The 44,178-nt window shown below is 51.2% G+C and carries 34 protein-coding genes and 16 tRNA genes; 15 read left to right on the top strand and 35 right to left on the bottom strand.

Going from position 1 to position 44,178, the window contains the following annotated elements:
* Positions 1–951: 2-oxo acid dehydrogenase subunit E2 (locus tag C9J01_RS26785; protein WP_201797876.1), on the top strand; the 951-nt coding region annotated here is incomplete at its 5' end.
* A gap of 184 nt (positions 952–1,135) precedes the next feature.
* Complete coding sequence (gene lpdA, locus C9J01_RS26790; RefSeq protein ID WP_107301141.1) at positions 1,136–2,566, top strand: dihydrolipoyl dehydrogenase; 1,431 nt, start codon at positions 1,136–1,138, stop codon at positions 2,564–2,566.
* Between the two features lie 212 nt (positions 2,567–2,778).
* On the opposite strand, the gene C9J01_RS26795 is transcribed toward lpdA, so the two are convergent.
* The 3 genes from C9J01_RS26795 to C9J01_RS26805 all read right to left on the bottom strand — a co-directional run bounded on the left by C9J01_RS26795 (position 2,779) and on the right by C9J01_RS26805 (position 7,524).
* Entirely contained in the window at positions 2,779–3,246 is a 468-nt protein-coding gene (locus tag C9J01_RS26795) for a hypothetical protein (protein WP_107301142.1), read from the bottom strand.
* 15 nt (positions 3,247–3,261) lie between these two features.
* A complete protein-coding gene (locus C9J01_RS26800) occupies positions 3,262–5,328 on the bottom strand; it encodes an LruC domain-containing protein (protein WP_107301143.1) in 2,067 nt (688 codons plus the stop codon).
* A gap of 279 nt (positions 5,329–5,607) precedes the next feature.
* Positions 5,608–7,524, bottom strand: coding sequence for a methyl-accepting chemotaxis protein (locus C9J01_RS26805; protein WP_107301174.1), 1,917 nt, complete (start codon positions 7,522–7,524; stop codon positions 5,608–5,610).
* Positions 7,525–7,655: 131 nt separating this feature from the next.
* Between C9J01_RS26805 and C9J01_RS26810 the strand changes: the two genes are divergently transcribed.
* On the top strand, positions 7,656–9,896 hold the full coding sequence (locus C9J01_RS26810; RefSeq protein WP_237157070.1) for a patatin-like phospholipase family protein: 2,241 nt from the start codon (positions 7,656–7,658) through the stop codon (positions 9,894–9,896).
* Between the two features lie 274 nt (positions 9,897–10,170).
* Positions 10,171–12,768: a bifunctional aconitate hydratase 2/2-methylisocitrate dehydratase gene (acnB, locus tag C9J01_RS26815; protein WP_107301145.1), complete on the top strand. Its 2,598-nt coding sequence runs from the start codon at positions 10,171–10,173 to the stop codon at positions 12,766–12,768.
* Between the two features lie 208 nt (positions 12,769–12,976).
* Here acnB and C9J01_RS26820 read toward each other — a convergent pair whose 3' ends face one another.
* The 4 genes from C9J01_RS26820 to C9J01_RS26835 all read right to left on the bottom strand — a co-directional run bounded on the left by C9J01_RS26820 (position 12,977) and on the right by C9J01_RS26835 (position 17,444).
* A complete protein-coding gene (locus C9J01_RS26820) occupies positions 12,977–13,438 on the bottom strand; it encodes a DoxX family protein (protein WP_107301146.1) in 462 nt (153 codons plus the stop codon).
* A 295-nt stretch (positions 13,439–13,733) separates the two neighbouring features.
* On the bottom strand, positions 13,734–14,870 hold the full coding sequence (locus tag C9J01_RS26825) for a glycerate kinase (protein WP_107301147.1): 1,137 nt from the start codon (positions 14,868–14,870) through the stop codon (positions 13,734–13,736).
* A 12-nt stretch (positions 14,871–14,882) separates the two neighbouring features.
* Positions 14,883–16,148, bottom strand: coding sequence for a GntP family permease (locus C9J01_RS26830; RefSeq protein ID WP_107301148.1), 1,266 nt, complete (start codon positions 16,146–16,148; stop codon positions 14,883–14,885).
* 159 nt (positions 16,149–16,307) lie between these two features.
* Positions 16,308–17,444, bottom strand: coding sequence for a sugar diacid recognition domain-containing protein (locus C9J01_RS26835; protein WP_107301149.1), 1,137 nt, complete (start codon positions 17,442–17,444; stop codon positions 16,308–16,310).
* Between the two features lie 117 nt (positions 17,445–17,561).
* Between C9J01_RS26835 and C9J01_RS26840 the strand changes: the two genes are divergently transcribed.
* The 6 genes from C9J01_RS26840 to C9J01_RS26865 all read left to right on the top strand — a co-directional run bounded on the left by C9J01_RS26840 (position 17,562) and on the right by C9J01_RS26865 (position 23,735).
* Positions 17,562–17,930, top strand: coding sequence for a YacL family protein (locus tag C9J01_RS26840; RefSeq protein WP_107301150.1), 369 nt, complete (start codon positions 17,562–17,564; stop codon positions 17,928–17,930).
* A gap of 193 nt (positions 17,931–18,123) precedes the next feature.
* Positions 18,124–18,462, top strand: coding sequence for a P-II family nitrogen regulator (locus C9J01_RS26845; RefSeq protein WP_107301151.1), 339 nt, complete (start codon positions 18,124–18,126; stop codon positions 18,460–18,462).
* Between the two features lie 25 nt (positions 18,463–18,487).
* Entirely contained in the window at positions 18,488–19,717 is a 1,230-nt protein-coding gene (locus C9J01_RS26850; RefSeq protein ID WP_107301152.1) for an ammonium transporter, read from the top strand.
* A 161-nt stretch (positions 19,718–19,878) separates the two neighbouring features.
* Positions 19,879–20,892, top strand: coding sequence for a Fe(3+) ABC transporter substrate-binding protein (locus tag C9J01_RS26855; RefSeq protein ID WP_107301153.1), 1,014 nt, complete (start codon positions 19,879–19,881; stop codon positions 20,890–20,892).
* A gap of 180 nt (positions 20,893–21,072) precedes the next feature.
* Entirely contained in the window at positions 21,073–22,701 is a 1,629-nt protein-coding gene (locus C9J01_RS26860) for an ABC transporter permease (RefSeq protein ID WP_107301154.1), read from the top strand.
* Positions 22,701–23,735 carry an ABC transporter ATP-binding protein gene (locus C9J01_RS26865; RefSeq protein WP_107301155.1) on the top strand — a complete coding sequence of 345 codons (1,035 nt, stop codon included), beginning with the start codon at positions 22,701–22,703 and terminating at the stop codon, positions 23,733–23,735. The genes C9J01_RS26860 and C9J01_RS26865 overlap by 1 nt, the downstream gene beginning before the upstream one ends.
* A gap of 83 nt (positions 23,736–23,818) precedes the next feature.
* Here C9J01_RS26865 and C9J01_RS26870 read toward each other — a convergent pair whose 3' ends face one another.
* A complete protein-coding gene (locus C9J01_RS26870) occupies positions 23,819–24,409 on the bottom strand; it encodes a TetR/AcrR family transcriptional regulator (protein ID WP_107301156.1) in 591 nt (196 codons plus the stop codon).
* 221 nt (positions 24,410–24,630) lie between these two features.
* On the opposite strand from C9J01_RS26870, the gene hpt reads away from it, so the two are divergent.
* Entirely contained in the window at positions 24,631–25,164 is a 534-nt protein-coding gene (gene hpt / locus C9J01_RS26875) for a hypoxanthine phosphoribosyltransferase (RefSeq protein ID WP_107301157.1), read from the top strand.
* Between the two features lie 68 nt (positions 25,165–25,232).
* On the opposite strand, the gene can is transcribed toward hpt, so the two are convergent.
* Positions 25,233–25,886, bottom strand: coding sequence for a carbonate dehydratase (gene can / locus C9J01_RS26880; RefSeq protein ID WP_107301158.1), 654 nt, complete (start codon positions 25,884–25,886; stop codon positions 25,233–25,235).
* Between the two features lie 199 nt (positions 25,887–26,085).
* Between can and C9J01_RS26885 the strand changes: the two genes are divergently transcribed.
* Both C9J01_RS26885 and C9J01_RS26890 read left to right on the top strand, forming a co-directional pair.
* Positions 26,086–27,018: an ABC transporter ATP-binding protein gene (locus tag C9J01_RS26885; RefSeq protein WP_107301159.1), complete on the top strand. Its 933-nt coding sequence runs from the start codon at positions 26,086–26,088 to the stop codon at positions 27,016–27,018.
* Positions 27,015–27,785, top strand: a complete 771-nt coding sequence (locus C9J01_RS26890; protein WP_107301160.1) for an ABC transporter permease — start codon at positions 27,015–27,017, stop codon at positions 27,783–27,785. Before C9J01_RS26885 ends, C9J01_RS26890 begins: the two co-directional genes overlap by 4 nt.
* Positions 27,786–27,849: 64 nt before the next feature.
* Here the strand turns inward: C9J01_RS26890 and panC are convergent, their stop codons facing one another.
* The 8 genes from panC to thpR form a co-directional block, all read right to left on the bottom strand.
* Positions 27,850–28,728 (bottom strand): pantoate--beta-alanine ligase, encoded by an 879-nt coding sequence (gene panC, locus C9J01_RS26895; protein WP_107301161.1) that lies wholly within the window; start codon positions 28,726–28,728, stop codon positions 27,850–27,852.
* 9 nt (positions 28,729–28,737) lie between these two features.
* Positions 28,738–29,532 (bottom strand): 3-methyl-2-oxobutanoate hydroxymethyltransferase, encoded by a 795-nt coding sequence (gene panB, locus C9J01_RS26900; RefSeq protein WP_107301162.1) that lies wholly within the window; start codon positions 29,530–29,532, stop codon positions 28,738–28,740.
* 28 nt (positions 29,533–29,560) lie between these two features.
* Positions 29,561–30,046: a 2-amino-4-hydroxy-6-hydroxymethyldihydropteridine diphosphokinase gene (folK, locus tag C9J01_RS26905; protein WP_107301163.1), complete on the bottom strand. Its 486-nt coding sequence runs from the start codon at positions 30,044–30,046 to the stop codon at positions 29,561–29,563.
* Positions 30,043–31,464: a polynucleotide adenylyltransferase PcnB gene (gene pcnB / locus C9J01_RS26910; RefSeq protein ID WP_107301164.1), complete on the bottom strand. Its 1,422-nt coding sequence runs from the start codon at positions 31,462–31,464 to the stop codon at positions 30,043–30,045. Before pcnB ends, folK begins: the two co-directional genes overlap by 4 nt.
* 166 nt (positions 31,465–31,630) lie before the next feature.
* Positions 31,631–32,524, bottom strand: coding sequence for a tRNA glutamyl-Q(34) synthetase GluQRS (gluQRS, locus tag C9J01_RS26915; protein WP_107301165.1), 894 nt, complete (start codon positions 32,522–32,524; stop codon positions 31,631–31,633).
* Between the two features lie 71 nt (positions 32,525–32,595).
* Complete coding sequence (gene dksA, locus C9J01_RS26920) at positions 32,596–33,045, bottom strand: RNA polymerase-binding protein DksA (RefSeq protein ID WP_107301166.1); 450 nt, start codon at positions 33,043–33,045, stop codon at positions 32,596–32,598.
* 136 nt (positions 33,046–33,181) lie between these two features.
* Entirely contained in the window at positions 33,182–33,895 is a 714-nt protein-coding gene (sfsA, locus tag C9J01_RS26925; RefSeq protein ID WP_107301167.1) for a DNA/RNA nuclease SfsA, read from the bottom strand.
* Between the two features lie 23 nt (positions 33,896–33,918).
* Entirely contained in the window at positions 33,919–34,470 is a 552-nt protein-coding gene (gene thpR, locus C9J01_RS26930; RefSeq protein WP_107301168.1) for an RNA 2',3'-cyclic phosphodiesterase, read from the bottom strand.
* 58 nt (positions 34,471–34,528) lie between these two features.
* On the opposite strand from thpR, the gene hrpB reads away from it, so the two are divergent.
* Positions 34,529–36,994, top strand: a complete 2,466-nt coding sequence (gene hrpB, locus C9J01_RS26935; protein WP_107301169.1) for an ATP-dependent helicase HrpB — start codon at positions 34,529–34,531, stop codon at positions 36,992–36,994.
* Positions 36,995–37,009: 15 nt separating this feature from the next.
* Entirely contained in the window at positions 37,010–39,493 is a 2,484-nt protein-coding gene (gene mrcB, locus C9J01_RS26940) for a penicillin-binding protein 1B (RefSeq protein ID WP_419687923.1), read from the top strand.
* A gap of 82 nt (positions 39,494–39,575) precedes the next feature.
* Here the strand turns inward: mrcB and C9J01_RS26945 are convergent, their stop codons facing one another.
* From C9J01_RS26945 to C9J01_RS27035, 18 genes are all read right to left on the bottom strand, one after another.
* A complete protein-coding gene (locus C9J01_RS26945) occupies positions 39,576–40,832 on the bottom strand; it encodes a cyclic di-GMP phosphodiesterase (RefSeq protein ID WP_107301171.1) in 1,257 nt (418 codons plus the stop codon).
* A 140-nt stretch (positions 40,833–40,972) separates the two neighbouring features.
* Positions 40,973–41,048 (bottom strand) — tRNA-Thr (locus C9J01_RS26950).
* Between the two features lie 44 nt (positions 41,049–41,092).
* A tRNA-Asn gene (locus C9J01_RS26955) sits at positions 41,093–41,168 on the bottom strand.
* A gap of 50 nt (positions 41,169–41,218) precedes the next feature.
* A tRNA-Phe gene (locus C9J01_RS26960) sits at positions 41,219–41,294 on the bottom strand.
* Between the two features lie 52 nt (positions 41,295–41,346).
* Positions 41,347–41,422, bottom strand: a tRNA-Thr gene (locus tag C9J01_RS26965).
* Between the two features lie 133 nt (positions 41,423–41,555).
* Positions 41,556–41,631: transfer RNA gene (locus tag C9J01_RS26970), tRNA-Asn, on the bottom strand.
* A gap of 48 nt (positions 41,632–41,679) precedes the next feature.
* Positions 41,680–41,755, bottom strand: a tRNA-Phe gene (locus C9J01_RS26975).
* 52 nt (positions 41,756–41,807) lie between these two features.
* Positions 41,808–41,883, bottom strand: a tRNA-Thr gene (locus C9J01_RS26980).
* A gap of 132 nt (positions 41,884–42,015) precedes the next feature.
* Positions 42,016–42,091, bottom strand: a tRNA-Asn gene (locus C9J01_RS26985).
* 45 nt (positions 42,092–42,136) lie between these two features.
* Positions 42,137–42,212 (bottom strand) — tRNA-Phe (locus C9J01_RS26990).
* A 133-nt stretch (positions 42,213–42,345) separates the two neighbouring features.
* Positions 42,346–42,975 carry a glutathione S-transferase family protein gene (locus tag C9J01_RS26995; protein ID WP_107301172.1) on the bottom strand — a complete coding sequence of 210 codons (630 nt, stop codon included), beginning with the start codon at positions 42,973–42,975 and terminating at the stop codon, positions 42,346–42,348.
* A 439-nt stretch (positions 42,976–43,414) separates the two neighbouring features.
* Positions 43,415–43,490: transfer RNA gene (locus C9J01_RS27005), tRNA-Asn, on the bottom strand.
* Between the two features lie 49 nt (positions 43,491–43,539).
* A tRNA-Phe gene (locus C9J01_RS27010) sits at positions 43,540–43,615 on the bottom strand.
* Between the two features lie 52 nt (positions 43,616–43,667).
* Positions 43,668–43,743, bottom strand: a tRNA-Thr gene (locus tag C9J01_RS27015).
* A gap of 10 nt (positions 43,744–43,753) precedes the next feature.
* A tRNA-Asn gene (locus C9J01_RS27020) sits at positions 43,754–43,829 on the bottom strand.
* A 47-nt stretch (positions 43,830–43,876) separates the two neighbouring features.
* A tRNA-Phe gene (locus tag C9J01_RS27025) sits at positions 43,877–43,952 on the bottom strand.
* Between the two features lie 53 nt (positions 43,953–44,005).
* Positions 44,006–44,081, bottom strand: a tRNA-Thr gene (locus C9J01_RS27030).
* Positions 44,082–44,091: 10 nt separating this feature from the next.
* Positions 44,092–44,167, bottom strand: a tRNA-Asn gene (locus tag C9J01_RS27035).
* Positions 44,168–44,178: the final 11 nt, after the last annotated feature.

The raw sequence follows: 44,178 nt of genomic DNA on the forward strand, positions 1-44,178 counted from the left end.
GGCGACTTCCAGGAAAACAACGAGTACGCTCACGCGTCTCCAGTTGTTCGCCGTCTAGCTCGCGAGTTCGGTGTTAACCTGTCTAAGGTTAAAGGTACTGGCCGTAAGAACCGTATCCTGAAAGAAGACGTTCAGAACTTCGTTAAAGAAGCACTTAAGCGTCTTGAGTCTGGTGCTGCGGCATCTGGCAAGGGCGACGGCTCTGCACTTGGCCTACTACCATGGCCGAAAGTTGACTTCAGCAAGTTCGGTGAGACTGAAACTAAGCCTCTATCTCGCATCAAGAAGATCTCTGGCGCTAACCTGCACCGTAACTGGGTAATGATCCCTCACGTTACACAGTGGGACAACGCAGATATCACTGAGCTAGAAGCATTCCGTAAAGAGCAGAATGCTATCGAAGCGAAGAAAGATACTGGCATGAAGATCACTCCGCTTGTATTCATCATGAAAGCGGTAGCGAAAGCGCTAGAAGCCTTCCCAGCGTTCAACTCTTCGCTGTCTGAAGACAACGAAAGCTTGATCCTGAAGAAGTACGTAAACGTGGGTATCGCTGTTGATACACCAAACGGCCTAGTTGTTCCTGTGTTCAAAGACGTGAACAAGAAAGGTATTTACGAGCTATCTGAAGAGCTAATGGCAGTGTCTAAGAAGGCACGTGCTGGCAAGCTAACTGCTGCTGACATGCAGGGTGGCTGTTTCACTATCTCAAGCCTAGGCGGTATCGGCGGTACTGCGTTCACACCAATCGTGAATGCACCAGAAGTTGGTATCCTGGGTGTATCTAAGTCTGAAATGAAGCCTGTGTGGAACGGCAAAGAGTTCGAACCACGCCTACAGCTTCCTCTGTCTCTATCATACGACCACCGTGTGATCGATGGCGCGGAAGGTGCTCGCTTCATCACATACCTGAACGCGTGTCTGTCTGACATTCGCCGTCTGGTACTTTAAGGTTTCCTAACCCAACCTCCATGCCTGCAAAAGCGGGCATGGAAGTGTTGTGTAGCTCACAGGCTATAGCAATTTACTTTTCAGTTTGTTAACACCTCTGTAAAATCGTTAGCCAGCTGAAACAAAAAAAGTAGAACACGAATACTTAGCCTGTTAGGGATAAAAGACTTACAACGAGGTCATGATGAGTAAAGAAATTAAAGCCCAGGTAGTGGTGTTGGGTTCAGGCCCTGCAGGATACTCTGCGGCATTCCGTTGCGCCGACCTAGGCCTAGACACGGTTCTAATCGAAAAATACAGCACGCTAGGTGGTGTATGTCTAAACGTGGGCTGTATCCCATCTAAAGCCCTGCTTCACGTTGCTAAAGTAATCGAAGAAGCTAAAGCGATGGCCGATCACGGTATCGTATTTGGTGAACCACAGACTGATATCTCTAAGATCCGTCTATGGAAAGAAAAAGTAATTAACCAGCTAACTGGCGGTCTTGGCGGCATGGCTAAGATGCGTAAAGTTAACGTAGTTAACGGTTACGGTAAGTTTACTGGTCCTAACACTATCGTTGTGGAAGGCGAAGAAGGTCAAACGACTATCAACTTCGACAACGCTATCGTTGCGGCAGGTTCTCGTCCTATCGAGCTACCTTTCATCCCGCACGAAGACCCACGTATCTGGGACTCAACTGACGCGCTTGAGCTGAAAGAAGTTCCTGAGAAGCTACTTGTAATGGGTGGCGGTATCATCGGCCTTGAAATGGGTACGGTATACCACGCGCTGGGTTCAGAGATCGACGTGGTTGAGATGTTCGACCAGGTTATCCCTGCTGCTGACAAAGACATCGTTAAAGTCTTCACCAAGCGCATCAAGAAGAAATTCAACCTGATGCTAGAAACCAAAGTCACCGCTGTTGAAGCGCGTGAAGACGGTATCTACGTATCAATGGAAGGCAAGAAAGCACCTGCTGAGCCAGTACGTTACGACGCTGTTCTTGTGGCAATCGGCCGTGTACCAAACGGTAAGCTGATCGACGCAGAGAAAGCGGGTATCGAAGTTGACGAGCGCGGCTTCATCAACGTTGACAAGCAGATGCGTACTAACGTTGCTCACATCCACGCTATCGGTGACATCGTTGGCCAGCCAATGCTTGCTCACAAAGGTGTGCATGAAGGCCACGTTGCCGCTGAAGTTATCTCTGGTAAGAAGCACTACTTCGACCCTAAAGTTATTCCTTCAATCGCTTACACCGAGCCAGAAGTGGCATGGGTTGGTAAGACCGAGAAAGAAGCAAAAGCTGAAGGCATCAACTACGAAGTGGCGACATTCCCATGGGCAGCTTCTGGCCGTGCAATCGCTTCTGACTGTGCAGACGGTATGACGAAGATGATCTTCGACAAAGACACTCACCGTGTGATCGGTGGTGCTATCGTAGGTACTAACGGTGGTGAGCTGCTGGGTGAAATCGGTCTAGCGATCGAGATGGGCTGTGATGCAGAGGATATCGCTCTGACTATCCACGCTCACCCAACGCTACACGAATCTGTTGGCCTGGCTGCAGAGGTATTCGAAGGTTCAATCACTGACCTTCCTAACCCGAAAGCGGTTAAGCGTAAGAAGTAATTCTTGCAGCTTTGAAAGATATGAAAAAAGCGCCCTAGGGCGCTTTTTTGCGTTTGGGAAGGGAAGATCCTAGAACCTAGATCCTGGAAGGAGCACTAATCGGGCCAAGGGAAGGCAAAGTCTGAATTAAGAATTTCATACGTCAGTTTTGACTGAGGTTTCCCCCGAGCCCAGCCTCCCCAGAATCTAGGAACTAGGATCCAGCCCCCTATTTATGGATACGCATACCCCTCGCCATCCACCGCAAACACATCGGTAACAGGGCTGATACCAGTATCTGCGAACATTACTACCATCAGCAGCGATTGTTGCTGCTTGCCGATGGTTATTGTTTGGCTGAGCTTGCCGTTGTCGGTGACCTTCATCAGCAGCTGGGAGTCCGGGTTAGGGACCGGGTTGCTGTCACTCCCGCTCCAGTCTTGGTAGAAGGCGATGTAGGCGCGCTGGTCGGTCACGGCGCTGACATCAACGTTGACTTCAAGTTGTTGGCTAGTGGTGAAGTCGTAACCCGGGGCAACCTTGATGCTCGCCATAGTGACCGGTTCTTCCTCGCTGCTTCCACTCGCATCGGCAGGAGAGCTACCCGAAGAGGCACTGTCTCCACCTCCGCCACCACCGCCGCATGCAGTAAGTCCCATCGCCAATATCCAGCCGCAAAGTAGTTGTTTGTACTGTTTCATAACGGAAATCTCCCTTTATTCCAAGCCGTAGATATGTTGGCTGACACGCTTACCTCGGGTGAACCAGTCAACATGGTTACCTGAAGTGGCGTAATCAAAGAAGCGTGGGTAGGCCAGTAACATATCGACCTGCTCCAGTGGGTGGGACCAGCTTTCGGTGATGATAAAGCCCCAAGGCAATCCATTTTCAGTGCGGTATAGGCTGCCAAGGCCGCTATCGCTTCGGTCATCGTAATTGCCCATCAGCTCCAGGCTGGCGTTGCCGAGTTGGGTTGGCTCGTAGTCGTCGAGGTGGATCTCCAATCCACGGCCAAGAGAAGTATCAGCGCCATGGTGCAGGCCATCCACCGCGAAAATAAAGGGGTCAAATGGCGCTGCCGGCAAGGTCCAGGATTTCACGCCAGCGTCCAGTGGGATGGTGACCGAGAAGCTGAATTTCTCTACTTCCTGGCAGTTTTCACGGGTGCGATGGAATCGGCAGCCCGTTTGGACATCGGCATTGAGATCGTTGGAGATAATCAGTACCGCATTGCCTTGACCAGCTTCCAGTGGTGAGTCGGCAACCAAGCTACCGTTGCGACTGAATAGGATGTTGCCTTCATCAACCGAGTTGCGGGCAAGCAGCGGCAGGTGGATGCCAAAACCATTGTGGTAGTCGGCGCCGAGTGCCTGCAGGGTACCGTTGATTTTGATCTGGCGGGTATCGCTGTTTTGGTCGGTTTTAATTTCGACCTGATAACGCATTACCACATCATTGAGGTCATAGTCGCCTTCGCGTGGCCAGCTGTCTTCGAAGGCAGCAGTGAAAGGCCCGTAGCGGAAGGTATTGAGCTGGTCATTTTCCAATGTGACTTGGTAGTCTTCCACCTCGCCGTCAGGTGCACCGCCAAAGGCTGGTAGGCTCTGCGCGCTGCTGAAGCGGAATCGGGCCCAGGTATCACCGGCGGTAATGAAGTCGGGCACATTGACTACGATGGAGTTCATACCGGCTGACAGGGCTTGGCCGGTGCTGATCTGCTCGCTGGTGTCATTGAAGTCACCGTCTTTGTTCCAGTCAATCCAGGCGTTGAGGAAACCACCTGACTGGTTGGCAGTGACAGTTATCATCGCCTGTTCGCCGTTTTGTAGCGGGGTGATGATAACGCCATCTTCGTCATCAATACCGGTTTCATCATCGCTGGTACCAACAACTGACTCACTATCTGGCGCAATCCCACCAAGATATAGGCTATTGTTGCTCTGATCGTGACGGGCACCGTTGTTGTCAACTGAGGTCTGGTAGGAGTCGGGGGCGTCGCCAAGGTCTATCGCTTCGATGGCGACGGGGGCAGAGGCACAGCGGACACCGTCATTAAGGCCGGATTTTGGCCCAGCGGCAAACTGGGTGGCGGTAGGGTTAATATTGTCAGGGTCTGAGACATCAATGGTAAAGATGATCCCGTCTTGGTTGCGGCTGAAATAGAATTTGCCGCTGGCCTCGAAATAGGCTGCACCGAATGTCCCTGTCACACCGGCATTACCCAGGATAGTCTTGCTGCCATCGTTTGGGTTGATGCGGTAGAAATAGCCTCGTTTGTTGTCGACCGCATAGATGTTGCCATCTTCTGGGTGGAAGGCGAAATCTGTTAATTTCATACTCGAATCACTGCCCTCTATCTTGCTTGCCTTGAGGTAGTCAGGACTGCTCTCATCGAGTGGGATAGTGTAGAGACCCGAGCGGTAGAGGTAGTAGGTGTTGTTGGCGACATCTCCGACGTAAAAAGGTGAGTCTGGCAGGCCCGTCACCGGTAGGTCGGTAGCAGTGAAATCATTTCCGACCCTGACCACTTTCTTGTTGGTGGTATTAAAGGCATAGATAAAGTTGTCGGTTTCGTTGTAGCCCGCTGCGTTGAGGTTACCCACTTGGCCAATATCCGTTTGTAGGGTCTGGTATGCACCGGTCAGCAAATTGACGCCATATACGTTGGTTTGCTTGTCCTGCATTAGGAAAGCAGTGTAAGGACAAGTATCAAAAGCTGCACTGTGGCCGTATTGGCTCCACAGCAAAAAAGGCACGACTGAAAGTATAATTTTTCTATCCATTGTAAAAATCCCCCTATGACTGGTGGATATGAATCAAATTTAGTGCCAGTTATTTAAGCCTTTGTTTTTGTTGGTCTTTGTTCTTGTGGTTGGCTTGGGGATAGTAAGTTGCTGCAAATTTTAATTAATTTATCGGCGAAGTTATTTTTAGTTTGCGACGCATTCTGTCGGTGAAGAGGGGAAAGAGTGGCTAGGTTGGTGGCAAAAAAAGGAGAGCGGTGTGCTCTCCTTAGGACAAAAAAATGCAAATTATCGCTGTAACTTACACAACCCAGTGCGTTACAACTTGAAGGTGCCGACCATATCATCCAGGCGCTTGGATAGGTCACGCAACTCTTGGCTTGATTGCGCCAGCTGGGAAGCCGTATCTGCAGTGCGCTGGGTCGTCTCGTTGATATCTTCAATGTTGCAATTAATATCGCTAACCACGGTTGACTGCTCTTCCGTTGCCGTTGCTACCTGAGTGTTCATGTCTGAAATCAGGGTGATACGATCAGAAATCGACAATAGGGCACCTGAAGCTTCATCTGCCGCTGAGACTCCGTCGGAGGTCAGTTGACGGCTCTGTACCATGGCATTGACCGCATTACTTGCCTCTTCTTGCAGGCGGTTGATCATTGCTTGGATTTCATCGGTCGAATCTGCCGTGCGGCTAGCGAGGCTGCGGACCTCATCGGCCACAACGGCAAAACCTCGGCCTTGTTCACCGGCGCGGGCTGCTTCAATGGCGGCGTTGAGTGCCAGCAGGTTGGTCTGTTCGGAAATACCCCGGATCACATCAAGGATGCTGCCGATCGCTTGGGTATTGCTGGCGAGCGATTCAATCACCTCGCTGACCTGAGTAACATCATTGGACAGCTGGTTGATGGTGTCACGGGCTTGGCTGACTACCTGCTGGCCGCTCTGGGTTTCGTTCTCGGCATTGTGCGCGGCATCGGCTGCCTGTGCGGCATTGTTGGCGATCTCATTAACCGTAGCACCCATCTCGTTAATCGCCGTCACGACCTGAATAGTACGGTCACGTTGGCTGTGGCTGGTATCTAGGGTAATTTCCGCCTGATGGGCGACAGATTCCGCAGCTTCACGCAGGCTGTTCCCGGTTTCGGCCACTTCTTTCACTGAATAATGGATCTTACCGATAAAGCTATTGAAGCCTGATGACAGCTGGGCAATTTCATCGTTGCCTGCTACTTCAATACGATGGCGCAGATCCCCTTCACCTTCACCAAGATCCTTGAACATTGCCGCTAGGCGTGCAATTGGCTGGGTGATGTTGGTACCTAACCAGATAGCCAGCAAGACAAAGACAGCCGCGATACCTGCCGTCCACAACATGATTTGCTGACGAGCTTGGTTGAGCTCGGCAAAGGCTTCCTCAAGGGGCAGCTGGGCCACAACATACCAATCCATGGATGGGATGTAGCTGGTGGCCACCAATACATCTTTGCCATTGATAGTGTGCTGGACAATATTGAAATCGTCTTTAGCCATCAAACTTGCTGCTGCCTGGGCGCCATAGAGGTTCGATAGCTTCATTTTACCCATTACGCCTTTGTCTCGGTGGATTTGGACTAGGCCTTGGCTATCGGTAAGGAATACAAAGCCGCTTTGCTCCAATTGGAATTGGTTGATAAAGCGCACCATCTCACCTAGCGACTTAGAGAGTCCGGCCATGCCTTTGCCATGTAATTGCTGGTAGTTAACGAATAGCTTCATATCGCCGTTATTCTCGCGGAATACACTTAATGAACGTGCTTGGCCTGATTGGGTGAAGTTATAGAACCAGGCATCTTGCTGCGGGGTCAAACGACGTAGAAAACCGTTCTGGTTCCAATAATCACCACTGGTACGATCAGCAACTGAGGCATCGAACAATTGGTATTGGTTTTTGATATCATTCAGCCGCTGGATGATTTTGTTTTCATCGGCTTGCGTTCTACCATCATGATAAAGGTCGGTAATAAAACGGCTGGAGGCCAACTGCTCGGCAGCTGCCAGCATCAGTGACACTTCTTTATCAATGGTATTGCGGATTTGTAGCAGGGTAGCGGGAAGCTCCGACTGCATTAACCGGTTTTCGACCACTTGCCTAGATTGTTTCTGGCTAATAATGCCAACTAGCAAGGTAGAAGCGAGAACCGCAAGGACCATAGCTAGGATCAGCTTTTGTTTGATTGTGAATTGGTTGAACTTCATAGTCTTTATAGTTTTGTCTGAAGATGTGAACGAAAATGCGTTCACGGAATAAGTAGCCCATGACTCAAGAACAGCCATTTGCGGCAACTCACAGCGTGTTATGTTATCTGCACTCCTGTTGCAGAACTTTAGTGCTAAGTATCACATTTTTGTGCTTGTTCAGCGTAACTTTTTCTTCTTTTGCGTTTGCCAAAGAACGCCCTAAGGTTGGGGTGGTGCTGGGCGGTGGCGGAGCCAAAGGTGCCGCCCATATCGGTGTGCTTAAAGCGCTGGAAGATCTCCAGATCCCGGTGGATTATATTGCCGGTACCAGTATGGGGGCCTATGTTGGCGGCTTGTACGCTACCGGGATGAGTGCTGATGAGATTGAAGCCCTGCTAACCAGTGTCGACTGGGAACAGGGCTACCAGGACAGGGTGAAACGCGGCGACCGCCGGGTGCGGGAAAAGCAGCAGGAAGACCGATACCAGGTAAGCAGCGAGTTGGGCTTTGGCTTTTGGGAGGTGAGGGCACCGAGAGGGATCGTACAGGGCCAGACGATGGGCGAGATCCTACGCTCGACATCAGGCAACCTGCCGGTGTTCGAGAATTTTGACCAACTGGTGATCCCATACCGCGCGGTGGCAACAGATATCGAAAACTTAGAGCCGGTGGTGCTTGATAAGGGCGATTTGGCTGAGGTGATGCAGGCCAGTATGTCTATCCCTGGCCTACTTCCACCCAAAGAGCTCAATGGCAAGTTGCTGGTGGATGGTGGCATCACCGACAACCTGCCGATAGAGGTCGTGCGCAACATGGGGGCCGATATCATTATTGCGGTTGATATCAGCAACGAATTCAAAAAGCGCGATGAGCTCAGCAGCTATTTTGCGGTGATGGACCAGCTGACAGACTTTATGGTGCGTGATAATGCCGATCGTCAGATTGCGTTGCTGTCGGATGAAGATTTCCTGATCAGGCCGAATATCAGGGGTATTAAAACCGCCGATTTTGCCCGGATGCCTTTGGCCTTCGAAAGCGGCTATGTCGAGGTGATGGCAATGGCCGATGAGCTTGCCCACCTTGGCCGCAGCACCTGGTTCCAGAACTATATTGACCAGAAACAGCTTCGCCGACGCCAACTTGTCCCGCTCGACGAACTGGTCGTGGACGAGATACGGCTGAAGAACAACAGTAGCTATTCCGACGATGTGCTGCTGCGACGCCTGCAACTTGAGGCAGGCAAGGTGATCAGCTCTGAAGAGCTTGATGAGAGTGTGCGTAGCCTCTATGCCTTGGATCGCTTTGAGCGGGTCGATTACCGGATAGAGCAAATCGATGATGAGAATGTCATTTTGCTCGATGTCAGGGAAAAAAGCTGGGGACCGAACTTTATTGACTTCCGTTTTGCCCTTGAGGATGATTTTGAAAACAGTACCGATTATTCCTTCGGTATAGCGTTCAATGTTACCGGGCTGAGCCGGGCCGGGGCTGAGTGGCGTACGGAGTTGGAATATGGCTCGGACAAGCGTATTGCCACCGGGCTTTACCTGCCGTTTGTCAAAGACAATGATTGGTTTACCCTAATAAGCGCCGAGTACAAGAATACCGATTACAATATCCCGCTCAATGAAGACGAGCCTGTTTTGGAAGACATTGATTCCTTCTTTCCTGCCACCTATACCGATACTGTTTTTGATGCATCGTTTGGCTGGCAACCAACTCTTTGGCAGGAATTCCGGATTGGCATGCGCTACCTAAGTGGTGAAACTGAAGTGCTGGGGTTCCCCGAGTTTGGGGTGCAAAAACGTAGGAGTCAAATTGGCTATATCCGCTACAGCCTTGATACCCTGGATGATTTTATGTTGCCCAAGCAGGGTAATTTGTTGGAGCTTGAACTGGCTGGGTCGGAAGACGTTGCCCGCAGATTTGGGGTTGAGCTCGATGATTTTTCTGTTCATATCGATGCAAACTGGAAGGGTGCTGTGACTTATGGTGACCATACCTTCATGGGCAAGCTGGAATATGGCCGGATTCGCTCGGACCTTGACCTGAGGCTTGACCCTAAAGAGTTGGGGGGCTTTCTCAACCTGTCTGGGATCCCGAAAAATAGCCTATCGGGTAACAACAAACTCTTTGGTGCAGCAATTTACCGCTACAACCTGATGGAGCAGGATTTTGGCCTATTCAAGTCTTCGGTCTTCTTCGGTGGCTCGTTAGAGTACGGCGGGATATACAACGATCCCGAACTGGATTTCAAGGATGTACCGCTTTACACCGCGGGTAGTTTGTACTCAGGTATCACCACTCCGATGGGACCACTGATCTTGGCCTATGGGCGTACCGAACAGTCAAACCATGCATTTTATGTCTTCTTTGGCGGGGCGCTGTAATTTAACAGGCTGATATCAAGGTAAAAAGCCAACGGTGAGCTCAACAGTTGCTTACATTTATTCAAAATTTGTGAATGTTGTAAAAAACGACCGGATTTTAATATTACGTTAAATCTGGTATGCTCGATGAACGGTTTTGGTCTCCGTTGGCTGAAATAGTAACATTTCTTATGTGACAGAAGGAATAACAAGCCCTTCCAGCATGCTAACGGCAGATCAATCACTTCCAAGGATGTTTGGCCATCGCGGCCAAACCTAAAATGAGGAATATGTCGTGCTTGAAGCCTACCGTAAACACGTCGAAGAACGTGCTGCAGAAGGAATTGTTCCAAAGCCGCTCGATGCTGAGCAGGTTGCCGCCCTGGTTGAATTACTGAAGACTCCACCAGCCGGTGAAGAAGCCTTTCTGCTAGATCTCCTGGAAAATCGTATTCCCCCTGGTGTAGATGAAGCCGCCTATGTGAAGGCGGGTTTCCTTGCTGCACTAACAACAGGCGAAGCGCAGTCCCCGATCGTCAGCAAGGAAAAAGCTGCCGAACTACTGGGTACCATGCAAGGTGGCTATAACATCGAGCCGCTGGTGTCATTGTTGGACGATGACGCCCTTGCACCAATTGCGGTTAAAGCGCTGTCTCATACTCTACTGATGTTCGATGCCTTCTATGACGTCGAAGAAAAAGCCAAAGCGGGCAATGCCTTTGCCAAGCAGGTGATCCAATCTTGGGCTGATGCCGAATGGTTCCTGTCTAAACCAGAACTGGCAGAAAAAATCACCCTTACCGTATTCAAGGTCACTGGCGAAACCAACACTGATGATCTGTCTCCGGCACCAGATGCCTGGTCGCGCCCTGATATCCCGCTACACGCCCTTGCGATGCTTAAAAACGAGCGTGAAGGTATCGAACCAGAGCAGCCAGGTTCAATCGGTCCTATCAAGCAAATTGAAGCACTGAAAGAAAAAGGCCACCAACTAGTTTATGTCGGTGATGTAGTCGGTACGGGCTCTTCCCGTAAGTCGGCGACCAACTCGGTATTGTGGTTCATGGGCGATGATATCCCTAACGTGCCTAACAAGCGTGCTGGTGGTTACGTACTTGGCGGTAAGATCGCGCCAATCTTCTTCAATACCATGGAAGATGCCGGAGCATTGCCAATCGAGGTCGATGTGACTGCGCTGAACATGGGTGATGTAATTGATGTCTACCCATACAAAGGTGAAGTCCGCCGCCACGGTAGCGACGATGTGGTTTCTACCTTCGAGCTGAAAACCGATGTATTGATTGACGAAGTGCGTGCCGGTGGCCGTATTCCTCTGATCATCGGCCGTGGTCTGACTGACCGTGCCCGCCAGGCTCTGGGCCTTGCATCTTCTGATGTGTTCCGCCGTCCGGTTGCCGTTGAAGATTCAGGCAAAGGTTACACCTTAGCCCAGAAGATGGTCGGCAAAGCGTGTGGTGTTGAAGGCGTTCGCCCTGGCACATATTGTGAGCCGAAAATGACAACGGTTGGTTCGCAAGATACCACTGGTCCTATGACCCGTGACGAGCTGAAAGATTTGGCTTGTCTAGGCTTCTCGGCTGAACTGACTATGCAGTCGTTCTGTCACACCTCGGCTTATCCTAAGCCGGTTGATGTGAACACCCACCATACCCTACCTGATTTCATCATGAACCGTGGCGGCGTGTCGCTACGTCCGGGTGATGGTGTTATCCACTCATGGCTGAACCGTATGCTATTGCCAGATACCGTAGGTACTGGCGGTGACTCGCATACCCGTTTCCCATTGGGTATTTCGTTCCCGGCAGGTTCTGGTTTGGTCGCGTTTGCGGCAGCAACCGGTGTTATGCCGCTTGATATGCCTGAATCTATCTTGGTTCGCTTCAAGGGCGAGATGAAAGAAGGCATTACCCTGCGTGACCTTGTTCATGCCATCCCTTACTACGGCATTAAACAGGGTCTATTGACCGTTGAGAAAGCCGGTAAGATCAATGAGTTCTCAGGCCGCGTACTGGAAATCGAAGGTGTTGAGCACCTAACGGTTGAGCAGGCGTTTGAGTTGTCCGATGCATCTGCCGAGCGTAGTGCGGCCGGCTGTACCGTTAAACTTTCTCAAGAGTCGATTGCCGAGTACCTGAACTCGAACATCGTGATGCTTAAGTGGATGATCTCTGAAGGTTATGGCGACCGCCGTACCATCGAGCGCCGTATCACGGCGATGGAAGAGTGGTTGGCAAACCCTGAGCTGATGGAAGCCGATGGCGATGCCGAGTACGCGCATGTTATCGAAATCGATTTGGCTGAAATCGACGAGCCAATCTTGTGTGCGCCAAACGACCCGGATGATGCTCGCCTGCTGTCAGAAGTTCAAGGCACGTCTATCGACGAAGTGTTCATCGGTTCTTGTATGACCAACATCGGCCACTTCCGTGCGGCAGGTAAACTGCTAGAGAAGTTTGGCGGTACGCTTGATACCCGTCTGTGGGTTGCACCACCGACCAAGATGGATAAGGACCAACTGACCGAAGAAGGTTACTACGGTATCTTCGGCCGTGCAGGGGTTCGTATCGAAACGCCGGGATGTTCACTGTGTATGGGTAACCAGGCCCGTGTTGCCGACAACGCAACGGTGATGTCGACATCGACCCGTAACTTCCCGAACCGTCTGGGTACCGGTGCCAATGTGTACCTGTCTTCAGCAGAGTTAGCGGCAGTAGGCGCAATCCTTGGTCGTATCCCGACCAAGGAAGAGTACCTGGAGTACGCCAAGCAGATTGATGCGACGGCAGCGGATACCTACCGTTACCTCAACTTCCACCGCATGGACCAGTACACCAAGAAAGCGGATGATGTGATTATCCAGCAGCCAGCTTAAGGCTCAGTTGCTACTAATAAAAACGCCTCCATTTGGAGGCGTTTTTGTTTAGAAGGCGCTGTTGGTTGCCTGATATCAAACAATATTTTAAAAATGCGTAAATACGTCCATGTAGCTCCGACCTGGAACGCCAGCCCGGTGCTTCCATGCAGGTAGGTTTTAAACTTTTGCTTAGATATCAGTTTTAACTTATGGCCTCACCTATTAATTATGCGCTTTTTTCTTTCGCCAAAGCCTTGGCTTTGCGGCGCTTGCTGAGCCAGAAATGCTCAAGGCCGATACGGCCGCCGCCCTGTACCATCAGGGTCAAATAGACCAGCGAGTAGATAAAGGCCAGTTCTGCGCCCGCCCAACCTTTCAGCATTCCCACTGCGTAAGTTGCCGTACCCATAGTAAACAGCAACACCAACGCGCTGATACGGGTAAAGGCACCCAGCATCAGGGCGATAGAACCCAGTACTTCAGCCAGCATTGCCAACACCAAGCTCGGGGTAGAGCCGATACCGAACGGGTCGATAAAGGTGGGGGCCAGTTCGCTGAAGTTCATGATTTTGCCGATACCGTGGGTCAGCATTGCGCCACCGATGGCCAAACGGAGCAACAGCAGAAGCAGATCTTCGATGCGGTGAGATCCGTTGCGGCCGGATAGGAGAGCAAGTAGTTTGTCCATGACAGGATCCTTTAAAGAATAAAGAGGAGCTTGCTCTATTAGACTACGGCTGACATGACTTTAATCTGAATGGCGAAGATCAATGTGTGGTTCTGTGAGGAAGCTAACACCTTTGGGGTAGAGGCTGGGCGCGTGGCGAGGGGTAATAGGCTAGAGGCTAGAGTGATATGACCCCCGTAAAGTAGACACGGGGGTTAATTTCTCAGTTCGTACATAAAGTAAGTGAAGCGGGGACAAAAAGTAAAGCCGACACAGATGTACCGGCTTTTGATATTAGTTTGCTAATCGGAATGGCTTAGCGCTTGCCGACTGTCAGCATGGCGGCAACGTTGCGTGCGGTCATCTCGACGTTGAACGCGGCTTCTTCCATTGCTGTCTTCAGCTCCATAGCACGTGGCGTTACGCTAAATACTGCGTCGATGCCGTGGTCGTAAACTGCATCACAGTCTGCTGCCAGGCAGCCGGCAATACCAACTACCGGGATATGGAAGCGCTTGGCTGTGCGGGCAACACCGATTGGGGTTTTGCCGTGTACGGTCTGGCTGTCGATGCGGCCTTCACCGGTGATCACCAAGTCAGCATCTGAACAAACATCTAGCAGGTTAACCGCATCCATTACAATGTCGATACCCGGGCGAAGGCTGGCATCTAGTAGGCCAAGCAGGGCAGCGCCAAGGCCACCGGCAGCTCCGGCGCCAGCCATGTCTTTCACATCACGGCCTAGTTGGACCTTGATGATGCTGGCGTAGTGGGCCAGGTTAGCGTCAAGCTGCTCGACCATTTCTGGTGTCGCGCCTTTTTGTGGGCCGAAGATATGCGACGCGCCTTTCGGGCCACATAGTGGGTTGTCGACGTCACAGGCTACTTCCAGTTTCACGGTTGCAAGGCGTGGGTCCAGATTGGTCTTATCGATGGTTGCGATACGGGCTAGCTCGGCACCGCCGAAACCAATCTCTTCACCGTTTTCGTCAAGCAGGCGGATACCCAATGCCTGGGCCATACCGATACCACCGTCGTTGGTGGCACTGCCACCAATACCAACGATGATATGCTCGACACCTTTGTCTAGAGCGGCTTTGATAAGTTCACCGGTACCGAAAGTCGTGGTTTTCAGCGGGTTGCGTAGCTCTGGCTCAACAAGGTGTAGGCCAGAGGCTGCAGCCATTTCGATAATTGCGGTGCGGCCATCGCCCATTACACCGTAGAAACCTTCTACCTGCTCTCCTAGAGGGCCGGTAACAGCTTGCTCGATAATAGAACCATTAGTGGCATCAACCAGTGACTGCACGGTGCCTTCACCGCCATCAGCCATAGGTAGTTTATGGTACTCCGCTTCCGGCAGGACTTGGCGGAAACCCGCCTCGATAGCCGTTGCCACTTCCATGGCTGTCAAACTCTCTTTGTACGAATCTGGGGCAATAACAATTTTCATGACTATAAATCCTTAAACGAAGAAACCGAATACACCGAAAATGAGGGTTGAGACGACGGCAATCATCAGGCCGACTGCTGATTCGTAAGGGATCAGCTTGAGACGCTCTTTGATATCCATATGAACAGCGCCACCCGTGGCATGGAAGAAGCTGCCGTGAGGCATGTGGTCCAGTACAGTTGCACCAGCGTGGATCATCGCCGCACCGGCTAGTGCTGGTACGCCAAGCTCAAGGATGGTGTGGCTAAATACGCTAGAAGCAACGGCAGTACCGGCAGTGGTTGAAGCGGTAGCCAGTGCCATCATCGAACCAGAGATTGGGGCTAGCAGGTAAGATGGCAGGCCAGATGCAGTTAACAGGTCAATTAGGCCGTCTTTCAGGCCAGAGTTGGCAATGATGCCAGCCAGTGTACCGGTACCTAGTAGCATGACCGCAACAGGTGCCATACGGGTTAGGCCAGACACCGCAAAGTGGTTGGTATCGCGGAAGCGGCCCATGACAACGGCACCAACCAAGCCACCTAGCGGTAGGGCGATTAGCGGGTCAACATTGATACCGGCAATAGGGCGAAGTGCCAACAGGGCAATAGCGATAAGCGGGGCAACAATCGCAGCGCCGAATTTTGGTAGGCGGCTGTGGTCGATTTTGACGACTTCGTGCTCGGCAACTTTGCTACCACGGTTAACTAGCTTTTTCGCAATGAAGTAGGCGAAAGCCATACCGCAAAGGCCCGGGATCACACCGGCAGCCATGACAGACGTCAGCGGGACATTGAAGGCATCGGCTGCAGCAATGGCATTTGGGTTCGGCGACATGATGTTACCGGCCTTACCGCCACCGACCATGGCAAGCAGGATAGCCATTTTCGATAGGTCTGCACGGCGGGCAATAGCCAGTGCGATAGGAGCAACGGTGATTACCGCAACGTCAACGAAGACGCCGACAGCAGTCAGGATCATGGTTGCGACAGCCAGTGCCAGCAGGGCACGGGTTTCACCGACTTTTTTGACGATGGTTTCAGCGATAGAGGTCGCGGCACCAGATTCAATCAACACACCGGCAAGTACACCGGCTGCCAAGATACGCAATACCGCAGTGACAATGCCTTGTGCACCGCCAATCATTAGGTTTACGGTATCGGTCAGCGATACGCCACCGACGATACCACCGACAAGGGCACCGATGATCATGCCGTAGGCTGGCGGGACTTTTTTCAGGATCAGGCTAATGGCCACTACCAGCGCGGCTAACGCGCCCAGTGTTGATACTTCTACCATGTTCTATTCCACGTCAAAATTAAAAAAGAAAAAATCAAAATTCCTAACTGCGGTGGAATGTACTCGGGCAAGCAGCGTTTGGCTTTAGGCGAGGTGACGAAAAATCATCACCTCAAAATCATATTTTTGTGCAAGTGCACAATTTAAGGCTTTTTTGAACTAGCAGGAGAGGGCGAGGTATAACCGGGTTTTATCGGATAAGTTATTGATGTTTAAATTTGTTTCTTGTTCGATGCGATCAAGCCTATAACGCAGGGTATTGCGGTGAATATGGAGCGTTTCGCACGTTTGAGCTAAATCACAATTCTGAGCAAAAAATACCTTCAGGGTCTTTAGCAGGGTGCCTTTAGGGTCATTTGCTTTGAGGGCTTCCAGTGGTTGCATCAGTTGTTCATAGCGCCACGGGTCATCTTTGAGGCTGCTTAGCAGAACAGGCAGCAGGTGATCTTGGTAGAACAAAACACTCTCTTCATTGCTCCCTGCCTTGAGGGTCGCCTGGGCAGTTTGGAAAGAGCGCGACAGTCCTTGAAGCCCGGGAAAATAGTCGCCGAGGGCAATTTGGATTGAGAAATGGCTCTCTTTGGCAACCCGCCGCATGAGTTTGTTGATCCGCTTCTGCTCGATAGAACGCGACCAACCTGAATCTTCCAGTGTGATCGGTTTGAGTACCACTATCTCATTGAGCGAGACCGAATGGATCCCGACGAGGTTATCGCGCTCGGGGTATTCGAGCAGGTGGACCATTTTCTGTAGGTGTTCAAGGGATAGCGATTCACCAGCGGCAGGGATTACTTTGACCAGGGCGGCGATGCGCGGCTGGGCCAGATCAAGATCCAGCTTCTGGGCGATGGAGTTTAATTGGGCATCATTGAGTTCGGTATCTTTGATCAGCTGCAGTACCAACTCTTCGCGGTGGCGCTTGTTCCACTGCACCTGCGACATCAGCGCTTCTTGCTCGACGATCAACTCGGCGGTCATCTTGACCAGCTCACCATAGTTACGCACCTGATCCGGTGTGCCGGAGATCCCCACCACACCTATAATTTGGTCGCGGAAGACAATTGGCAGGTTGATCCCGGGCTTTACCCCTTTAAGTTGCAGCGCGGTGCCGGGGTCGATTTCAACCACCCGGTTATCGGTGATCGCCAAGATAGCCCCTTCATGGCGCTGGTTGAGGCGGCTAGGATCGCCGGAGCCAATGATCCGGCCATATTCGTCCATCACGTTGACCGAGTGCTTGATGATTTTCATCGCCCGCTCGACGATTTGGCGGGCAATGGTCGCATTGAGTTGCATTTCTGTGTCAGATCCTGAAAATGTGCGCTCTTGCGCGAAGGATGGCAGAACGCCGTCCGCTCAAACAAGTGTACCATCATTGCACATTAGATCACTGACATCACACAGAGGATAGCTATGGATTACGACTTTAAGAAAAATACCCTGGACGGTAGCTATCATGCGGTTTTCTCAATGGGGCATGAAGCCCTGGGCCGTTGGCTGGTGGAAGAGATCGGCAAGGACTTCGATAAGATAGATACCGTGATGTCCCAGCTTGGTGCATTGAAAAACAGTACCCAGGAGTGGCGAATTATCGGTGACGAGCTGACCTTGAGCCTGCAGGACAATGAAGCCGTGGTACAGGCTAACTATCTGTTTTCTGAGGATGACACCGAGCTGGAAGATAACCTGGATTTTTATGATGAAGAAGCGGTGGCAGTGTGCGGGTTTGAGGACTTTGCACAGGTTTTGACGGCATGGCGTGCGTTCGTTACCCGTTTTTGATCTCTGACGCCGGCGAACGGCTAAAAATGCTTCATTTTAGTGAAAGGGCTGCACCATTAGGGTGCGGCCTTTTTTGTATCAAAATCACATTATATTTTAAGTTGTTGAAATTAAAGAATTAAAAAAGTTGGCACGTTGCTTGTTTGTTATTGAACTGTGATTGAGAAGGAATTCTGTTTTCGAGGAGCAGGCAATGAAATTAATCAACGCAATAATCAAACCATTCAAGTTGGACGATGTACGTGAAGCGCTAGCAGATGTTGGTGTAGAGGGGATGACAGTCTCAGAGGTCAAGGGTTTCGGTCGCCAGAAAGGCCACACCGAACTGTACCGTGGGGCTGAGTACCAGGTGGATTTCCTACCAAAAGTGAAGCTAGAAATTGCGACTCAGGCAGAAAACCTAGAAGCCATTATCGAAGCCATTTCAAAGGCAGCACAGACCGGCAAGATCGGTGACGGCAAGATTTTTGTTTACGACCTAGACCATGCAGTACGTATTCGTACCGGTGAAACGGATTTAGAAGCGTTATAAGAATTAAGCGTAGGGGACGAAGATTATGGAACTAGCAACGACTGTAAGTGAGCTGCGTTACGCACTCGATACTTTTTACTTTTTGATTTCTGGTGCACTGGTTATGTGGATGGCAGCGGGCTTTGCCATGCTGGAAGCCGGCTTGGTGCGCTCGAAGAACACCACTGAAATTCTAACCAAGAACTTCTGCTTGTATGCCATCGCTTGTACCATGTACCTGATTGTTGGCTACAACATTATGTATGTCGACAATGGCGAAGGCGGCTGGCTACCATCGATTGGTGCCTTGATTGGTACTCAGGCAGAAGGTGCAGACCACTCATTGGAATCTGATTTCTTCTTCCAGGTAGTATTTGTTGCGACGGCTATGTCTGTTGTATCGGGTGCAGTTGCCGAGCGTATGAAGCTGTGGTCATTCCTCATTTTCTCTGTCATTTTGACTGGCTTCATCTACCCACTGGAAGGTTACTGGACTTGGGGCGGCGGCTTCCTGTCTGAAGCTGGCTTCAGTGACTTCGCTGGCTCAGGTATTGTTCACATGGCAGGTGCTGCTGCAGCGCTAGCGGGTGTGATGCTACTGGGTGCTCGTAAGGGCAAATACGGCAAGAACGGTGCGGTCCACCCAATCCCGGGTTCTAACATGCCGCTGGCAACACTGGGTACCTTCATCCTGTGGCTGGGCTGGTTCGGCTTCAACGGTGGCTCACAGCTGATGGTTTCTGACTTCGAAAACGCAACAGCAGTTGGCCAGATCTTCCTGAACACCAACGCGGCTGCGGCAGCGGGTGCCATTGCTGCACTGGCAGTGTGTAAGACGACTTGGGGCAAGGCTGACTTGACCATGATCCTCAACGGCGCGCTTGCTGGTCTGGTTGCCATTACGGCGGATCCACTGTCTCCATCGCCAATCGCTTCTGTGATTATCGGTGTGATTGCTGGTGCACTTGTGGTCTTCAGCATCATCGGTTTTGACAAGATTAAGATTGATGATCCAGTCGGTGCTATCTCGGTGCACGGTGTGTGTGGTTTCTTCGGCCTGATGGTTGTGCCATTCAGCAACGGTGATGCGACCTTCGGTGCTCAGCTTCTGGGTGCGGCAGTCATCTTCGGTTGGGTATTCGCGGCAAGCTTGGCGGTATGGGCTGTGTTGAAGTACACGGTAGGTATCCGAGTAACAGAAGAAGAAGAGCTGGCGGGTATGGACCTACACGACTGTGGTATCGACGCTTACCCAGAGTTTGTGAGTGTGAAATAAGTAACATATATTTAGTTCACACCTTTAAAAAAACGCTGCCGAAAGGTGGCGTTTTTTGTTTTTTCTTGCTTTTGCGCATTGTTTTGCTTTTCGTCTACAGTATAATTGAGCGATATTGATAACCGTTATCATTACATTTTGCGTTTAAGGGAAGGATTATAATGAAAAAGCTGTTGGCATCGGCAATTCTAGTGGGCTTGGCGGCTCCTCAGGCGGCAATCGCGGCTGAAGAAGTGAATGTTTACTCTTACCGTCAGCCATTCTTGGTTGAGCCAATGTTCAAGGAATTTACTGCTGAAACGGGCATTAAAGTAAACGTTAAGTTTGCTAAAGAAGGTTTGGCAGAAAAGCTACAGCAGGAAGGTCAGTACAGCCCTGCAGATGTCGTATTGACAACGGATATCAGCCGCTTGGTTGAGCTTTCAGATAAAGAACTAGTACAGGCTGTTGATAGCAAAGTGATTGATGCCAACGTACCTGCACAGTTCCGCGATAACGAAGACGAGTGGTTCGCGCTAACGCTACGTACCCGTAACGTTTACTCTTCTCGTGACCGTGTAGGCCGTCTACCAACTGATTTCGATTACGCTGATCTGGCTAAGCCTGAGTGGAAAGGCAAAATCTGTACGCGCTCTGGCAAGCACCCATACAACATTTCTCTAGTTTCTTCGATGATTGCTCACTACGGCGAAGCTGAAACTAAAGAGTGGCTAGAAGGCTACAAAGCAAACCTAGCTCGTAAGCCGCAGGGTAATGACCGTGCGCAGGTTAAAGCCGTTAAAGAAGGTCTTTGTGACCTAGCTATCGGTAACAGCTACTACCTAGGCAAAATGGTTAACGATGACAAGCAGAAGTCTTGGGCTGAAGCGGTATACATCAACTTCCCAGGTCAGGAAAACAACGGCACTCACGTAAACGTAAGTGGCATGGCAATGGCGAAATACGCGCCTAACCAGGAAAATGCCCTGAAGCTGATGGAATTCCTGACTGGCGACAAAGCCCAGCAGATGTATGCAGAAGTTAACTACGAGTACCCAGTCAAAGAAGGCGTTAAGCGTTCTGAGCTAGTGGCTTCTTGGGGTGACTTCAAAGCAGATGAAGTTTCTCTGGATAAAGTTGCCGAGTACCACAGCACAGCTATCAAACTTCTAGATGAAGTGAAGTTTGATCTGTAATTGGTTACAAAAAATGGGGCGTAATGCCCCATTTATTGCTCAAGGCTAAGTACTTTTTCCAATAAGTTGTGGTAGTTTCTCCCCTCCTGTAGCAAGGTTTTCCCCCTAAGTCGGGAATGAGCGGCAGGAGAAGTGCACCGGTGCCACTTCTTGATTGCAAAAGGTACTAAGTAGTTAGCAATGAAAGAAAAATATCTCTTCTGGCGGACCAGTGGTTGGGGCTTTTCCCTGCTGCTGGTTTTGCCTATTCTGGCCATTTTTTACACCGCCCTCGGTGAGACCGATGACGTCTTCTCCCATCTGATGGGAACAGTGATGTCGACCTATGCCGCCAATACGTTTTGGCTGGTGGCGGGTACCCTGATTTTGGCTCTGCTGTTTGGCTTGCCTGCCGCTTGGATCATGGCGATGTGCCGTATTCCCGGTGAGCGGGTACTGCAGTGGGCGCTGGTGCTTCCTTTGGCCATGCCGGGCTATATTATCGGTTATATCTATACCGATTGGTTCGATTATGCCGGCCCGGTTCAAATTCTGCTGCGTGATATTTTTGGCTGGCAGACTATCCATGACTACTGGTTCCCGAATATTCGCTCGCTGGGCGGTGCCTGCCTTGTCCTTGCATTGGTGCTTTATCCATATATTTACCTGCTGGCCCGTGCGGCGTTTATGGAGCAAAGTACGAGCCTGTTGCAATCAGCCCGTCTACTTAAGTGCAGTCCGCTAGATAGCTTCCGCCGTATTTCCCTGCCGCTGGCCCGTCCGTCGATTGCCGTGGGGATGTCCCTAGTGGCGATGGAAACCTTGGGGGATTTCGGTACTGTTAGCTATTTTGCTGTTAACACGCTGACTACGGCGGTCTACGATACCTGGCTTGGTTATTCCAACCTTAATGCCGCTGCCAAGATTTCGGCCATCATGCTGTTGGTGATTTTCGTGCTGATCAGCGCCGAGCGTTTCAGTCGCCGCAAACAGAAAATGTTCCAGCAGGAGTTCGAACATGGTGATGATATCCGTTACACCTTGTCGGGATGGAAGAAGTGGGTAGCTATGGGTTGGTGTTGGGGCCTGATTGGCTTTGCCTTCCTATTGCCTCTGATGCAGCTTTGTTACTATGCCTGGCATTACTTCGGTGACAGTTGGACCAGCCAGTTCCAGCAATACAGTATCAATAGCCTAAAAGTCTCGCTGATTACTGCTGTGTTGGCTGTCGCCCTAGCGTTGATCGTGAACTTCTACCGTCGACTAGATGGCCGCAGTATCACTGTGGTACCGACGCGGATTTCATCTTTGGGCTACGCTGTACCGGGTACAGTGTTGGCTATCGGTGTGATGATCCCGCTAACCAGTGCTGATCACCTGCTTAACGATTTCACTATTGCCAATGGGCTAGGTCGGCCTGGACTGATTTTCTCCGGCACCATGTTTGCCATTATTTTTGCCTTCGTGGTGCGCTTTGCTGCGGTGGCTGTGGGGAGTATCGAAAGTAGCCTGGCCAAGATCCCGCCGTCTTTAGATATGGCATCCAAAACCATGGGTTATGCGTCGATGGCGATGCTGCGCCGCGTCCATCTACCTTTGATCCGCCGTGGTTGCTTGATTGCCGGCCTACTGGTGTTTATTGAGTCGATGAAAGAACTCAATGCCGCCTTGCTACTTCGCCCATTCAACTTCGAGACATTGGCAACCTATGTCTATAATTTCGCTTCTGACGAGCAGCTTGAGCTGGCTGCCTTACCGGCGATCCTACTGGTCATTGTTGGCCTGATCCCTCTGGTGATGGTTAACCGTTCTTTGGAGCAGAAACACTGATGACTCACGCATTATCTGTAAGCAACCTGACTTGTAAATATAACGGTCAGGCCGTATTGGAAAACTTGTCCCTGCCAGTCAAAGACAATGAAATTGTCTGCCTGCTTGGTGCCAGTGGTTGTGGTAAAACAACCTTGCTAAAGGCCATTGCGGGCCTGCTGCCGCTGGAAAGTGGTGTTATCCATATCAATGGCCGAACGATTGCTGATGAGCACACTTGGTTGCCGCCTGAAAAGCGTAACATCGGGATGATCTTCCAGGACTATGCCTTGTTCCCTCACCTGACCGTTGCGGAAAACATTGCTTTTGGCCTGCGTGATTGGAGCAAGGAAAAAGTGACGGCCAAGATCCAGCAAATGCTCGAATTGGTACGTTTGACTGGCCTTGATGACCGTTATCCGCACCAGTTATCTGGCGGCCAGCAGCAGCGTGTGGCTATTGCCAGGGCATTGGCCTGCGAGCCAGATTTGATTTTGCTTGATGAGCCGTTTTCCAATATCGATACCCAAGTTCGCCATGGCCTGATCAAAGAGATCCGCCGTATCTTCAAGGCGCAGGGTGTGACCGCGATTTTCGTTACCCACAGCCGCGAGGAAGCCTTTGCCTTTGCCGACCGGATGGCGGTAATGAACAACGGGGTGATCGAGCAATTCGGTACCGCGACTGAGCTTTATTACCGTCCGAGTAGCCGCTTTGTTGCCGAGTTCCTTGGTACGGGCTCATACTTGCCGGTAACACTGGCTGATAGCCAAACCTTATCGACTCCATTTGGGGCAATTAACGTCAATAGTGCGCCGGCTAGCAACGGCGATGCAGAATGGCTGCTTCGTCCGCAGAACCTCAACGTTCAACCGGCAGAAGATGGAGCAGGGGTGATCACCGAGCAACTGTTTATGGGTGACATTTGCCGTTATACGGTCGAATTCCAAGGCCATAGCCTGATTGTTAACTCGCACCTCATCCTGCAGATTGGTGAGCGTGTAGCCGTCACCCTGGAGCCACACGACCCGGTCGTGTTTGCCGCGGCTAGCTAACCGTTGAGCTAAATGTACTGAAGAAAAACAACAAGGCCGGTCATCATGACCGGCCTTGTTGTATTGGGTGCCAGTAAGGCCCGTTATTTTCTGAAAAGCGCTTTGATGTGATTGTCTGCCAATGCCTGCATCTCTTCCCGCTCCGGGGAGATATTGGCTTGCAGGTAAACAATGTAGCACACCCCCTGGAACTGCCAGGCGAGGTCATGAGCAGAAAGGTTGCCCGGAAGGTTGGCCTGTTCGAACTTCTCGGCAATTTTTGAGAAGTTATCCTGGTTGCTGCTGACAAAATGGGGCCAGATGTCTTCCCGCACTGATGTGCTCCACTCGAACCATACCTTCAACCAGTCTTTTTGTTCGACCACTTCATCGATCAGGTGGTAACAAATAGCCGTTAGCTGCTGCTCGAAAGGCTGATCACTGGCTAAGTTCTCGTCCACCATAGCCTTGAAGTGCTGCTCAACCTGGGTCAAGACTTCTTCGACTAAGGCTTCACGGGTCGGGAAGTAGTTAAAAACGGTGGCCACAGAAACATTGGCCATATCGGCGATATCTGCATGTCCTGCACGGCCGATGCCGCGTCGGGCAAAAACATCCAAAGCGAAGTTGAGTAGCTGTTCTTTACGTTTTTCTGGGGATAGACGGGTCCTTGTTCTTTTCGCGATCGTATCCATGTCTCTGATTCCTAGCTCAATTGTCATTATTTTGGTTATGATTTGTACACGCGTTCACTTTACAGTAGCAACTAGTTATATTCAATCATGTTTTATTCATTCTGTATCATATAATTGACAGGGTCGATAAAATAACTATTACTTTGTAGTGGTGATAGAATAAGGCTCCGTTTTACCGCAAGCCGACAGGCGGCAGGTCAGCCGTACTGATGGAGATAAAGATGAAACATACCATTGAAGTAATGATTTCTGAGCAGGACGTTCAGGCACGTGTAACAGAGCTGGGAAAGCAAATCACTGAACATTATAAAGATTCCAAAGATCTGGTCATGGTGGGTCTACTACGCGGCTCGTTCGTATTTATGGCTGATCTGGCTCGTGCAATTGAACTGACTCATGAAGTCGACTTCATGACCGCATCAAGCTACGGCAACACGATGGAAAGCAGCCGTGATGTGCGCATCCTTAAAGACTTGGATGATGACATCAAAGGTAAGGACGTTTTGTTGGTTGAAGATATTATCGATACTGGCAATACCTTGAATAAGGTGCGTGAAATCCTGTCGCTGCGTGAACCAAACTCAATTGAAATCTGTACCCTGCTGGATAAGCCTTCGCGCCGCGAAGTTCACGTAGACGTGAAGTGGGTGGGTTTTGAAATTCCTGATGAATTCGTTGTTGGTGTAGGTATCGATTACGCCCAGAAGTACCGCCACCTGCCATATATCGGTAAAGTCGTTCCGCTGGAAGACTAATACTGATTTTAAAGCATTAAAAAAGCGACTGGTCGACAGTCGCTTTTTTGTATTGGATACCTGAGTGATTAGCCTTTGTGAGGCAGGATCTCGGCCATTGCAGCGTTGTATGAGGCTTCAAGCGACTCACGGCTAGTGGCAGTTACACCAAGGTTACGTAATTGGCCATTACCAATACCGTAAATCCAACCATGGATCTTCACTTGCTGGCCACGCTCCCATGCTTGCTGCATGATGGTCGAGTTACCTAGGTTGTAGACCTGATAAGCGACGTTGAGCTCGCAGAGTTTGTCGTCCCACTCTTCACGAGGCAATTGGGCAAGATCATCTCGGTGCTTCATGAACAGATCACGGATATGCAGTAGCCAGTTGTTGATAAGGCCAAGTTGTGGGTTTTCGATAGCGGCAGTCACACCGCCACAGCCATAATGGCCGCAGACAATAATGTGGCGAACTTTCAGTACGTCGACGGCGTACTGGACCACTGACAGGCAATTAAGATCGGTGTGGATGACCTGGTTGGCCACGTTTCGGTGAACAAAGAGCTCGCCGGAATCCAATCCGGTTAGGCGTTCGGCGGGAACTCGGCTGTCGGCACAACCGATCCATAGGTATTCTGGGTGCTGGGCTTTCGCAAGATGGCTAAAGAATTCCGGATTTTCATCCTTGATGTTCTCTGACCAAGCAACGTTATTTGCGAATAGCTGTTTAATATCTGCCATGATGATGCCTTTCTCTGATATTTTATACCCGCAGTTCAGGGAAGCTCCCTGGTGCTGGGGAAAAACAAATTTACATAGGTATCAGTCCTGCTGTCAGTCCTGAGACCTATGTAAACCGGATGTAACTATACACAAGCTGTCTCGATATCAAATCGGAGTAGTTGTCCGAAGAAAGTTTCTAACATTAAGATCGCATTTTATGAACGCTTTGGAAATACAAAATTTAAACAAAACCTATAAAGGTGGCGTTAATGCACTGAAAAATATGAGCCTATGTGTTAAGGAAGGCGACTTTTTTGCGCTTCTAGGCCCAAACGGTGCTGGTAAATCAACCACAATTGGCATTATTAGCTCGCTGGTAAACAAAACCTCGGGTGAGGTGAAGGTGTTCGGTTATGACCTGGATACCCAGATCGTTGAAGCCAAAAAACAGCTGGGCTTGGTGCCGCAGGAATTTAACTTCAACCAGTTCGAGACCGTTGAGCAGATCGTGATCAACCAGGCCGGGTATTACGGGGTTGAGAAGGAACTGGCGAAAGAAAGGGCGAAAAAATACCTATCCCAGCTCGACTTGTGGGGCAAGCGTAAAGAGCGTGCCCGTAACCTGTCGGGCGGGATGAAACGCCGTTTGATGATTGCCCGTGCCCTGATGCATGAGCCACGCCTACTGATCCTCGATGAGCCAACTGCCGGGGTGGATATTGAGCTGCGTCGCTCGATGTGGGATTTCCTACGTGAGATCAACCGCCAAGGGGTGACGATAATCCTGACCACCCACTACCTGGAAGAAGCCGAGATGCTATGTCGCAACATCGGTATTATCAATCACGGTGAGCTTATCGAGAACACGTCGATGAAAGCGCTGCTTGGTAAGCTCGAGGTTGAAACCTTCATCCTTGATGTCAAATTGAACGGTAATAAACCCGTACTGGAAGATATCAACTGGAAGCTGCCGGATAACCATACCCTTGAAGTGGATATCAACAAAGGGGATAGCCTCAACCATGTGTTTAGCCTACTGACAGAGCAGGGGATCGACGTTATCTCTATGCGCAACAAGGCTAACCGTCTAGAAGAATTGTTCGTGACGCTGGTGGCTAACAGCAAGAGTAAGCAAGGAGTCCAATCATGAATCGGCAGTACTGGATTGCCTTCAAAAGCTTGATCACCAAAGAAGTCAACCGCTTTGCCCGGATCTGGGTACAGACCATGGTGCCGCCGGCAATTACTATGACCCTGTACTTCGTGATCTTCGGTAGCTTGATCGGTAGCCGGATAGGTGAGATGGGCGGTTTTAGCTACATGGAATACATTGTACCCGGCCTGATTATGATGTCGGTGATCACCAACTCCTACTCCAATGTAGCGTCGTCGTTCTTCAGTGCCAAGTTCCAGCACAATATCGAGGAGTTGCTGGTGGCGCCGGTGCCGAACTACATCATCATTGCCGGCTTTGTCGGTGGTGGGGTCTTGCGCGGCCTTGGTGTGGGTGTGATTGTCTCCGTGGTTTCCCTACTGTTTGTCGACCTGCAAATCGCTCATTTTGGCGTTATTGTCGCCACCGTATTGATGACCTCTGTGGTGTTCTCGCTAGGCGGTTTGATCAATGCTGTTTTTGCCAAGACGTTTGATGATATCAGTATTATCCCGACCTTCGTGCTGACACCGCTAACATACTTGGGTGGGGTGTTCTACTCACTGAGTTTGCTGCCGGAGTTCTGGCAGGGGGTGTCAAAGCTGAACCCAATCGTCTACATGGTCAATGCCTTCCGTTACGGCTTCCTTGGCGTATCGGATGTTGGTATCGGTACGTCGTTTGCCGTATTGGGCGTGTTTACCGTTATCCTTTACAGCATCTGCTATTACCTGATCTCGCGTGGTATTGGTCTGCGTTCATAAGTTAGGTATCCCGAAAACAAAAATCCCGGCCAAGGCCGGGATTTTTTTATTACTGGAATGCTGCTTATTCTTCTGTTGCTGCAGCTGTTGCAGTGCTTAGCTCAACCACCTGGTTGTCGATAAGGCGGGCTTTGCCGAGGAAGGCAGACATCAGGATCACGGCCTGCTGGGTCTCTTCACTGATAGGCTGAAGGCTGATGGCATCGCGGATATAGATTTCATCCGGTTGTAGGCCGGCAGCGCGCAACTGGTCGTTGGCATCAACCACGATTTCGGCGTAGTCGCTACGGCCGCCGCGCATCTGGCTGCTGATCCAACGCATAGTGCGGGCCAGTACTGGCGCACGTTGGCGCTCATCAACGGTTAGGTAACCGTTGCGTGAGCTCATGGCCAGGCCGTCCATTTCACGAACAGTGGCAACGCCGACAACTTCGATATCCATCGCAAGGTCGATCACCATCTGGCGGATCAGGGCTAGCTGCTGGTAGTCTTTTTCACCAAAGCAGGCAATATCCGGCTGAACAATGTTGAACAGCTTGGTCACAATCGTCGAAACACCACGGAAATGACTTGGACGCAGGGCACCTTCAAGCATGGTCGATAGACCCGGGACTTCAACGAAAGTCTGGCGGTCCAGGCCTTCCGGATACATGATGTCCGGGGTTGGAGTGAAGACCAGTTCAACGCCTTCGTTGTTCAACTTGGCAAGGTCTTCTTCCATGGTGCGCGGGTAGTTGTCGAGATCGTCTGCCTTGTCGAACTGCATCGGATTGACAAAAATGCTAACCACAACCACATCTGCCATTTCACGGGCCTTGCGGACCAGTGTCAGGTGGCCTTCATGCAGGTTTCCCATTGTCGGTACGAAAGCAATCCGACGGCCTTCACGGCGCCAGCTTCGGATTTGCTCGCGGATCTGGGCAATCTCGGCGAATGTTTGCATTTTTATTCCTTATTCAAAGGTATGTTCTGGGCCAGGGAAAGTGCCGGCCTCGACATCTTCTAGGTATTTGGTGACGGCTGCGCGCATCTCGCCGGTTTCTGCCAGGTAGTTCTTGGAGAAACGAGGGATATAGTTAGCTGAAATCCCGAACATATCGTGCATGACCAAGATCTGGCCATCAGTCACATTGCCAGCACCGATACCGATCACCGGTACCTCAACGGCCTTGGTGATACGCTCTGCCAGGCTGGCCGGTACGCACTCCAGCAAGATAATTTGTGCACCCGCGTTTTTCAGCAGGATAGCATCTTTTACCATCTGCTCAGCGTGGTCGGAGTCACGTCCTTGCACTTTGTAGCCACCAAAAATATTGACAGATTGAGGGGTTAGCCCCAAATGCGCACAGACAGGCACAGCACGTTCGGTCAATTTGGTCACAGTTTCTGCCAACCAACCGCCGCCTTCGAGCTTCACCATGTTGGCACCGGCACGCATTAGTGTCGCGGCATTCTCACAAGCCTGCTCTGGGGTGGCATAGCTCATAAATGGCATATCGGCCATCAGCAGTGAGTTTGGACTACCGGCACGAACCGCACGGGTATGGTAGGCAATATCCTCTACCGTTACCGGAAGGGTGTCAGGCTTGCCTTGCAGTACCATGCCTAGTGAGTCGCCGACCAGCATCACTGGTACGCCTTGCTGTTCGAACAGCTGGGAAAAGCTGGCATCGTAAGCGGTAACCGAGGCAAATTTACGACCTTCCTGCTTCCATGTCATCAGGTCGTTGATAGTGATCTTTTTCATGTGTTCTCCCTTTAATCCTGAGAAATGGTTACTGAGACCAGATGCTCAGCCCGTTACGGTCTACCTGCTCCAGCAGTGTTTTAAGCGGAGTGTGGTCGGGTAGTACCAGCTCAGGGGCAATTTCCGCGAGTGGGTAAAGCACAAACTCACGGACTTTCATTCCGTAATGCGGCACTGTCAGGCGCTCGCAGTGGTGTTCAAGGTCGCCGTACAGGACGATATCGAGATCCAGGGTACGTGGTCCCCAGCGTTCGGCCTTGCGGACCCGGCCATGCTCTTGCTCGATGGACTGGGTGCAATCTAGCAAAGCCAGTGGGCTTAGCTTGGTCTCGACAGCGATGACGGCATTGATGTAGTCAGGCTGGTCCTGCGGGCCCATTGGTGTGCTGCTGTAGAGTGAGGACACGGCTACAACATTGAGATCGGGGTGCTGCTTGAGCACCTCGATCGCACTTTGGGCCTGGGCGACAGGATCGGCAAGGTTACTGCCGATAGCAATATAGGCTAGGGTCATGACGATTTAGCCTGTGGTTTCTTGCGGCGCTGTTGCGGGCGGCGACGGCGACGGCGAGGGGCGCCAGAGCCACCTTCGTTGATCTGCTGCACCATCTTGCTGCGCTGGTTGCGGTCACCGTGCTGGAACTTGTCCCACCATTGGGCCAACTCGGCAATGTCTTCACTTTCGAAATTACCACGCATCTCCAGGAAGTCGAAGGCGGCGCGGAATTTCGGGTGCTCCATCATCTTGAAGGCACGTTTGCCGCTGCGGCGGTTGAAACGGGTCTGCTGCTGCCAGATATCACGGATAGTCGTGGTAAAGCGACGCGGGATAGCAATCGTCTTGACCTGCTCATCGAGAATATCGTTAGCGGCGACCATAAAGGCGTCATAGTAGGCCAGGCCGCTGGCAAAGGCGACTTCCTCGGCACGGGTAACCAGCGGGTACCACAGCATGGCTGCGAACATGAAGGCTGGGTTAACACGCTTGCCGTCGGCAATACGCTTATCGGTTGCCGATAGGATGTGTTCGATCATCTGCTCGGTCTGGCTGCTGTGATCTTCAGTGAAGTGTTCAGACAGAAGCGGGAACAGTTGCTGGAACAAGTTGTATTCGCGCAGCAGTTTGTAGGTCTGTAGACCGTCACCTGACTGTAGCAACTTGAGGCTTTCTTCGAACAGGCGGGCAGCCGGAATGTCCTGCAGCAGGGTCGACAGCGGCTTGATAGGATCTGCTGTGTTCGGTTCGATATCCATGTCCAGCTTGGCGGCAAAGCGCACGGCACGCAGCATACGCACCGGGTCTTCGCGGTAGCGGGTTTCCGGATCGCCGATCAGGCGGATGATACGGTTATCAAGATCTTCTACCCCGTTGACGTAATCGGCAACGCTGAAATCCTTGATGCTGTAGTAGAGCGCATTGATGGTGAAATCACGGCGCTCGGCATCTTCTTCGATGCTGCCGTAGACATTGTCACGCAGCAGCATGCCTTCCTGGCTCTGGGCCGAGACATTCTTCTTGTCCTTGATGCTCGGCTTGGCATCGGAGTGGTGGCCACGGAAGGTGGCGACTTCAATGACGTCTCTGCCGAACAGAATATGGGCCAAGCGGAAGCGACGGCCAATCAGGCGACAGTTGCGGAACAACTGCTTGATTTGCTCCGGTGTCGCGTTGGTGGCAATGTCGAAGTCTTTTGGCTGTTTGTCCAACAGGAGATCGCGAACACCACCACCGACCAGATATGCGTCATATCCGGCTTTATTTAGGCGGTAAAGGACTTTCAGCGCATTCTCGCTGATATCTTTACGTGAAATACCGTGCTCTTGGCGCTGATAAACTTGCAAGGCGAGTTCCTCATGGTCGAGATCACTTGCGTCTCGATTCAGTACCTTACGGCAAAAGCTGGCGACTCGATTAAAGATAATACACCTCATTTATGTGGGTCGGATTCAACAAACAGCCGCATATCATATATCACAGCAGGCCATTTTAGAATCCTAGCGCTTGTTTCCCCCGCATTTTGGCGGCAATTTGCGGGCATTTCGGGGGCAGCAAGGCGGTTAACGTTTAGCTGGGCGACAATACTGCAGAAGCTTGGTTTCAACCGTGTGAAGGGTCGAAAGTTATCGCTGTGGTTGCCGGCAGGTTAGCTATCTGCCAATGGGCAATTCCCCAGCACAAAATCTCTCGGGTTGTCGAGCTAGCCAGATCTGTTGGTGGCTGCAAGCCTAAGAATCGCATCGCTTCGACCAGCGCCGGTCTTGGGTTGGCCTTGTCGATGGCCGGGGCATGGTTCTGCTTCGAGAGCTTGTTGCCGTTTTCGGTCACTGCCAGTGGCAAGTGCAGGTAACTCACTTCAGGTTGACCGAGCAGCCGATAGAGGCCTATCTGGCGGCCGGTTGGCTCAATTAAGTCTGCGCCGCGGACAACCTCAGTGATCCCCTGCTCAATGTCATCCAGTACTACTGCCAGATTATAGGCGAACAGGCCATCGCGGCGGCGGATAATGAAATCCTCTTCGGCCAGTGGTGCCGGGATATTGATATGGCCATGCAGTAGGTCATCGAAGACTAATACGGGCTCATCGACCTTGAGGCGGATGGCGTGTCCAGCAGCCTGGAGCTGCTTGTCACGGCAGTTACCCGGATAGAAGCCCCCAGCTTGCTTGATTTGCTTACGGGTACATTGGCAGTAATAGGCCTGTTGGTCGGCCAGCCAGGCATTAATCTGGGCTTGGTAGGCGTCGTGACGCTGGCTTTGGTACATGATCCCACCGTCCCATTCGAGGCCATAGGCTTCGAGGGTATGTAGGATATCATCCGCAGCACCGGGCATTTCCCGAGGCGGATCCAGATCTTCCATCCTAACTAGCCAGGTGCCTTGCTGGGCTTTGGCTTGCAGATAGCTACCCAAGGCAGCAACCAGTGAGCCGAAGTGCAGGGGACCTGATGGGGATGGGGCGAAACGGCCAATATAGTGCTTGTTTGTACTCATAAGAAAATCAATCAAAACGAAAAAGGGAGCTAGCGCTCCCTCTTGACTATCATGGTGCTGTACGAATCGTACTAGCCTGCCATCTGCTTTTCTTTGATTTCAGCCAGCGTCTTACAGTCGATACATAGGTCGGCTGTTGGACGGGCTTCCAGACGGCGGATACCAATCTCGATACCGCAAGATTCACAGAAACCGAAGTCATCATCTTCAATGCGCTGAAGGGTTTTCTCGATTTTCTTGATCAATTTACGTTCGCGGTCGCGGTTGCGAAGCTCTAGGCTGAACTCTTCTTCCTGAGCGGCGCGGTCAACGGGATCTGGGAAGTTGGCTGCTTCGTCCTGCATGTGGTTTACAGTACGATCAACTTCTTCACGTAACTGGTTGCGCCAAGCACCAAGAATCTTACGGAAGTGCTCTAGCTGAGCTTCACCCATGTATTCTTCGCCAGCCTTTTCCTGATAAGGTTCAACCCCAGCAATAGCCAGGATGCCTAGCGATTTTTTAACGTTGCTCTCTGGCATATAGCATCTCCTAATATACCTAATAACCGTCACTGGTTAAATTTGGGCGGTATCTATAGCAGAAAGGGAGTGGTGTGGCAATTGCTGCATATATTCAATTTTATACCAATGTGAAGAAACCATCACTTTGCGGTACTTACTGGTTGAATTTTATGCGATGCGCGAGGTAGAGTTCCGTTGGGTTCAATACCGCCTTGTAACACAGGATCTCTACGCCAGCCCGCTCTGCTTGTTGTATTAATGAAAAGTAGTCCGGGTCTATATGGTGTGCCGCAGATACTTTTTCAATCCCTGAATGTAAAATTGCGAAAAAAAGTATGGCACGTTCACCGTTTTGTGCCACTTCAATTAATTCTCGCAGGTGCTTTTGCCCCCGGGTTGTTACTGCGTCCGGGAAAAAACCTTGCCCTTCCTTTCCTTGGTCCAGCAGAGTGACACTCTTTACTTCAATATAGCAATCAGGTTTTGATTCGTCTTGTAATAAAACATCTATCCTGCTGTTTTCACTACCATACTTAACTTCGGTGCGAAGTGATGAATAGCCTGCCAATTCTGTGATGACATTCTTGTTAATGGCCTCGACTACCAAGCGGTTGGCCTGTGCGGTGTTGACGCAGATAGTATGCCCTTCTTTAGTTTGAGAAAGCTCCCAGCTGTTCGGATATTTCCGCTTTGGGTTATCAGAAGTGGAATACCACACGGTATTACCCGGCTCGGCACACCCTGTCATAGCACCGGTATTGGCACAGTGGATGGTGGTGGTTGAGCCGTCGGGCAAGGTGATGTCGGCGAGAAAACGCTTGTAGCGTTTGATGAGGGTGGCTGATTGCAGTGGTGCGTTGAACTTCATACCTTGTCCTGTTGTTTTTCTTGCTATTGGCTGCCGAGGGGCCATTTACCAAGCTGGAGGTATTGCACACCTTGGCGGCCGTTATGGCTGACTGGTTTGGAAATATACAGGCCAAAACTGTTGAAGTGAAAGTCTATTTTGCCAACCTGTGGCAATGGTTCGGGGCGTTTTGCTACGGATTTGGCAAGGGTGACATGGGGTTTGTAGGGGCGTGATTCTTGCTCCAAGCCACAATGAAGGGCCAATGCTTTGAGTTGCTGCGCCAGTGTCAGCAATGCCTGCGGCGGCTTATCTGGCGCAACCCAGATGACCTTGCTGCGTTTCCAGTAGCCCAATGTATCTAAATTTAAAGAGAAAGCCGGTGGCGGCGTTAGTTGTCCGGCAGTTGCCACAACCTTTGCTGCCTGCTCGTCAGTCACCATACCGAGAAACGCTAGCGTTATATGGAGGTTGTCGGTGATGACTGGGCGGCCGAATATACCGCATTGTGCCGAAAGCCTAGCGAGGTGTTGAAAGTCATCGCTGCTGCTATCGGGCGATAATGCAAAGAACAGGCGCTGTTTTTTCTCTTTCATATGATTAAGTAAGCTACAATGGCCAAGCCTAAATTGAATATGACACAAGGTGTTCCCATTGTCACAACTGCCTATTGATGACGTGCTCCCTGCACTGCAGACCCAACTCGATGCCCGCGCACAACTGATCCTCAAAGCCCCTCCCGGGGCCGGTAAATCAACCCGCTTGCCTTTGGTTTTGCTACAGCAGGAGGCAGTTGCTGGCAAGATAGTGATGCTCGAGCCGCGCCGCCTGGCAGCCCGGAATATTGCCCGTTACCTTGCCTCACAACTCGGTGAGCAAGTGGGAGAGACGGTAGGTTTAAGGGTTAGGGGGGAAACCCGTGTCAGTAACAAGACCAAGTTGGAAATTGTTACCGAGGGGGTCATGACCCGGATGTTGCAGCAAGATCCTGAGCTGACCGGGATCGACCTGTTGATCTTCGATGAATTTCACGAACGCAGTATCCATGCTGATACCTCACTGGCGCTGGCGCTGGAGGTGCAAGAAGCATTGCGTGATGACCTCAAGTTGCTGGTGATGTCGGCCACGCTGGATGCGGATGCCCTGACAGGGCTACTGCCTGAAGCCGGTTACATTGAGTCTGAAGGTCGTAGTTTCCCCGTTGAATTACGGTACAAGAAGCTGGCGGAAAATACCCACCTTATTGACGCGACAGCAAGAGAGGTATCAACACTGCTGGCTTCGGAGTCTGGTTCGATGTTGGTCTTCTTGCCGGGGGCGGGGGAGATCCGCCGTTTAGCAGAGCAACTGGAAGGGCATCTCGGCAATGATGTGCTGGTGTGCCCTCTCTATGGCCAGTTGACCGGCAACCAGCAACAGCAGGCCATTACGCCTGCACCGAAAGGCAAGCGTAAGGTGGTGTTGGCGACCAATATTGCCGAAACCAGTTTGACCATCGAGGGGATCAGGATGGTGGTGGACTGTGGTTTGGAGCGCATCGCCCAGTGGGACCCGAAAACAGGGATCAGCCGCTTGGAGTCGGTCCGTATAGCCCGTTCTTCTGCCGAGCAGCGGGCAGGCCGTGCCGGCCGCTTGGAGCCGGGGATCTGCTTGCGCCTATACAGCGAGGACATGTTGGCTCGTCAACCAGCAACGCCTCAGCCGGAGATATTGCGGGCTGATCTGACTTCGCTCGCGATGGAATTAGCCCAATGGGGCTGTCAGTCTGCCGCTGATCTACATTGGCTGGACTTACCGCCTGTACCTGCCTTGAAGCAAGCCCATGCGCTACTGGAAGGCCTAGGTGCTATGGACGAAGGTGGTAGGCTGACCGAGATGGGCAGCGCGATACAAAAACTGGGTGTTGAACCCCGCCATGCTGCGATGTTGTTGTTGGCCCAAAAACACGGGAACAAGGCAATGACGACTGCCGCGTTGCTGGTTGCCCTGCTGGAAGAACCGCCTCGGGGCAATAATAATCCGGACTTACACTTCCAGCTTAATTTGGTTGAAAGTGGCAAACAGGCAAGGAGCAAGGCTTACCTGCAGCGGGCATCACAGCATTTGGCAAAATTGGGTGCCAGCAAGGCTGCAATTAAAGTTGCTGGTGAATGGGTAGCCCCTTTGTTGGCTGCAGGCTTCCCTGACCGTATCGCTCTCTCTCGCGGCAAAGACAGCCGCTATCAGCTTGCTAATGGCCAAGGGGCTATGATGATGCCGGATGAACCGCTGGCTGACGAAGAGTTGCTGGTGGTGGCTGATATTATCAAAACCCGCCAAGGGGACAGTAGGATATTTTCAGCTGTTCCAGCTCAGTTATCTGAATTGCAAGACACACTGCCACACCTGTTTGTTTGGCGTGAATGGCTCGATTGGGATGATAAGAAAGGCCGCCTGACTGCAGAGAAGCACTTGTGCTGTGGCAAGCTAATACTTGAACGCCAGTTGATGGGGGAGCCTGACCCGGCCAAGGCCAGCGAAGCTTTACTCAATGCAGTCCAGCGCAAGGGGCTGGGCATTCTGCCGTGGAACAAGAATAGCGAAGGGGTGCTGAATCGCGCCCGCTGCGCTGCCGAATGGCTGCCAGAGTTGGATTTACCTGCGATGGGTGATGAGGCACTGCTAGCCGCGGCGGATGAATGGCTGCTGCCATACATGAACGGGATGAAAACCCTCAAGGCCCTTGAACGGGTTGATCTGCTGGCAGCACTGGAAGCACGATTGGGGTGGGATAAAAAACAGCTGCTTGATCAGGCGCTGCCGACCCATTACAGCGTACCGACAGGCTCACGCTATGCCATTCGCTATCAACCCGGGCAATATCCGGTGCTGGCCGTGAAATTACAGGAAATGTTTGGTGAGAAAGCCTCACCGATGATTGCCAACGGCAAGGTGGCGGTGGTGCTTGAGTTGCTGTCGCCGGCTCAGCGGCCATTACAAATTACCCGTGATTTGGCAGCCTTTTGGCAAGGAGCTTACCGCGAGGTGCAAAAAGAGATGAAAGGGCGTTACCCTAAACACCCGTGGCCGGATGATCCTGCGAACCATGAGCCGACCAAAAAAACCAAGAAATACATGTAGAAATAGATGATCATGATGACAGAGCAAGCAAGGCGTTCGGTGGCTTCAGCACCAAAACAGCAGGCTCCCAAAAAGCCGGCACCCAAGAAGCCCGCAGCGGACAAGGACGGTACCAAGAAACCGGTACGCAAGCGTAAACCGGCTGCGGCAAGCAAGGCTAAGGCAACTACTAAGAAACGTCCGGCCAAATCGACCCGGAGCCGTAAAAAGAGCCCCAAGGGGAAACGGCAGGGGCTGCCGGGCTGGTTCAAGTGGCTGCTTGGTTTTGGCCTGAAGTTATCTGTTGCCATCCTTGCGGTACTGCTGGTGGTTGGTATCTACCTCGATAATATTGTCCGTGACCGTTTTGATGGGCAATTATGGAGTTTGCCCGCGGTTGTATATGGCCGGGTGCTGGACCTGCAACCGGGACAGGCTATTACGTTGGAGGAAGTCCGGCGCGAGCTGGATGTCTTGCAATACCATAAAGTACGAACGCCACAACGCAACGGTGAGTATTCATCGTCTTCGACCCGTATAGAGTTGATCCGTCGCCCGTTCGACTTTTCCGACGGCTACGAGGCAGCGCGGCATATCATGCTGACCTTTGATGGCAGCGAGCTGAAAAGTATTCAGGAGGCTGGCTCCAAGCGTCAGCTTGGCTATTTGCGGATAGAGCCAAAGATGCTGGGGATGCTGGAAACCGGAGAGAGCGAACAGCGCTTATTCCTCCCGCGGGAGCAGTTCCCTGAAGTGCTGGTTGATGCCTTGCTGGTGACAGAAGATCGGGATTTCTACCACCACGATGGTGTTTCGCCTCTGGCGATTGCCCGCGCTATGGTGGTCAACTTGAAGGCGGGTAGGACAGTGCAAGGAGGGAGTACCCTAACCCAGCAACTTGCCAAGAACATGTTCCTCTCACGTGAGCGCTCGTTGTGGCGGAAGGTGAGGGAAGCTTATATCGCCATCATCCTCGATTACCGCTACACCAAAGATCAAATTCTCGAAGCCTACCTCAACGAGATTTACCTTGGGCAAAATGGCGGCAAGGAAGTCCATGGCTTTGGCCTGGGGGCGAGGCTGTACTTTGGCCGTCCGCTGCAGGAGCTGAGGATTGACCAGCAGGCATTGTTGGTAGCGATGGCAAAAGGTCCTTCTTACTACAACCCATGGCGCAACCCTGAGCGTGCCAAACAGCGCCGTGACCTTGTCCTCAGGCTGATGATGGACAACGGCACCCTATCTGGGGAGGATTATGAACTGGCTGCCTCTAGGCCGCTGGATGTCCAGTCCCGGCCAATGATTGCCCGCCGCCAGCCAGCCTACTTCCAGCAGCTACGCCGTGAATTGCAGCAGCGGGTTGGTAATAATTACACGCCAGGTGTTGGTTTGCGTATCTTCAGTACCTTAGATCCCCTATCGCAGAAAGAAGCCGAAGAAGCGGTGGTTAGTATGGTGCCTAAGCTGAAGCAAAAGGCAGGTGTTGGACTTGAAACCGCTTTGGTAGCAGCCGATCGAAGAACTGGTGAAATTAGGGCGATGATTGGTGGCAGTAACCCGGGCTATGCCGGTTTTAACCGGGCATTGGATGCCAGCCGCCAGATCGGCTCTTTGGTCAAGCCAGCGGTGTACCTGGCGGCATTGCGCCATCCTGAGACGTTTTCGCTTGCCACTACAGTTGAAGATAAACCCATCATGCTCAGTGGTAGCAAGGGGAAAAACTGGCAGCCACGTAACTATGACCGCAAGTTCCGGGGAGAAGTGCCGCTGTATTACGCACTGGCAAAATCTCTCAACGTCCCAACGGTTAACTTGGGGATGCAGGTTGGGCTTGATGAAGTGATTGATACCATGGTCGATCTTGGCGTTGATCGCGGTGAAGTGCCTAAGCTACCTTCTATCCTGCTGGGAGCCTTCACGCTGACACCGTTTGAAGTGACTCAGATGTACCAGTCGGTTGCCAGTGGTGGGCTCAAGGCTGACCTGACAGCGTTGAGGGCCGTTGTTGACCAGCAAGGCAACCAACTTTACCAGTGGATGCCAAGGGCTAGCCAGGCTGTCCCTGAGCAAGCGGCTTGGTTGACCACCTACGGCATGAAGAATGTGGTTTCACAAGGGACTGCACGTTTCCTTCAACCACAATTTGGCTGGGCAGCCTTGGCCGGCAAGACAGGTACCACAGATAAGAACCGTGATAGTTGGTATGTCGGTGCCGATGGCCGAGAAGTGGTCACGGTTTGGGTTGGCCGGGATGACAATAAACCGGTTAACCTGACAGGATCGGCAGGTGCGTTGCGTTTGTATGGTGATTACCTCAAACGTCGCCAACCAGAGCGCTTGGCACTGCAATGGCCGCAGAAGCTGACGACAGCCAAGTTCAGCCAGATGCCAAATGGTACCTTGGTGAGGGACTGTGCGGGCCAGCATTCGCTGCCAATGTGGGATCAGGATGGCTCGGTTAAGGGTTATTGCGACGGCAGCAAGCCTGAAGGTTGGATCAAAGAGATGTTTAGCTGGTAAGCCGATTGGCTGATAGCTTTAAATCAAAACGCCCCTGTTTCGGACTTCCGTGACAGGGGCGTTTTATTTTTCTAGAGGGAAGTTAGTCATCGGGATCGAAGTAGAAAGAGATCCGGCTGCGAGGATTGAGGTAAGCATGGACTTTATCCGGCAGCTTACTTGGGTGGATAACCTGTTCGATGCACAAGTGACTCTCTTCCAAGTCAATGATCGGTGCTTCGTTTGACGGAACCGTTGGGTCATAAAGCAAGATATTGGGCGTCAGTAGGCTCTCTGAGTTGACCGAAATCACCAGCCCCAGTTGTTGGTTTGAAAGTTGGACCACGCTACCAGGTGGGTAGACACCAAGTAACCGGATAAGCAGCGCCAGATAATCATTGTTGTATTGTTCTTTTTTGTGCTTGAACAAGTAGGAGAGGGCGCTGTACGGGATCCTCGCTTTCGCTGGGTCCTGGGGGTGACAGAGATTGTCGTAGGCATTGACCACCGCAACAAGCTGAGCTTTGGGATCGATCTGTTCTGCAGTGAGCTGTTTAGGGTAGCCGCTACCGTCAAGCAGTTCATGGTGCTGGCTAAGGATAGGTTTGGCCTGCTCGGGGAAACTATCTGATAAGTTGGCTAAATCGACGCTGTACTTCGGGTGGAGCTTTAAATAGTTCTCTTCTGGCTCGGTGAGTGGTGTTGTCTTGCGGATAATGGCGGTCGGCACCTTAAGTTTGCCCATATCATGGAATAGGGCGCCGATAGCGATAGTTTTGATGTCTTTTCCATCCATACCACTGGAGCGGGCCAGCATCATTGACATGATGGCGACATTGAGTGAATGGCTGTAGATATCTTCGTTCTCACTGCCCTCGTTCATCAAGTGCAGGGCAACATTGTCAGATTCAAGCAGGGCGTCGACCATCTCTTCGACCAGCATCTCTGCCTCTTTAACGGCCGTGACCGGGCGGCTTTTGATCTTTCCTACTATCGAGCGTAGTTGTGCCATCGAACGGGAGAAGTTTTTTTCACAACGTTGCAGTTTGCGCTTGTAGCTCTTCAGCTTCTCTATACGGCCTTGTTTCTCTTTCCATAGCTTATCTGCTTGCTGGTCGAGGAAACGGCTCTCATGCTCGCTGATAGCCTCCAGGGCATTGTCTGGATCAAGGGGTTGAGACTCACTCTTTTCAGGGATCAGGAAGACATGCTTAATCCCTAGGTTTTTAATCAGCCTAATTTGCTGGTTATCTTTGATTTTGAAATGGTTTAGCAGGAAAGGGTGATCGGTCCATTGCACAGGCAGCTTGATATACAGGCCTTCGGTTAAGCGCTCTACAGAAAGTTTGATACTGGCCATGACGTCCGTGCAACGTATTGAAAATAGAGTGCAATTCTACCTAACCGAGTATATTTTCCCAATATGACCAAGGTTGCGTAATGTTTTGGAGGTAAACGACAGGCGAAAAAAAACCTCATCAAAGATGAGGTTTCAAAGGATGGTGCCGACTACCGGAATCGAACTGGTGACCTACTGATTACAAGTCAGTTGCTCTACCTACTGAGCTAAGTCGGCAATTTATTCTTATTATTCAAGCTAATGAAAGCTTAAATTGAAAGTGGCTCCCCCTGCGGGACTCGAACCTGCGACATACGGATTAACAGTCCGCCGTTCTACCAACTGAACTAAGGGGGAATTATCTTTTTTACATCATGTTGCTTATTTCAAGCACCACAATCGAAATATGGTGCCTCGAGGCGGAATCGAACCACCGACACGAGGATTTTCAATCCTCTGCTCTACCGACTGAGCTATCGAGGCAAAGCAAGAGCGGTTAAGACTCTGCTTGCACTTACCGAGGTAAGTAAATAAATGGTGCCGACTACCGGAATCGAACTGGTGACCTACTGATTACAAGTCAGTTGCTCTACCTACTGAGCTAAGTCGGCACACTTAAAGTGGCTCCCCCTGCGTGACTCAACGCGGGCGGCTAGCTCTGAGACAATTACTCGGTACGAGTAACGTCGCAGCCTACAGCTAGAATCCAAGTTTAAGTCATTGACCTAAAGCGTGGACCAAATTTGGCTCCCCCTGCGGGACTCGAACCTGCGACATACGGATTAACAGTCCGCCGTTCTACCAACTGAACTAAGGGGGAATTATCTTTTTACATCATGTTGCTTATTTCAAGCACCATAACTGAATATGGTGCCTCGAGGCGGAATCGAACCACCGACACGAGGATTTTCAATCCTCTGCTCTACCGACTGAGCTATCGAGGCAAAAGCAAGAGCGGTTAAGACTCTGCTTGCACTTACCGAAGTAAGGAATAAATGGTGCCGACTACCGGAATCGAACTGGTGACCTACTGATTACAAGTCAGTTGCTCTACCTACTGAGCTAAGTCGGCACACTAAATTTGCTTCCCCTGCGTGACTCAACGCGGGCGGCTAGCTCTGAGACAATTACTCGGTACGAGTAACGTCGCAGCTTACAGCTAGAATCCAAGTCTAAGTCATTGACTTAAATCGTGGACCAAATTTGGCTCCCCCTGCGGGACTCGAACCTGCGACATACGGATTAACAGTCCGCCGTTCTACCAACTGAACTAAGGGGGAATTATCTTTTAAATCATGTTGCTATCAAGCACCACAATATGAATATGGTGCCTCGAGGCGGAATCGAACCACCGACACGAGGATTTTCAATCCTCTGCTCTACCGACTGAGCTATCGAGGCAACGGGGCGCATTAAAAAGGTTTTCGGCCTTTTCGTCAACGGTTTTTTGAGAAAAATATACTGACTTTGCCTTTTTTGCTCTGATCGCTCGGTTTTTAAACTTATTGTCAACATTAAACGGCTTGTAGCCATGTTATTCGCCATCTAAAAGGGTGCGGTTTTCTCGGTCAAGAGCGCGCGATAGAGCCGGACGACGACTAACAAATTGTCGGTATTTTTCGAGTTTCAGCGGTAGTTTCTGATCAAACTTGACTGCCCAGTTAAGAGTATGGGCCAGTAAAATGTCTGCGACCGTCGGAAAGTGCCCCAATAGATACTCATCACCCTTGAGGCGGCTCTCTGCTACTTTCAGGGCTTTTTTGAATTCCCAGGCTGCTACAGCAAGCATTTCAGGCAGGCGGATTGACTCCGGCAGGGCGAAGCGGTGTTTCCCCATACTCCAAAGAGGTTGTTCCAACTCGGTAATGACATAACTTATCCACTCATGGTGGTTGGCAGATTCCGCTGTACCGGGGGCGGGAAGCCAATGATGGCCGTATTTTTCAGCTAGGTAGAGGCAAATTGCCGAAGACTCGCAGATGGTCACTTCATCGTCAGTCAAACAGGGGACTTTTCCCTGCGGATTTAGGGCTAGGTACTGGGGGGAGCGATGATCATTCTTGGCAAAGTTGACCAGACGGTATTGCCAGTCGAGACCAAGTTCTTCAAGCAGCCAGGAGACACGGAGCGAGCGGGTACGTGGGTAGCCATAAAGAGTGATCATCTTACCTTCCTTGTTTTTTTATTGTTTGCTGTCATTAAAGTTAGCAAAAAACAAACAGCCTGCATGCTACTGGCCGTGGAAGCGTGGCGAGATATTTCGTTTGTCCTTTTTCAGAGACACTGCTGCAGGAGGGAGATCGCCGGTGATCAGGTATTGGCGGTATACACCTTACAAAGAGACATAACGGAGTTACCCATGTTCTGGGTGGGAATGTTCAATAGGGTATGGGTAGATACGAAAAGCCGCGTGAAATGACGGGGACGCCTAGTTACGGCTTTCTCTAGATAAAAAAAAGCCAAGTCTTTCGACTTGGCTTCTTAATGTGTCTCCCCCTGTCGGGACTCAACGTGGCCGACTAGGTCTGAGACAATGGCTTGGCACAAGCCAATCGCAGTTAGATACGAAAAAGCCGCGTCAAATGACACGGCTTTCTCTAAAGTGGCTCCCCCTGCGGGACTCGAACCTGCGACATACGGATTAACAGTCCGCCGTTCTACCAACTGAACTAAGGGGGAATTATCTTTTTACGTTATGTTGCTTTTCAAAAGCACCACAACTTAAATATGGTGCCTCGAGGCGGAATCGAACCACCGACACGAGGATTTTCAATCCTCTGCTCTACCGACTGAGCTATCGAGGCAAAGCAAGAGCGGTTAAGACTCTGCTTGCACTTACCGAAGTAAGTTAATAAATGGTGCCGACTACCGGAATCGAACTGGTGACCTACTGATTACAAGTCAGTTGCTCTACCTACTGAGCTAAGTCGGCACACTTAAAGTGGCTCCCCCTGCGGGACTCGAACCTGCGACATACGGATTAACAGTCCGCCGTTCTACCAACTGAACTAAGGGGGAATTATCTTTTACATCATGTTGCTTATTTCAAGCACCATAACTGAATATGGTGCCTCGAGGCGGAATCGAACCACCGACACGAGGATTTTCAATCCTCTGCTCTACCGACTGAGCTATCGAGGCAAAAGTAGCGATGGTAAGTCTCTACTTTCTCTTACCGAAGTAAGAATAATAAATGGTGCCGACTACCGGAATCGAACTGGTGACCTACTGATTACAAGTCAGTTGCTCTACCTACTGAGCTAAGTCGGCACACTTAAAGTGGCTCCCCCTGCGGGACTCGAACCTGCGACATACGGATTAACAGTCCGCCGTTCTACCAACTGAACTAAGGGGGAATTATCTTTTA

Origin of the sequence: Photobacterium rosenbergii (assembly GCF_003026455.1) — a bacterium.
GTDB classification, from domain to species: domain Bacteria; phylum Pseudomonadota; class Gammaproteobacteria; order Enterobacterales; family Vibrionaceae; genus Photobacterium; species Photobacterium rosenbergii.

Coding starts and splice junctions, on each gene's coding strand:
- thpR (WP_107301168.1), bottom strand. CDS start 34,470: ATGAAAGAGAAAAAACAGCGCCTGTTCTTTGCATTATCGCCCGATAGC.
- C9J01_RS26855 (WP_107301153.1), top strand. CDS start 19,879: ATGAAAAAGCTGTTGGCATCGGCAATTCTAGTGGGCTTGGCGGCTCCT.
- C9J01_RS26870 (WP_107301156.1), bottom strand. CDS start 24,409: ATGGATACGATCGCGAAAAGAACAAGGACCCGTCTATCCCCAGAAAAA.
- C9J01_RS26825 (WP_107301147.1), bottom strand. CDS start 14,870: ATGAAAATTGTTATTGCCCCAGATTCGTACAAAGAGAGTTTGACAGCC.
- C9J01_RS26890 (WP_107301160.1), top strand. CDS start 27,015: ATGAATCGGCAGTACTGGATTGCCTTCAAAAGCTTGATCACCAAAGAA.
- C9J01_RS26805 (WP_107301174.1), bottom strand. CDS start 7,524: ATGAAGTTCAACCAATTCACAATCAAACAAAAGCTGATCCTAGCTATG.
- C9J01_RS26830 (WP_107301148.1), bottom strand. CDS start 16,148: ATGGTAGAAGTATCAACACTGGGCGCGTTAGCCGCGCTGGTAGTGGCC.
- hpt (WP_107301157.1), top strand. CDS start 24,631: ATGAAACATACCATTGAAGTAATGATTTCTGAGCAGGACGTTCAGGCA.
- C9J01_RS26885 (WP_107301159.1), top strand. CDS start 26,086: ATGAACGCTTTGGAAATACAAAATTTAAACAAAACCTATAAAGGTGGC.
- lpdA (WP_107301141.1), top strand. CDS start 1,136: ATGAGTAAAGAAATTAAAGCCCAGGTAGTGGTGTTGGGTTCAGGCCCT.
- panB (WP_107301162.1), bottom strand. CDS start 29,532: ATGAAAAAGATCACTATCAACGACCTGATGACATGGAAGCAGGAAGGT.
- C9J01_RS26845 (WP_107301151.1), top strand. CDS start 18,124: ATGAAATTAATCAACGCAATAATCAAACCATTCAAGTTGGACGATGTA.
- folK (WP_107301163.1), bottom strand. CDS start 30,046: ATGACCCTAGCCTATATTGCTATCGGCAGTAACCTTGCCGATCCTGTC.
- mrcB (WP_419687923.1), top strand. CDS start 37,010: ATGACAGAGCAAGCAAGGCGTTCGGTGGCTTCAGCACCAAAACAGCAG.
- can (WP_107301158.1), bottom strand. CDS start 25,886: ATGGCAGATATTAAACAGCTATTCGCAAATAACGTTGCTTGGTCAGAG.
- C9J01_RS26820 (WP_107301146.1), bottom strand. CDS start 13,438: ATGGACAAACTACTTGCTCTCCTATCCGGCCGCAACGGATCTCACCGC.
- C9J01_RS26945 (WP_107301171.1), bottom strand. CDS start 40,832: ATGGCCAGTATCAAACTTTCTGTAGAGCGCTTAACCGAAGGCCTGTAT.
- C9J01_RS26835 (WP_107301149.1), bottom strand. CDS start 17,444: ATGCAACTCAATGCGACCATTGCCCGCCAAATCGTCGAGCGGGCGATG.
- dksA (WP_107301166.1), bottom strand. CDS start 33,045: ATGCCAGAGAGCAACGTTAAAAAATCGCTAGGCATCCTGGCTATTGCT.
- panC (WP_107301161.1), bottom strand. CDS start 28,728: ATGCAAACATTCGCCGAGATTGCCCAGATCCGCGAGCAAATCCGAAGC.
- C9J01_RS26860 (WP_107301154.1), top strand. CDS start 21,073: ATGAAAGAAAAATATCTCTTCTGGCGGACCAGTGGTTGGGGCTTTTCC.
- sfsA (WP_107301167.1), bottom strand. CDS start 33,895: ATGAAGTTCAACGCACCACTGCAATCAGCCACCCTCATCAAACGCTAC.
- C9J01_RS26850 (WP_107301152.1), top strand. CDS start 18,488: ATGGAACTAGCAACGACTGTAAGTGAGCTGCGTTACGCACTCGATACT.
- C9J01_RS26800 (WP_107301143.1), bottom strand. CDS start 5,328: ATGGATAGAAAAATTATACTTTCAGTCGTGCCTTTTTTGCTGTGGAGC.
- C9J01_RS26865 (WP_107301155.1), top strand. CDS start 22,701: ATGACTCACGCATTATCTGTAAGCAACCTGACTTGTAAATATAACGGT.
- C9J01_RS26995 (WP_107301172.1), bottom strand. CDS start 42,975: ATGATCACTCTTTATGGCTACCCACGTACCCGCTCGCTCCGTGTCTCC.
- C9J01_RS26840 (WP_107301150.1), top strand. CDS start 17,562: ATGGATTACGACTTTAAGAAAAATACCCTGGACGGTAGCTATCATGCG.
- C9J01_RS26795 (WP_107301142.1), bottom strand. CDS start 3,246: ATGAAACAGTACAAACAACTACTTTGCGGCTGGATATTGGCGATGGGA.
- gluQRS (WP_107301165.1), bottom strand. CDS start 32,524: ATGAGTACAAACAAGCACTATATTGGCCGTTTCGCCCCATCCCCATCA.
- pcnB (WP_107301164.1), bottom strand. CDS start 31,464: ATGAGGTGTATTATCTTTAATCGAGTCGCCAGCTTTTGCCGTAAGGTA.